The following is a 57,671-nucleotide window of genomic DNA, read 5'->3' on the forward strand; positions in this document are numbered from 1 at the left end:
CAAACGAATCCACCTTCCCACTTAAGAGCCGCAGCAACCATATCATCGATTAATCTGTGCTCGTAAGTAATTCCAGCTTCATCAAATTTAGCCTTCCACTCATTCTGATATACCTCTTCGAAAATATCTTTAAATCTACCATCATACTTCTTAAGGATAGTGTTTTTAGTAGACATATAAAGAGGCCATTTCTTTTCGTAAGCCATGTTAAAACAAGCACGAGCAAATCCGTAAATAGATTCGTCAGTGTTGTACATAATCATTGCAATACCATCACCATTAAAATCATAAGCTTCAAAAGTTTGAGGCTCACCATTTTCAGGAGTGAAAGTCATTGTCAATTTACCTTTACCTTTTGTCAAAGTATCTGTTGCTCTATACTGATCTCCAAATGCATGACGACCGATACAAATAGGCTTTGTCCATCCTGGAACCAATCGAGGAACATTGTTAATCAAAATTGGCTCACGGAAAACAGTACCTCCAAGAATATTTCTGATCGTACCATTAGGAGAACGGTACATTTCTTTCAGACCAAACTCTTCAACACGCGCCTCATCAGGAGTGATGGTAGCACATTTAATACCAACATTATATTTTTTGATTGCATTAGCTGCATCAACTGTGATCTGGTCATTTGTCGCATCACGACTCTCCATTCCAAGATCATAGTACTTAATATCAATATCCAGGTACGGAAGGATCAGTTTGTCTTTAATAAACTGCCATATTACCCGAGTCATTTCATCACCGTCCAGTTCTACAACCGGATTTGCTACTTTAATTTTGTCCATAGTAAATCTACGTGTTAGTATTCCGAGTTAGTTTCTAAATTTTACAATTTGGGCACGAAGTTACGAAATTATGTTTAAATGAAGTATAGCTTCATTCTGTTGTTATATATAATGAGTCACCATAAAATTCGTTATAACAAAAATAACATATTATATGACTCTCATTTTAACACTGATTTTATCCTTATCTACATCTTTTTTCTCTACAGAAAAACCTGTACAGACTACTGAAAGTATATGTATTACCAGTGAAGAGGCCCTCTTACTGGAAATTTTGAATGATTACAGAATCTCAAAAAAATTGCATTCAGTAAAATTATCTTCCAAACTCACATTAGTCGCAAAAACTCATGCCCGTGACTTAATGGAAAATTATTCCTTTGATGAAACCTGCAACCCTCATAGCTGGTCAGATAAAGGAAACTGGACATCATGCTGCTATACATCTGATCACAAACAATCAAACTGCATGTGGAATAAGCCAAAGGAAATTGCTGAGTATTACGCTCATGGCTATGAAATAATATTCTATCATTCAGGAAAAGCAACTGCAGAGGATGCCTTAAAGGGATGGAAAAACAGTACTGCTCATAATGAAGTGGTAACAAACACTAGCATTTGGAAACAGATAAAATGGGAATCGATTGGGGTGGCAATCGACGGAAACTGGGCGGTAGTATGGTTTGGACCTGCCCCTGATCAATCACCCCAACCGAAAATATGTCAATAGCTTTCTTTATCAGTAGGAAAACCGCCTGACTTCACATCATCGATGTAATTATTAAAAGCTTTGGACATTATATCATTCAAATCTGCATATTGTCTAAGGAATCTAGGTTTAAATTCCTGAGTTATACCCAACATGTCATGGACCACTAATACCTGGCCATCAACATCTGGACCTGCACCAATTCCTATAACTGGAATAGACACTCTTTGAGCAACTTCCTTAGCAAGTTTCGAAGGGATTTTTTCTAATACAAGTGCAAAGCAACCAATACGCTCTAACAACTCAGCATCTTCAATTAATTTTTGAGCCTCTTCATCTTCTTTGGCTCTAACAGTATAGGTTCCAAATTTATAAATTGATTGTGGGGTTAGTCCTAAATGCCCCATTACCGGAACACCTGCTGACAGCACACGCTCGATAGACTCTTGAATTTCGCTTCCCCCTTCCATTTTCACAGCGTGAGCACCAGATTCTTTCATAATTCTTACCGAAGAACGCAATGCCTCACTCGAACTACCCTGATAAGACCCAAATGGAATATCGACAACAACTAATGCTCTGTCAACCGCTCTGATCACACTTCCAGCATGATAAATCATCTGATCAAGGGTGATAGGAAGTGTAGTTTCATGACCTGCCATAACATTAGATGCCGAATCACCAACTAAAATAATATCAATACCAGATTGATCAATGATTTTAGCCATAGAGTAATCGTATGCCGTAAGCATAGCAATTTTCTCTCCGGTGTTTTTCATTTCTTGTAGTATGTGCGTTGTGATTTTTTTTATATCTGAAGATCTGTGTACTGACATGATTAAATGTGGTTTTGATTAACAAAAGTGCGAAAGACTGACCTACTTTTCAAATACTATCCGAATAATGATTTGGAATGACAACTTTAAAAGTAGTTCCTTTGCCTTCTTCACTTTCTACTTCTATAGTCCCATTGAGTTTATCTATTGTAGTATCGACAAGATAAAGCCCTAACCCGGAACCACTGCTTTTTTCTGTTGCCCGGCTAAACATATCAAAAATCCCATCAATTTTGTTTTCAGGAATACCTTCTCCGTTATCCTCGATGGTAATTACAGCTTCCTTCTCAGTTACAACGGCAGTTATCCTTATATAGCTGTCTGGAATATCTCTGCGATATTTCAGGGCATTGGAAATTATGTTATTTAATACAATCCTGACTCGGGGTGGGTCAGAATAAAATGGTTCTATTTCACGAATATGACTAAAAACCTGCAGGTTTTTCATATTTTCTATCGCTCCATAAACAGCAATAGCCTGGTTAACCTCCACCTGTAAGTGAATTCTTTCTTTCTTAATATCCAGCCTGCTGTTTCTACTGATATGAAGCAGGTCGCCTACAAGATCATCAAGTCGTTTTACGCTATTCTCGATCTCATCAACGCATTTTGCCTGGATTTCCGGATCCTCATCTTTTCGCAATAGATTAACCAGGCCTAACACAGATTTTAAAGGAGATCGAAGATCGTGACTAGCATGATAAACAAACCTGTCAAGTTCATAATTAACTTGCTCAAGCTCTATCATACTCTTTTTCAACTCTGTAATATCACTAATTACCGCATCAAGCCTATCCTTATCTTTATTTAGTGTTGCAGAAACCAGGCCGTATAACTTACCTCCCCACACAGTTCTGATTTCAAGCTCAAAATCTTCAACTCTGCCATCACGATAAAGTTTTTCAAGAAACCTTTTTCTATCCTCCGGACTATGATAAAAGTTCTGGATATAAACTTCATCCGAGTCCTTGTCAGCTCCTGTTAATTGATAAAACCGTCTATTTGCTTCAAGGATTTTTCCTGTTGATGCCTCTGTAATTACCGTTACAACCTGAGAATTCTGATAAAGAATATAATACTTTTCCTTTGCTTCTTCGAGTTCCTTTTTGGCTTTTATTTCTTCAGAAACATCCTTATGCGTTCCTACAATATATTCCAGATTCCCTTCTTCATCATATAAAAAATTCGCCCTTGATCTTATATAACAATAGTTTCCTGCCTTATGCTTCAATCTGAAAATCTGATAAAATTCTGAGGGTTCAACATTTTCGAGTTTTTCCATAAATGATCTGATGGCGATCCCCTTATCTTCCTCATGAACCCAATCCATCCAAAGATTCATATTAAGGTCCACCTCATTTACTTCATAGCCCATCATCTTGATCCATTGATCATTCACATAGACCTTTTCATCTTTTACATCAAAGAGCCATAGTCCTTCATAGGTACCTGAAATAATCTTTCTCATAAGAAACAACTCCTTATTTTGAGAGGCGATTTCAGGATCTCCTTCAATAAGAACCATCCTGGCTCTGGATATTTTATCCTCAATTCCTGGATTAACCCGATTCTTCATACACTATTTCAGATATACTGCCGGTTCTTCCCCCAGAACCACTTTGATATGATCATTTAGTGTGGTAGATAACTCATACCCAAGGTAGTTTGCTAAAACCGGAAACGATTTATGACTTCTGTTCACAAGAACGGCAGTTTCTATTTTCTTAACTGAAGTCCCAAGAAATATCTTCATACTATTCGCCATCGTTCTACCGGTATTCAACACATCATCAACTAAAATCACCACACTATCACTAATATTTGAAACAGGAGTTTCATCTGAAAGCTTTACTTCATCAGGATTGGATTTATCAATAAGAACTTCAACAACTTCAACTTCAATCTTGCTTATTTTCTTAACCTCTTTTGCCAAAGCATGAGCCAGATCAACACCGGCACCTTCTATTCCGGCCATAATCAGATTACTCTCTTCAAAATTTCTTTCATAAATTTCATAAGCCATTCTGATTATTTTCTGATGAACAGCCTTAGCATCTAAAATTTTGTTTTCTACTGAAGTCATTTTTGTCTATTTATGAACCTAAAAGTAATATTTAGTTTCCAATAATTTAAAACTGACTGATATATTGTCAGGTTATATCGTAAATTTAAGCTTTGGCACAAGGCTTGCCATATAGACGATCACCTTAAATTAAAATAAAATTGAATATTACATGCCATCTTGGCACATTTATATAGATTATGAGCAAAGAAAATAAGCTTTCATCGTTGGTATTAACAGAATTGGCAGAGGATAATTCAGGTGATATGCTACAACTCATCAATCCTGAACAGGAAGGTGATGATGACAAATTAATGGATAATCTTCCTGAAGAACTACCTGTCCTTCCTATAAAAAACACCGTATTGTTTCCCGGGGTAGTAATTCCCATTACTGTAGGCAGAAAAAAATCTGTCAAACTGGTAAAGCAGGTTTATGAAAAAGAGAGAATTATAGGTGTAGTTGCTCAAAAACAAAGTAACAATGAAGATCCCGGTAAGGATGATATTTATCAGGTGGGAACTATTGCCAGAATAATTAAAATGATTGTTTTACCTGATGGAAATATTACTATCATTATTCAGGGTAAAAAGAGGTTCAAAATAGATGAATTTGTTACTGAAGACCCTTATTTAAAGGTTAAACATTCTGTCCTTGAAGAAAGCTTTCCTGCTGACTCAAATGAAAATCTTCAGGCTCTGGTTCAGTCACTTAAAGATTCTGCAAATAAAATTTTAAAGCTTAATCCTGATATCCCTCAAGAAGCTCAGGTTGCGCTTGACAATATTGAAAGCACAAAGTTTTTGACTCATTTCCTTTGCTCAAATATCAATGCTGAGGTAGACGAAAAGCAAAAACTTCTTGAAATAAATGATGGATTTAAGCGTGCATCATTGCTTTTGGAATACATGATGCGTGACATCAAAATGCTTGAAATAAAGCAAGAGATCCAAAATAAAGTTCATGTTGATATCGATCAACAACAGCGTGATTATTACCTGCGTCAGCAAATAAGAATTCTTCAGGATGAATTGGGTCAGGAAGGGCCGGAAGCAGAAATTGAAGAATTGAGATTAAAAGGCGAGGATAAAAACTGGCCAGACAATGTTCATGAACATTTTAATAAAGAGCTTGACAAAATCCTGAGACTTAACCCTCAGGCTGCTGAATATCCTGTATTGATTAACTATTGTGAGCTATTACTTGAATTACCATGGAATGAGCTCACTGAAGATAATTTTGACCTCAAACGCGCCAAGGAAGTTCTTGACAAAGATCATTATGGCCTAACTAAAGTCAAGGAAAGAATTATAGAATATCTTGCTGTTTTAAAGCTGAAAAAGGATATGAAAGCACCGATTTTATGCCTTTATGGCCCTCCGGGTGTAGGTAAAACTTCACTGGGAAGATCTGTTGCCAGAGCTTTGAACAGAAAGTATGTAAGGATGTCACTTGGTGGTGTTCATGATGAGGCTGAGATTAGAGGTCATAGAAAAACCTATGTTGGTGCAATGCCCGGAAAAATTATCCAAAACATTAAAAGGGCAGAGTCATCAAACCCGGTATTCATACTTGACGAGATAGATAAACTGGATTCTGGTCACAGAGGAGATCCTTCTTCAGCTCTATTGGAAGTCCTTGACCCGGAACAAAACAGTACCTTTAGCGATAACTTTCTTGAAATTGATTACGACCTTTCAAAGGTTTTATTTATCGCTACAGCAAACAGCCTTGAGTCTATTCCTGCTCCATTAAGAGACAGAATGGAGATAATCGAAATTACTGGATACACTCATGAAGAAAAGGTAGAAATTGCTAAAAAGCACCTTATTCCGAAGCAAAGAAAAGAGCATGGTTTAAAAGCTAAGGACGTAACATTTGCCAAAGCTGCTATCGACAAACTGATTAATGGATACACGCGTGAATCAGGTGTCAGAAACCTTGAAAGAAAAGTGGGTTCGGTTATCAGGAATATTGCAAAATCTATTGCTCTTGAAGAAGAATATGATTCAAAAATTACTCCGAAACGAATTATTGAGATATTAGGTCCTGAAATTTTTGATCAGGAACTTTATGAAAACAATAAATACGCTGGTGTGGTAACAGGATTAGCCTGGACGCCTGTCGGAGGTGATATTCTTTTTATTGAATCCAGTCTGTCAAAAGGCAAAGGAAAGCTAACTCTTTCAGGACAGCTGGGAGATGTTATGAAAGAATCTGCGGTTACAGCTCTTTCATACTTAAAATCAAATGCTGATGATTTAAATATCGACCAGCGTCTATTTAATGAATATGATCTTCATGTTCACGTACCGGCCGGAGCAGTTCCTAAAGATGGTCCATCAGCAGGTATCACAATGCTTACTTCTCTTGCTTCAATCTATACCCAGAGAAAAGTCAAAGATAAGCTGGCGATGACTGGCGAAATTACCCTTAGGGGAAAGGTACTTCCAGTTGGAGGAATCAAAGAAAAGATTCTTGCCGCAGGTAGAGCTGGAATTAAGGAGATCATAATGTGTTCTAAAAACAGAAAAGACCTGAAAGATATCGAACCGGATTATATTAAGAATCTAAAATTCCATTTTATTGATACTGTCGATGAAGTATTAAATATAGCATTATTAAAATCAAAGGTTGATGACCCGATGATTTTCACTTATGAGAACAATTCAATGGAAAAAACCAGAATATGACGATCAAAAGTGCGTTGCTATTTTTTTCACTTTCGACATTAACTGTATTGGGTTTTGGTCAGGATATAGACCAGACCCAAATGTTATTGTTTCCTACCTCCGCTAAAGACACAGGACTTGGAAGCAGAACGCTAACTTCATCTGATGATGCCAGTGTTTGGTTTAGAAACCCATCAATGGTTCCTGACTCTGCACTATCACGTTTTACCCACATAACCTATGGAGATTATTTATCTGATATCAAATACGGAACTGTAGCATATGGACAGAAATTAAAAAATGGATTGAGAATTTGGGGAGGGTTTCAATTTCTTGATTACGGTAAGCTGGAACGCACTAGCAATACGGGTATTACTGATGGAGAGTTTTCTTCAAATGGTTGGAGACTAGCTTCCGGAGTATCCCATAAAATAGGATTGTTTTCATTAGGCCTGAACATTAATTATGAGTCAGTAAATTTTGATGGGTTCTCTGAAGGCATCGTTTATTTTGATCTTTCCGGAACTTACTTCCATCCAACGAAAGATTTTACTGCAGCCCTAACAATACAGCAATTTGGTAAATTTGGTAGTGAATCATTTGATAATGATGTTCCATTAAGACTATCAGCCGGAATGACTTTCAAACCAGAATTCGCACCTTTCAGGTTTACACTTCAAACTTTTGATCTAAATATTAAAAGACCAGAATTTATTGATGAAGAAAATGAAACTTCGGGAATAGATAAAGTGTTTTATCATGTAAGTGCAGGTGTTGAAATCCTGCTTCATAAAAATTTCAATGTCATGGCCGGTTATAATTTTAATCGAAGACAACAACTAAAAACCGAACAAGGTAATGGTAGTTCCGGCATGTCATTGGGATTTAATTTAAATTTAAAGGGGTTCATGTTTTCTTATTCCCATGGATTTTATCATCAGGGAGGAGGAGTAAACTACCTTACTTTACAAAAAGACATATCATCCATATTTAATAAATAATATTAAGAGATGGCACAAAAAGAAATTTCATTAACACCAAAGCAAATTGTTGCTGAACTAGATAAATATATCATTGGCCAGTCTAATGCCAAAAAGAATGTTGCAATAGCTCTTCGAAACAGATGGAGAAGAATGAATACTAAATCTGAATTAAAAGAAGAGATTATGCCTAACAACATCCTGATGATTGGCTCTACTGGTGTTGGAAAGACAGAAATTGCAAGGAGGCTGGCAAAACTTGCTGACGCGCCATTTGTAAAAGTTGAGGCAAGCAAATTTACTGAAGTGGGGTATGTTGGTCGTGATGTAGAAAGTATGGTTCGTGACCTGGTGGAACAGGCCATCCACATGGTAAAGATTAGTAAAAAAGAAGAGGTAAGGGAAAAAGCTGAAGGAATTGTTGAAGATATTATCCTGGATGCATTGATACCGCCTATTAAGAAGACTCCTGCAAGACCAGGTTTTCAATCATCCCCGGGAACTTATATCGAAAATGACACTGAGCCTAAAACTGATGAAGAACTAAATGAAAAAACCAGGGAAAGGTTTAGAGAAAAAATCAAGTCCGGAGAACTCGATGATCGAAAAATAGAAATTGATGTAAAAGCGCCAAGTAATCCTGGTATTGGAATGATCGGTGGTGGCATGATAGACGAATCATCCCTGATAAATCTTCAAGACATGCTTTCCGGAATGATGCCTAAAAAATCAAAGAAAAGGAAAGTCACCATTGCCGATGCAAAAAAATTACTCCTTGACGAAGAAGCCTCAAAGCTCATTGACTTCGAAGAGGTAAAAGATGAAGCAATCAGAAAAACTGAAAACACAGGAATCATATTCATTGATGAAATCGACAAAATAGCTGCTTCATCTAATAAACAAGGTGCCGATGTAAGCCGTGAAGGAGTACAACGTGACCTTCTTCCAATTGTTGAAGGAAGTTCGGTAACAACTAAACATGGCGTTGTAAATACTGACCATATACTATTTATATCTGCTGGTGCGTTTCATGTTAGTAAACCTTCAGATCTGATTCCTGAATTACAAGGTCGTTTCCCGATCAGGGTTGAGCTTGATAATTTATCAGAAGATGATTTTCTTAAGATATTGCTTGAACCAAAAAATGCTCTTACAAAGCAGTACGAAGCATTATTTGAGGCTGAAGAAGTTAGTCTGGAGTTCACAGAAGATTCCTTAAAACATATTGCCAGAATTGCTTTTGAGGTAAACGCCGAGGTAGAAAACATTGGAGCCCGAAGACTTCATACAGTGATGAGCAAACTTCTGAATGACTTTTTATATGAAGTACCTGATGTTATTGGTCCAAATGCAAAACTTGTGATCACTGCAGAGATGGTAAATGAAAAGCTTGACGGATTAGTTAAAAATAAGGATCTTAGCCGATACATTTTATAGTTGATTTGCTTATATGCGACAATTATTAGTCGTTTTTATTTTTTTGTCATTCATCGGGTACGCGCAGGAGGAAGAAGACACTATAAAATCAAGCCGTTCACAATATGTAGAACGGTTTGATGAATACCTGTATGTTAAAGGTTTATTAGGTAACCGCTCTCTCAATATATCACTCGAAACAGATGATCAACAAACCATCCAGTACAGACCCAATGGTAATGGACTGATAGGTTTTGGGGGCTATGCCTTTGATCTTGCTTTTGAATTGACATTCAGGCTACCCCAAAAAGATGATGGAAAAAAGGCTCAGACCTATGGAAATACAGACTATAGAGATCTGCAATTAAATATTTATTCCAATCACTTTGGAATAGATTTTTATCATCAGAAATATAAGGGATTTTACATTTCAAATGCCGACCAGATAAATGCCAACTGGAAAAACGGTGATCCACACCCACGACGATCAGACTTGTCCGTAAGAAACATCAATGTTTCCGGTTTCTGGCTCCAGAATGGCAATAAATTTTCATATAAATCAAGTTTTAACCAGACAGAAAGGCAGAAAGAGTCGGCTGGTTCATTCCTGGTTGGGGCGTCTATTGGTAGTATAATTGTTGAAGCTGACTCTGCAATCAACACAATTCCAAATAATGACTTTTCTCCTACTGTAAAATATTCAGGAGGAAAATTTACTACCCTAACCTTTTTCCCTGGTTACACTCACAACTTTGTATGGAAAGAACTATACCTTAATATGACCCTGGGAGCTGGCGCAGGCCTTCAATGGCAGAAATACCCCTTTGATGGAAAAGAGGTTAGAAATACACAAATCAGAGGTGCAATAAGAGGACGTGCAGCATTTGGTTATAATGGAGATAAAATCTTCACGGGAACATCCGTAGTTTTTCAAAATGCTAATGCAAATACACGAAATGTTAACCTAAATGTCAGCTCATGGAATTTCAAACTCTTCATGGGGTACCGAATCCCTGAATTTGGAATTTTCAAAAAGAAGATCCTTCCATTTTAAAGCTGCCTGATAACCTTCCCTTTATTTTTTGGAAAATCAAAAAAGTCAAGTCTGGCAACTTCAGGCCCTACTTTCGACCAGTCCTTTACAGAGAAATTTACAGATAGAATTCCTGCGGTAGGGATGTTACCAACAGAGAGCCCCATTTGATAGGCAATGCTATTCAACCCCGGATTATGGCTTACAACCATAACCTTATCACCAGATGCGTATTGCCTAATAATATGCCAGATTGTTGAAGCTGAAGCATGATATAAATCCCTTTCCCAAATAATTTCTTCCTTTGGATAGCCCATACTTTCACACGCATGAATAGCTGTTGCTGCCGCCCTTGCCGCCGGACTAGCTATTACTGTGTCAGGAATCATATTTATCATCCTTAATCGCTTCCCCATTTCAGGGGCATTAAGGCGACCTCTTTTGTTTAATGGCCTGTCAAAATCATCCAGAAATGGATCTGACCATGATGATTTTGCATGTCTTAATAATATGAGAGTTTTCATATAGTATCATTTGTTAACCTTAATTTATTATTTTAGCTGCTATAACCGTAAACCTAACCTAAAAAATCATATGAAAAACTTATTGGGGGTTCTTGCAATTTTTATCATTGCTGGAACCACGTGCTTTGCTCAATCTGATTCAAAAGAAAAGAAGTGGGATGTTAACAATCCGGATTCTCCCAACAAAAAAATCTCAATTTCAACTGATGAAGCTACATGGACAAACATTGATGTCAGCCCTGATGGCTCTAAAATCGTATTTGATGTACTTGGAGACATCTTTATCATGCCATCTTCTGGCGGTAAAGCAAAAGCTTTAAGAACAGGACATGCCTGGGAAGTACAGCCAAGGTTTAGTCCTGATGGCAAGATGATAAGTTTCACTTCAGATGCTGATGGTGGAGATAATATCTGGGTAATGAATTCTGACGGTTCTAATGCCAGACAGGTGACCAAAGAAAAATTCAGGCTGTTGAATAACGCTTCATGGACTCCGGATGGCGATTATCTTGTAGCAAGAAAACACTTCACCTCAACCCGTTCACTTGGAGCTGGAGAAATATGGATGTATCACCACACCGGAGGGTCAGGTATTCAATTAACGAAAAGAAAGAATGATCAGCAGGATGTTAATGAACCAACAGTTAGCCCCGATGGAAAATATCTCTACTTCTCGGAAGATGTATACCCTGGAGGTTACTTCCAGTATAATAAAGATCCAAATAGCCAAATCTATGTAATCAAAAGAAAAGACCTTGACAAAGGCGATATCGAAACGTATATCTCAGGAGGTGGGGGCGCCATTAGACCTCAAATTTCTCCTGATGGAAAAAAAATGGCTTTTATAAGAAGAGTAAGGACTAAAACTGTACTTTTTATCCATGATTTCGAATCAGGAATAAATACACCGGTTTATGACCAGTTAAGTAAAGATCAACAAGAAGCGTGGGCTATTTTTGGTCCATTTACCGGCTATGACTGGATGCCTGATAATAAGAATATTGTTATCTATGCTGAAGGTAAAATCAAGAAAATTAATACTGAAACCGGAGATGCTAATGACATTCCTTTTGAAGTAACAGCTGAACATACAATCGTTGATGCATTAAAATTCAAGCATAATCCTGCCCCTGAAGAATTTGATGTAAAAGTGATTAGAAATGCGACGACATCACCGGATGGCAAACAAATAGCATTTAGTGCCCTGGGGTATATCTGGATTCAATCAACACCTAATGGTAAACCAAAAAAACTAACCGGTGATGATTACTATGCATTTGAACCTTCATTCAGTCCTGACGGAAACACTATTGTGTTTGTAACCTGGAATGATGAAGAAAGAGGTTCTATTAGAACGATTTCAACCAAAGGCACCAATGAGACCCGACTAACAATTAAAAAGGGCATTTACAGAACCCCTAAATTCAGTCACTCAGGAGACTTAATCGTTTTCAATAAAGAAGATGGCAACCCGGCAATGGGTTTTGCTTATACAGTTGAACCAGGGATTTATACAATGAAAATTGGTGATGAGTCTTCAATGAAGAGAATAACCAAAAATGGCGATTTCCCTGAATTTAGCAATGATGATAAGCGTATTTACTATCAAACAGGAGGATACTTATTTGGAGCACTTGACAAAAACTATTACAGTGTAAATCTAAATGGTGAAGACAAAAGAAATCATTTCCATAGTAAATATGCAAATTCATTCCATTTAAGTCCTGACAATAAATGGATTGCATTTTCAGCTTTACACGAGGTCTATATAGCTCCGTTTACAAATACAGGTGAAACGATTGAGATTGAAAAAGACATGAATTCACTACCACTGAAGAAAGTGAGTGGCGATGCCGGTATTAATATTCATTGGAGCAATGATAGTGACAAGATCCACTGGACATTAGGAGACCAATATTATACTATTCCCCTTTCAAAGGTATTTACATTTGTTGAGGGAGCAGCGGATAGCATTCCGGCAATAATTCCAGATAGCCTTGATATTGAACTTACTGCGGAATTTGATACTCCAGAAGGAATAATTGCCTTCACAGGAGCAAAAGTTATCACGATGAATGGTGATGAAGTGATAGACAATGCTGTAGTCGTAGTTGAAGGAAATAAAATTCTAAGTGTAGGAAAAGCAGGAGAGGTAAAAATCCCTTCCAAAGCCAAAGAAATTGATGTCAAAGGAAAGATAATTATGCCTGGAATTGTGGATACTCATGCTCACCTAAATGCATTCAGATATGGTTTAAGTCCTCAAAAGGAATGGCCGTATTATGCAAACCTGGCATTTGGTATAACCACTACTCATGATCCAAGTTCAAATACTGAAATGTCATTGAGCCAATCAGAATTGGTAAAAGCTGGTAGAATGGTCGGCCCGAGAATTTTTAGCACAGGAACAATACTTTATGGTGCAGATGGAGATTTCAAAGCAGTAATTAATTCGCTTGAAGATGCTCGTCAGGCAGTTAGAAGAACGGCAGCATTTGGAGCAATCTCTGTAAAAAGTTACAATCAACCAAGAAGAGACCAGAGGCAACAGGTTATCAAAGCTTCAAAAGAAAACCAAATCATGGTTTACCCGGAGGGTGGATCAACATTTTACCACAACATGTCTATGATTCTTGATGGCCATACAAGTATCGAGCACAACATCCCTGTTGCTCCACTTTATAATGATGTTATCACACTTTGGGCAGCATCTGGCACAGCAAACACTCCTACATTAATAGTTAATTATGGCGGGTTAAACGGAGAGTACTTCTGGTACCAGAAAACAAATGTTTGGGAAAATAATAAGCTTTTAAAATATACTCCTAGAGGAATAATTGATGCCCGTTCAAGACACAGAACAATGGCTCCGGAAGAAGAATATGATAATGGGCACATTCTTATTGCTGAGCAGTTGAAAAAACTTCATGACAAAGATGTGAAGATCTGCGTAGGTGGACATGGCCAATTGCAAGGACTAGGAGTTCATTGGGAAATCTGGATGTTAACACAGGGCGGTTTTTCAAACCTGGATGCGCTTAAAGCTGCCACAATTGATGGTGCTGGCTATATCGGAATGTCAGAACACCTTGGGTCTATCGAGGCAGGAAAGCTGGCAGACATGATCATTTTAGACAAAGACCCACTCGAAGACATTCAAAATACTCAATATGTAAACATGACTATGGTTAACGGTCGACTTTATGACACAGAAACCATGAATGAAATCGGAAATGAACCTAAAGAACGAAGCAAGTTTTACTGGGAGGTAGATGGAGCTAATAGCAATTTTGATTGGCAATCAGAATCAAACGCCCATATGCTACCAAGATGTCATTGTCAATCGCATTAATAAACCAATTAGCAAAAAATTCAAAAAGCCCGGATATTGATTACCCGGGCTTTTTAGATTAATAAATATTTTATGTATAATTTACTATTTGCTTGAAAACAATAATTCTGGATCATCAATTATCGGAGAACATAATCCCTTTAAACCTTTCAGTTCCTTCACTTATTGTGATATCCCTATACCTCATTCTCTCTAGTACTTCATCGGTTTTCATTATAAAATCAAGCCACAATTCCTCTTTGGATTTAGGCTTTACCAATTCTTTATTTCTTTTGTCTATTTTCACGGTCAATTTATTTTATTGGGTTAACATGCCAACACCAGAAAGGTTATAATTCTATGGTTGTGATTTTCTGGCACAAAATTTACTCCCCACTCATAAATTAATAGAAGTAAACTTTATCTCATTAATATACAATTCAGATTAAAGATTTCAAAGACATTAATGCAAAGTGGATAAGCATCTAAGGTTATAATCAATCCATCTATTACAAAAAAAAGCCAAATAACTTATGACAAAGAAACATGTTAACTGAAAATCAAGACAGTAGGAAAAATTAGTTAATTAATGTTAAAAACGATTTTAAATAAATAAAGAGTTCAAAATCTATCAAAATTCAGTTCATTTAGTTTGGTTAGGATATTTTTAATTTGACCGATGAAAATCTTATATTTAATCAAGTATATAAAAAAGAACAAAACTATATCAGCGCATGAAAATCACTTATTACGGGCAATCATGTTTTATGATGGAGACTGCTGGCAAATCCATATTATTTGACCCTTTTATCAGTCCAAATCCATTGGCGAAAGATATTGATGTAACAACAATCAACCCTGATTACATACTGGTTAGTCATGGTCATGGAGATCATGTTGCCGATGCTGTTGACATTGCAAAAAGATCAGGAGCAAAGGTGGTTTCAAATTTTGAAATCGTAACCTGGTTTGAAGGAAAAGGCATTGATAATGTTCATCCCATGAATCATGGAGGAATCTGGGAGTTTGATTTTGGAAAAATAAAATATGTAAATGCTGTTCATTCTTCAGTATTACCAGATGGAACATACGGAGGAAATCCTGGTGGCTTTATTATCGAATCAGATGGGAAATCTGTTTATTTTGCAGGTGATACTGCATTACACCTGGATATGCAATTAATACCAAGGTTTACAAAACTTGACCTTGCTATCCTTCCAATAGGAGATAATTTTACGATGGGTGTTGATGATGCAATTATTGCATCTGACTATGTCAAGTGTAACAAAGTGTTGGGCGTTCATTATGATACATTTCCATATATTAAAATTGATAAAGATAAAGCAAGGAGAAAATTTGAAGGTTCAGGAAAGGAATTAGTCCTACTAGAAATTGGCAGTCAAATGGAAATATAAAAAAAAGCCGGACTAGAATCCGGCTTTTTTTATAGTCTTTTATTTACTGCTGCAATCCAGCGGTCAGGCACTTCACCCTGACCTGCCTGTTCATAATCTTTATAACTACATGGGATAACACAGGTTTTGTCAATTCCAATATCCCATTTATTAAGCTCATCATCCGGATCTGTTAAAGGAATTTCCATCCACCACCTGTCTGTAAATTTACTCTTATAAAAAACCATCTGTTCCGGATCACTCCCCAAAGCTACAACAAATTTCAAATAGTCGTTATTACGAAAGTTTTGTTCTTCCTTACGATTTATTACTCCTTCAATAAAATACCATATCATCACAGCAGTAACCATAGCACTTTTCTTATTAGAGTCATCTTCTTCAGGATCATATCCATAAAATCCGGCGCTGCTCAATTTTTCGTTAAGCCCTGCATACCAACAAATCTGACATGCTTCTTCTCCTGTTAAGCCAAATGGTTGAGGATTCTTGGCCCCAGGAAAATCAGCAGACTTTATTGATTTAAGATCGAAAGACAGCATATCAGCTTCACGCACAATTGGCTCAATCTCTTTCATGTCACTCCTGATATACCCCAATCTGAAATTATCAAAATGAAGCTTTTCAAGAGTATTTAATAAAGATTGGTCGATCAGGTATGACTGATAACCAAGAAGAATTAGGTTAAAGAGATAATTCGGTTCATGAACTACCATATTCTGTATATGCCTATGCTCATTGGCCAACTCCTTATCTCCTGACATATCTACAGTATTATCAATTACGCATACACTAATCAACTTCTCAAGACCTTCATAAGATTGATACTGACCAAAATCAAGGTCGTGACTACCACCGATAAATACAGGAAGAATATTACTTTCAATTAACACTCTGCCAACTTCACTTATACGTTGAAGAGTTTCTGAGTAGTTTTCACCATTTCGCAGATTTCCAAGATCAAAAACTTCATATGGGCCCGAGCCTTTTTTAAGATTATAAAGTTTACGTCTTATCTCGTTAGCTGCATTTGATAATTCCCCAGCCTGATCAACACCTCGAACCTCTGTAAGTCCAACAATAGCTACTTTACATCCTTCAGGTATCTCAGCCCTTCCATTATTAACTGACAATTGAAAAAAAAGTGCACTCCTGTCATTAATACCTTCGTATATTGATTCATCTACAGGATCAAAAAATAGGCTAAGGTCTGTCATTATAATGAATTTAAAATTTGATGTAAAATAAAAAAAGGAACCTCTAATTAGAAGTTCCTTTAAATTTATTTTCTTGAAATTACCCTCCGAAGTCGTCGAATCTGATGTTTTCTTTTGGAACACCAAGATCATCTAACATCTTTAATACAGCAGCGTTCATCAAAGGAGGTCCGCATAGGTAATACTCGATTTCTTCTGGTTCAGGATGTTCCTTAAGGTAATTATCATATAATACCTGGTGGATGAATCCTACATAACCATCACCTGCTTTATCGTGTAAGTTCTCTTTTACTTTCCAGTTATCTTCTTCCATTGGCTCACTTAGTCCAATGTAGAAGTTAAAGTTAGGGAACTCATCTTCGATTTTCTGGAAGTGATCAAGGTAGAACAATTCTCTTTTTGATCGACCACCATACCAGTATGATACTTTTCTATCAGATTTCTCAGTATGGAATAAGTGGAAGATATGTGATCTCAATGGAGCCATACCTGCACCACCACCAATATAGATCATTTCAGCATTTGACTCATTGATGAAGAACTCACCATAAGGACCTGAAATAGTCACCTTATCACCTGGTTTTCTTGAGAACACATAAGAAGAACAAATACCAGGATTTACATCCATCCATTTGTTATTTTCTCTATCCCAAGGTGGAGTAGCGATACGGATATTCAACATGATGATGTTTCCTTCAGCAGGGTGGTTAGCCATAGAGTAGGCACGGAAAATAGGCTCATCATTTTTCATAACAAGATCCCACAATCCAAATTTATCCCAGTCACCTTTATAAACATCCTGCTTGTGTCCTAGCTCAGGGTGAGGAGTAATATCCATTTCGCTGAAGTTAACCGTAATAACCGGAACGTCAATCTGGATATATCCACCTGATTTAAAGTCTAGAGTTTCACCTTCAGGAAGCTTAACTTTAAATTCTTTAATAAATGTAGATACGTTGTAGTTGGAAACAACTTCGCAGTCCCACTTTTTAATACCAAAGATTTCTTCATGGACACGAATATGCATATCTTCCTTAACCTTAACCTGGCAAGAAAGTCTTACATTTTCTTTTCTTTCTGTTCTAGAAAGGTGGCCTTCTTCGGTAGGAAGGACATCCCCTCCTCCATCTTCTACTACACATTTACACATAGCGCAAGTTCCACCCCCACCACAAGCAGATGGTAAGAAAATCTTCTGTGCTGACAATGTCGAAAGAAGAGTTCCTCCAGCTGAAGTAACGATTGGATTTTCCTCATCGCCATTAATGTAAATCTTTACATCACCTTGTTGCACAAGTTTAGATTGCGCAAAAAGCAAAATCAGCACCAAAGCTGAGATTACTACGGTAAATGCTACAATTGAAACAATAATTGTCGTTGAAAACATTTATCTGACTGTTTTACTGATAATTTTTCTTTTACTCTATTCAGGCCACAAATATATCATTAATTCTTTATTCCATGTAGTAGATAAATATGATTTTTACTACATAGTCACTGTAACCCTTAAAATCTTTAACATATTATATAAAAAGTTGTTTCCATGTGCTCTTATAATAATTGTATTTTAGTGTTGATCTTAAAGCACTAAACCAATATTTATTAAGATTCACTGCAAAACTTGGTTGCATATAACAATTGATTACACACCCTTCACACTCTTTAAACCGCCCTTCCTGAGCTAACACACGCTGCACTTTTTCACTATTATATAAATTAAACAAATCACCCTCTATAGGCCACTTACCTAACGATGAATGGTAGCAAGGGCCAATTAACTCATTAAATGGAGAAATTACTACGGTTGAAGAGCCTGCTTTACAAACAGGGTCTTCAATATGGTTTCCACCATCAGATCTTAGGTCAAGGAATGCATCATTAATATAGACAAGTTTCTTCTTACCCCATTTCCTTAACAGATCGAGCTCAACCTTAGAAAAGGTCGAACAGGAAATATTATTATAATCGAATGCCGGATTTAAGATTAACATCAAATCATTAGGAAGGGAAATCTGATCATAAATTTCACCAATTTCATTCAAATTTTCTGAAAAAACTGTCATCAGAATATCTGGTTTCTCTCCTAATTCTTTAGCAATTTCAATTGATTCTAATACTTTATTAAAACATTCGACATTTCGGGCTTTATCATGCTTGGAAGAAGTACTATAATCCAATGAAAAATGAAGCATATCAACCAGACCCCGAATCTCTCCTGATCTTTTAGGATAAAGCAACCCGTTTGTAGTTATCGTAGTTATAAAACCAAATTCTTTTGCCAGTTGTAACACTTCACCAATATTCTGATGCAACAAAGGTTCACCCCCTGTAAAATCAATTATGCGAACCCCTAGCTTTTTTAAGTCCTCAAAATTTTTCTTTACATCATCTAATGATATGTATGGAGAAGGTTTTTCCCATATATCACAAAACGAACAAGATGCATTACATCTATAGGTCACATAATAATTACACAATACGGGTTTTCTCCTCAGCAACATCAGGTAAAGATACTTTAGATATTAATACAAACTAGAATCATAAAACATCAAATAAATTAACAAACAAGACAAAACATTACATAAAATATTTGACGTTTTACTAATTATTTAAATTTTATAAAATATTGTCACTTTACTGTTTAAACAAATATACTTTTATGATGTCATGACAATTCGAAATTCATACGAAAATTATTTATCTAAATAATCAGCATGTTCGTCGAAGAATTAATAGATTTCGTCAATATTCATGACAAAATAGAGCGATCAATTCAAATTTATTGAACAAATCTAAATACAGAATATTATTCTGAATATTAAGTATGCTAGCTGACTATTTTTTTTAAAAAAGTTTTTGGTTTAATAAATTTCTTACATTACCTTAGCATCATAGCAATCAACAAAAGAACAGTTGTTATAAACGGTGACAGCTTTCTTTCAACTAAAACTAACTGGGGGTTAGAATTAATTGAAAAACATTTAAAACTAATATCCCTCTTATTTATTACCCACACACTATTTTGGCTCTTGGAACCCGTATCGGGTAACGAAAAAGCCCCCTCGCTCGAGGGGGCTTTTTTACTTTAAAGCAGTCAGCTTTTAATTAAATATTAAAACAAAAAGACCGAGGAAGTTTACCTCCCACGGTCTTTAATCAAAGTTTGATATATCCATCAATCTACTTCAACATAGATTAATTAGGATAATGTTATTTTATTCTATTTTGCTTTTTCTTCTTTAAGCATACTAATCAAAGTCGAAAGCCTTCTTTTCAGGTTACGTCTATCAACAATGAAATCTAAAAAGCCATGCTCAAGAACAAATTCAGCACTCTGAAAACCTTTAGGAAGGTCTTTACCAATTGTTTCACGAATTACTCTTGGTCCGGCAAATCCGATTAACGCTCCAGGCTCTGAAATATTAAAATCTCCAAGCATCGCAAATGAAGCTGTTACCCCTCCAGTAGTTGGATCGGTAAGCAAAGATATATATGGAATTCCTGCTTTATCAAGAAGCGCAAGCTTAGCAGAAGTTTTTCCCATTTGCATTAATGATAATCCTGCTTCCATCATTCGAGCACCCCCAGACTTGGAGATCATCAAAAATGGTATTTTATTTTTTAGAGAATAATCAATAGCTCTTGCGATTTTCTCTCCAACAACAGACCCCATTGAGCCTCCAATGAAGTTAAAATCCATACAAGCTATACACAGATCCATCCCTTCAATTTTACCATGAGCAGTTCTTACAGCATCTTTAAGATTAGTCTTAGCCTGAGAACTTTTAATTCTTGAAGGATAAGGTTTTGTATCTACAAAGTTTAGAGGATCTGCAGATGATATTTCAGTATCCAGTTCCGTAAACTTATTATTATCAAAAAGTATTTCGAAATACTCCGCAGAACCTATTCTCACATGGTAACCGTCTTCCGGAGAAACATATGAGTTGCTTTTTAACTCACGCATGTGGACAATTTTTCCACTTGGTGTTTTATACCATATTCCATCAGGCGCTTCTTTTTTAGCTTCTGTCGGAGTTCGAATTCCTTTATCTTTTCTAGTAAACCAAGCCATACAGTTTCATTTTTGGGGCTGTAAAATTACTACATTTTAGCAGTTCAATTATGCAATATTCTAAATTTCTGTAGAATATAAAAGCATGGACTTATTTGTTTGGACATAAAAAAAGGCTGTGCCACCACAGCACAGCCTCTGTATAACCTAAATAGACATGATTATGCCAACTCAATATCTTGAGTCAGATAAACATCTTGAATGTGGTGCAATAACTCAACACCTTCCTTCATTGGACGTTGGAAGGCTTTACGACCGGAAATAAGCCCCATTCCTCCGGCTCTTTTATTTATAACAGCAGTCTTAACCGCTTCGGCTAAATCTGAAGCTCCAGATGAAGCTCCACCACTATTAATCAGACCAATTCTTCCCATATAACAATTAGCAACTTGATACCTTGTCAAGTCTATTGGGTGCTCGGAAGAAAGCTCTGAATACACTTTATCGTGTGTCTTCGCAAAATTAATTGCTTTAAAAGCTCCATTGTTTTCAGGTAGCTTTTGTTTAATTATATCTGCTTTGATAGTTACTCCCAGGTGGTTTGCCTGCCCTGTTAAATCAGCTGCGATATGGTAATCGGTTCCATCCTTTTTAAAATCGCTGTTTCGAGCATAGCACCAAAGTATTGTAGCCATACCTAATTCATGTGCTCTTTCAAATGCAGCTGCAACTTCCTGAATCTGTCTGTTTGATTCTTCACTACCAAAATAAATTGTTGCTCCAACAGCTTTTGCTCCCAGATTCCACGCTTCTTCAACTGATCCATACATTACCTGATCGAATGTATTCGGATATGTTAACAATTCATTGTGATTAATCTTAACTACAAATGGAATCTTATGAGCGTATTTTCTACTCATTAATGCAAGACCACCAAATGTAGTTGCCACAGCATTACATCCACCTTCAATAGCAAGCTTTACGATATTTTCAGGATCAAAATAAATTGGGTTTGGTGCAAATGATGCTCCAGCAGTATGTTCTATACCCTGGTCTACAGGCAAAATAGACACATATCCTGTTCCTGCCAATCTACCTGAATTATATAAAGACGACAAGCTATTTAAAACTTGAGTCGATCTGTCTGACTGAACAAAAATTCTTTCTATAAAATCCGGCCCAGGAATATGTAGCGCAGATTTATCAATTGTTTGACACTTATGAGACAACAGATTTTCTGCGTCTGCTCCTAAAAGGTCTTCAATTTTCTTTAGAGACATCGGGTGTTTGGGTTATTAGTGTTGTTTGATGACGCAAATATATAAAAAAAGGTTATTGAAGCCATTTCAAACGTTTGAATTTTTGTTAAAATTAATTTAAGACACAAAAAAAAGCCAATAGCATAAGCTACTGGCTTTATTATATCATTTAGATAGCATTTATTTCACTTCTTCAAAATCTATATATTCATCAGAGGAAGGTCTATTCTTTGCTCTATTAGTTTTATTTTCAACCGGAACGAAATCAACATTAAGTTCCCCTTCTTTTCTTGGGTTAGCAGCTCGTTGATACGTCTGTTGCTGTTCTTTATATTGCGTGGCTGCTCTGCCAATCAATACTCTGAATAAAAATCCAAATAGCTTTGAAAAGATGTAAAAGATTACAAATGCTATTATTAAAAATTTTAATACTATTCCCATAATTACATTAACTACTTACTTAGATATAAGTTTCGTTCTCTGTAGATTTTTAAGAAATAATCGTCTTGTAAGTTCTCTATGAAGTATATCGCTTCACCTGTAGACTTCATTTCAGGCCCTAATTCTTTGTTTACATTAGGGAATTTCTCGAAAGAGAATACAGGAACCTTAATTGCATATCCCTTTTTAGTTGGATTGAAATCAAAATCAGTTACTTTCTTTTCTCCCAGCATCACCTTAGTTGCATAATTTACATAAGGTTCGTTATAAGCTTTACAGATGAAAGGTACAGTTCTTGAAGCACGTGGATTTGCTTCAATCACATATACTGTATCATCTTTAATTGCATACTGGATATTGATCAAACCAACTGTTCTGAGTGCTTTAGCAATTGTACGAGTATGCTGTTCGATCTGCTCTATGATTAAATCTCCAAGATTATAAGGAGGTAAAACGGCATATGAGTCACCTGAGTGGATACCTGCAGGCTCGATATGCTGCATAATTCCTATGATATAAACATTTTCGCCATCACAGATTGCATCAGCCTCTGCTTCAATTGCTCCATCAAGGAAATGATCAAGCAAAACTCTGTTATCTGGAATTTTGTTGTGGATATCAATGATATGCTCTTCAAGTTCTTCCTCATTGATTACAATCTTCATACTTTGACCTCCAAGAACATACGATGGTCTTACCAATAGAGGGAAACCAAGTTTTCTTGAAAGCTCGATTCCTTCCTGAGCATCTTCAGCCACACCGAATTGAGGATATGGAATTCCATTTTCTTTCAATAACTCTGAGAAGTGACCTCTATCTTCAGCAAGATCAAGCGCTTCATAGCTTGTCCCAAGAATCCTGATACCATATCTGTTAAGCTTTTCAGCCAGCTTAAGTGCTGTCTGGCCACCAAGCTGAACAATCACACCATAAGGCTGCTCAAGCTGGATGATTTCGTAGATATGCTCCCAGAAAACCGGCTCGAAATATAGTCTGTCTGCAGTATCAAAATCTGTAGATACTGTTTCCGGGTTACAGTTGATCATAATTGTTTCGTAGCCTAATTCTTTAGCTGCTAAAACCCCATGTACACATGAATAATCAAACTCAATACCCTGACCAATTCGGTTAGGACCTGATCCAAGAACAATTACTTTTTTCTTATCAGATTTAGGGTCAACCTCATTTTCATCACCAAATGTTGAGTAATAATATGGTGTCTGCGCTTCAAATTCTGCCGCACAGGTATCTACCATTTTGTAGATTCTGTTAACACCCATTTCTTTTCTTTTCGCTGCCACTTCACTTTCCAGACAACCTAAAAGATGAGCTATTTGTCTATCAGCATATCCTTTTTTCTTAACTTCCATCATCAGTGACTTCGGCATAGAATCAAGTTCAAACTGCTCAACCTCTCTTTCAAGGACGATCAGTTCTTCAATTTGCTGTAAGAACCAAGGATCTATTTTGGTTAGCTTTTGAATAGAATCAAAAGATACTCCTAATTTAAATGCATCATAAATATGAAAAAGCCTGTTCCAGCTTGGAGTTTTCAAGCTTTCAAGAATTGGCTCTCTCTTTTTTAGTTCTTTTCCATCTGCTCCAAGACCATTTCTTCTGATCTCAAGAGACTGACATGCTTTTTGTAATGCCTCCTGAAAGTTTCGACCTATACCCATTACCTCACCTACAGACTTCATCTGCAGACCTAATCGGCGGTCAGAACCTTCAAACTTATCAAAATTCCATCTAGGGATCTTTACGATCACATAATCAAGTGCTGGTTCAAAGAAAGCACTTGTTGTTTTTGTAATTTGGTTTTCTAATTCATCTAGTGAATAACCAATTGCCAGCTTAGCAGCAATCTTTGCGATTGGATAACCAGTTGCTTTTGACGCAAGTGCTGATGATCTTGATACCCTTGGGTTAATCTCAATAGCAACGATGTCATCATCATCCGGGTTTACAGCAAACTGAACATTACATCCACCGGCAAAATCACCGATACCATTCATCATTCTGATTGCCATATCACGCATCCTCTGATAAACAGTGTCTGGCAAAGTTTGTGCTGGAGCAACAGTAATTGAGTCTCCGGTGTGAACACCCATTGGGTCGAAGTTCTCAATAGAACAGATGATAATCACATTACCTAACCTGTCTCTTAATAACTCAAGCTCAAACTCTTTCCATCCAAGAATACTTTTTTCAATTAGTACTTCGTGAATAGGTGAAGAGTGAAGACCGTGCGTTAGTGCTTTATCAAATTCATCAGCAGAATTAACAAATCCACCTCCTGATCCTCCTAATGTATAGGAAGGACGAATTACTAGTGGAAAACCAATTTCCTGAGCGATCTCTTTACCTTCAAGGAAACTTGTTGCTGTTTCACCCTGACAAACATGGATACCCATTTCAGTCATTTTCAGACGAAACGCCTCTCTGTCTTCAGTAGTTTCAATTGCTTTGAAGTCTACACCGATCACTTTTACTCCATACTTCTCCCAGATTCCTGCCTTTTGGCAATCTTCAGCAAGGTTTAGAGCTGTTTGTCCTCCCATAGTCGGAAGAACTGCATCGATCTTGTGGTTTTCGAGAATTTCAATGATTGATTTTTTCTCCAATGGACGAAGATAAATATTGTCCGCTGTTACAGGATCGGTCATGATCGTCGCAGGGTTGGAATTGATTAAGGTTACTTCGATACCTTCTTCTCTCAATGAACGGGAAGCTTGAGAGCCTGAATAATCGAATTCACAAGCCTGGCCGATTACAATCGGACCACTTCCAATAATCAGAACGGATTTTATACCGGGGTCTTTTGGCATTTTTATATTTTGTTAGATGGAAAACATAAATTGCACAAAATTAGAACAACCAATCCTGAATTAAAAACCACATGGATAAATATTCACAATATAATTAATAATTATCCAGCATTAATTGACACTAATCGATTTACGTCATTATACTTGCAGACTCATAATCAATGAATCAAACCATTTTTAAATCTTTATTAATATGAATAGTATTCTCGATCAAAACTCCGGACAAGGCATATCTTTAACTTCATTTATTCTTTCTAATTTAAAAGAAGCATCTAAGTGGGCTCGTTTTCTAGGTATTTTAGGATTTATTTTCAGTGGGCTTTTTCTTTTAACCGGTATTGTAATGGGTGGAGCATTTGGGTCAATGGCAGCATTATCACAAAATAGTGGTTCTTTACCTGAGTTTATGGGAGCAGGCTTTTTTGTAGGTATTTATATTTTTTCTGCAGCTATGACTTTCTTTCCATCTTTATTTATGTATTCGTTTGGAACTAAAACTAAAGATGGCATTCAATCAAATATCATTTCTGAATTAGAAGCTGGAATTAAAAACCTTAAGAGGTTCTTTAAGTTCTATGGCATATTAACAATTGTAATAATCGCTGGTTATATATTATTATTTATTGGTGCGATGTTTACTGGTATTGCCAGTGCTTTTTAAGAAAATCACTCTAAATATTTATCGATGAAATCAGAGGGTTAATCCTCTGATTTTTTGTATTCCTATAATAAATTGAATTATTCGGTTACCTACTTAATAATATCGGTATACATTTTTGATTGCAACGATATAATTTTTTTAAGAGTAATAAGAATATTTTTAATAAGCGATACCACTATGAACACCAAGAGCGATAACTCACTACTGATTAAACTTTACTACCTGACTGCCTCTGCTGATGGAAGAATCAGCGAGAATGAGAAAGTATTCTTCAAAGCTATGTGTGAATATCAGGAAATCACAGATGAAGAAGTCGAATCAATTTTACCATTTCTTATGGCTAGAAATGAGACAGAAGTACTTGATGAGTGTATCAAAAACCTGAAAACAAAGTCTAAAGATTTCCAAATTCAGGCAGTGGCATGGATGGCAACAATTGCCAATAGTGATGGGTTTATGGCACAAGAGGAATGGCAGCTTATCTACAGGTTATATAATAAGGAGTTTAGCCTTGATTTAAGTGAGTTACTACTGATTCAAAAACAACACATGAAATATTGCTTAAAATATAAAGCTGTACACGCAGCTTAAAACAAAAAAAGCCGGTGAATATTTCACCGGCTTTTTTATTAGTTTTTCCAAAGTCCTTTCAACTTCTTCAGCTTCTCCGCCATATCCCCTTCCGAATCATCGTTTTTCTTGGCGTTCTTCTTTCTTGCCGGTTTAGCAGCCTCATCTTTCATAGAAAGTGAAATTCTGTTTCGGCTATGATCTAGCTCAACAACTCTAACTTCAACTTTCTGAGAAACCTTAACCACCTCTGCCGGATCACTTACAAACTCATTACTTAACTCGGAGATATGAACTAAACCATCTTGATGTACTCCAATATCAACAAATGCACCAAATTTAGTTACATTGGTAACAATCCCAGGAAGTACCATACCAGGCTTAAGATCTTCAACTTTCTCAACTCCCTCAGCAAAGCTAAAAATTTCAAACCCGGCCCTTGGATCTCGTCCAGGCTTGTCTAATTCTTTCATTATATCAGTTAAAGTAGGCAACCCTACTTCTTCAGTAACATATTTTTTAAGATCTATTTTGGATCTTAATTCACTATTCTTAATCAAGTCTTCCACAGAAGCTCCAAGATCAGCAGCCATTTTTTCAACAATAGCATAACTTTCAGGGTGAACTGCACTTGAGTCTAATGGATTACTTGCATTTCGAATTCTTAAGAATCCTGCAGCTTGTTCATAGGCTTTGTCGCCCATTAGTTTAACCTTTTTAAGGTCTTCTCTACTCGTGAAAGCACCGTTTTCATCTCTGAATTCAATGATATTTTTGGCTAATGTAGGTCCCAAACCAGAAACATAGGTTAATAACTGCTTTGAGGCCAGGTTAACTTCAACACCTACAGCGTTTACACAGCTTTCAACTACACTATCCAGACCTTTTCTTAATGAAGTCTGGTCAACATCATGCTGATACTGTCCAACACCAATAGACTTCGGATCTATCTTCACTAATTCTGCTAATGGATCTTTCAGCCTTCTACCAATAGAAACTGCTCCTCTTACTGTCAAATCCTGATCTGGAAACTCTTCTCTTGCCACATCGCTGGCAGAATAGATTGAAGCACCACTTTCGTTAACCGAAATAACAGGCATTTCAAACGGAAATTTGATGTTCTTACAGAAAGCCTCAGTCTCACGTCCGGCAGTACCATTACCAATTGCAATCGCTTCAAGTTCATATTTTTGAACCAGTGCCATCACCACAGCTTCAGATTCTGCTACTCTTTTTTGTGGTTCATTAGGGAAAATGGTTGTGTTCTCAAGAAGCTTACCTTGTTTATCCAAAGCAACTACTTTACAACCTGTTCTAAATCCAGGGTCGATTGCCAGCACAGCTTTTTCACCTAAAGGCGAGGCTAGCAGAAGCTCTCTAAGGTTTTCAGCAAAAACTTTAATAGCCTCCTCATCACTACCTTTTTTAGACTCCATTCTCATTTCAGTCTCAATGGCAGGTTTTAGAAGCCTCTTATATGAATCTTCAATTGCTTTTTCAACCTCTTTTGATGCCTCAGTATTTCCTTTTAGTATTTTTTTGTTAACAAGATTAATTGCCTCATCCTTGTCAACAGATATATCTAGCATTAAGAAAAGCTCTTTTTCACCTCTTCTCATTGCCAAAATACGGTGTGAAGGTGCTTTTGCTAGAGGTTCTTCCCACTCAAAGTAATCTCGATACTTTGCAGCTTCCTCTTCTTTTCCTGTTATTACTTTTGATTTGATTATTGCTTTATTTCTGAAAAGGTTTCTCATTGCTTCCCTCACTTCAGCATCCTCATTAACCCATTCAGCAATAATATCTCTGGCTCCTTGTAGTGCTTCTTCCGCAGATTTAACCTCCTTATCTTTTTCATCGGACAGGAATTTTTCAGCTTCTTCAATCACATCAAAAGAGTCTTGTTCAAATATTTTTGTTGCCAGTGGCTCTAGTCCTTTTTCTTTAGCAATTGTACCTTTAGTTCTCCTCTTTGGCTTATACGGAAGATATAAGTCTTCCAGCTTAGCCATAGTTTCGGCTTCTTCAATTGCCTTTTTAAGCTCAGGCGTCAGTTTACCCTGGTCATCTATCGATTTTAATACAGTTTCTCTTCTTTTATCTAACTCTTTTAATTGAGTTAGTCTATCACTTATAGAAGATATTGCCACTTCATCAAGACTACCGGTTCTTTCCTTTCTATATCTCGATATAAAAGGGATTGTTGCTCCTTCCTCTAAAAGCTCAACTGTCGCTGTAACTCCTTTTATTGGTAAATTCAATTCTGAAGCAATCTTCAGAACATGCCTTTCAACACTCATAATTTTTATTTTAACATTAATTCAGGACTCCAAAAGTATCGTTTTTCATCAAAAGCAACTCGAATGAATCAATGAAAATTTCAACAAAAATTCGCCTAAAAATTTGCAAGTAAAATCCACCCTTTGATTTGATGGTTTCACTTTAGAAAACCAAAAAAGCCGACACAAATTGCGTCGGCTTTAAAATATTTAAATTGTATTTTTATTAAATATGAATTGGTCTGTTATCAGTTGCAGCAAGGCAAGCTTCTTTAACAGCCTCCATATAAGTCGGGTGAGCGTGTGACATTCTAGACACATCTTCGGCTGAAGCTCTGTATTCCATCGCTGTAACCGCAGATGCAATCATATCAGCTGCTCTTGCTCCGATAATATGTACACCTAGAATCTCATCAGTTTCCTTATGAGCAAGGACTTTGACAGTTCCGTCAATATCCATACTTGCTCTGGCTCTACCTAAAGCTTTAAAAGGGAATGCTCCTGTTTTGTATGGAACTTTTTCTTCTTTTAATTGCTGCTCGGTTTTACCTACAGCTGCTACTTCAGGCCAGGTATAAACAACCCCAGGAATAAGATTGTAATTAATATGTGGCTTCTGACCAGCGATTACTTCAGCTACAAAAGTTCCTTCTTCCTCAGCTTTGTGAGCAAGCATGGCACCTTTGATAACATCTCCAATAGCATAGATATTACCAACGCCAGTTTTCAGATGAGCATCAACTTCTATTCTACCTGCTTTATCAGTTTTAATGCCTACATTTTCAAGTCCTAGACCTTTAGTATATGCATGTCGACCAATTGACACAAGGCAATAATCCCCTTTCAATTCAACATTTTCACCCTTTGGAGATTCCGCAACGATTTTAACTTCCTTGCCAGTATTTTCAACCTGAGTTACTTTATGTTTAAGGTAGAATTCAAAACCGATTTTCTTCAAAGACTTTTGCAATTCTTTACCCATTGTGCTATCCATAGTCGGGATAATGCTATCCATATATTCAACTACGGATACTTTTGAGCCAAGTCTTGCATAAACAGACCCTAACTCAAGACCAATAACTCCACCACCTATGATTACAAGATTTTTAGGAATCTCTTTCATTTTAAGAGCTTCAGTACTTGTAATCACTCTTTCTTTATCAATATTGATAAATGGAAGAGAGCTTGGTTTTGAACCAGTTGCAATGATTATATTCTTACCTTTGATATTTTTAGCATCACCTTTTTCAGTAGTTACCTTAATAGTATTCTGATCAACAAAAGATCCTAAACCGGTATGAACATCGATTTTGTTTTTCTTCATCAGATAATCAATACCTCCGACAGTTTGAGAAACAACATCATCCTTACGTTTGATCATTTGCTTCAAATCAGGCTTCAGGTTTGAAAGTTTGATGCCATGCTCAGCAAAAGTATGCTCAGCATTGTGGTAATGTTCTGACGAATCAAGTAGTGCCTTTGATGGAATACATCCTACATTTAGACATGTTCCTCCAAGACTATTATACTTTTCTACTATAGCTGTTTTCATACCTAGCTGAGCGCAACGAATTGCTGCAACATATCCACCAGGTCCTGAACCAACTACGATAACATCATATTCCATGTTTATCTAAATTTTTTCATTAATAATTAAACACCAAGCATTAATCTAGTCGGATCCTCAAGTAGTTCTTTCACTCTTACAAGGAAACTCACTGACTCTCTTCCATCGATTACCCTGTGATCGTAAGACAATGCTAAATACATCATCGGACGAACCACAACTTGTCCGTTTTCAACTACAGCACGCTCAACAATATTGTGCATACCAAGGATAGCTGACTGTGGAGCATTGATAATTGGTGTACTCATCATTGATCCGAAGATACCTCCATTAGTGATGGTAAATGTTCCACCCTGCATTTCATCCATTGAAAGCTTACCATCTCTTGCACGAAGCGCTAGTCTTACGATTTCAGACTCAATTTCAGCAAAATTCATTTGCTCAGCATTTCTGATTACCGGAACAACCAATCCTTTTGGAGTAGACACAGCTATTGAAATATCACAATAATTATGATAAACCATTTCATCACCATCGATTTGTGAATTAACAGCCGGCCATTCTAATAATGCCTGACAAACAGCTTTAGTAAAGAAAGACATAAAGCCTAAGCCTACACCATTCTTATCTTTAAAACCATCTTTATATTTCTTTCTGATATCCATGATAGGCTGCATGTTAACTTCATTAAATGTTGTCAACATTGCAGTTTCATTTTTCACAGAAACCAGTCTCTTAGCAATAGTTTTACGCATGCTGCTCATACGCTTGCGCTCAGCATGACGCTCACCTTTTTGTGCTGGTGCAGCAGGTTGAGAAGATTCAGGTGCAGAAGCTGCTTTTGGAGCTGTAGATTTCTGTGCTTTCTCAGCATCTTCTTTTGTTATTCTTCCACCAGGACCAGTTCCTTGAACTTCTTCCGGTTTGATACCTTTTTCAGCAAGAATTTTTGCTGCAGCTGGCGAAGGATGACCTTCAGCATAACCTCCTTCTGATGAAGGAGCAGCAGCTGATGAATCAGATGAAGAACTACTTGCAGTTGACGAAGCAGGTGCTCCACCTTCTGTAACTTCAATTTTGCAAATAAGATCACCGATTGATAAAGTATCTCCTTCCTGCGCTACAATCCTCAAGATACCCTGAGCTTCAGCAGTTAATTCAAAAGTTGCTTTATCAGATTCGATCTCTGCGATCTCTTCATCCATTCCAACAAAGTCACCATCAGACTTCAACCATGATCCAAGAGTAACCTCGGTGATTGATTCTCCAACAGTAGGAACTTTCATCTCCAGTACTTCACCGGTAGATTTTGATGTTGCAGATGATTCAGAAGAAGAACTCTTAGATGAATCAGAACCACTATCAGCCGTTCCACCTCCTTGACCTTCTTCGATCACACACAAAACATCACCTATATTTAAAGTATCTCCTTCTTCAGCTTTGATCTTCAAAGTTCCTGCAGATTCAGCAGTTACTTCGAAAGTAGCTTTGTCTGATTCAATTTCACAGATAGGCTCATCCATTTCTACATGGTCGCCATCCTGTTTTAACCAATTGCCGATGGTCACTTCAGTGATTGATTCTCCAACAGCAGGGATTTTCATTTCCAGACTCATAGATATATTATTTTATTTCTTTTTTCTTATTTAAAAACAGCTTCGATAATTCTATTTTGCTCTTCCTGATGAACTTTAGGATATCCTGTAGCAGGAGATGCACTTGGCTTTCTTGAGATCAATGTAAAATCTTTAGCCTTGTCCCAATTCATCAACAAGAAACTATAGTAACCCATGTTTGCAGGTTCTTCTTGCGCCCATGCAAATTCAGTTGCTTTCTTATATTTTTTCTTTAATAACTCGGCAACCTGATTTTCAGGGAATGGATAAAGCTGCTCTACTCTAATTAATGCTACATCATTAGATTTCTTCTCGTTACGTGCATCAATCAGATCATAATACAATTTACCAGAACAAAGAACTACCTTTCTAACCTTTTTCGGATCGATAGTCGGATCATCAATCACTTCTCTAAAGCCTCCGGAAGTAAACTCTTCAATCGGAGAAGAAACTCTAGGGTTTCTTAATAATGATTTTGGAGACATTACGATCAATGGCTTTCTGAAAGGTCTTGCCAGCTGTCTTCTCAATACATGGAAGAAGTTACTCGCTTCAGTAATGTTTACAACTTGCATGTTGTATTCGGCACATAACTGTAGAAATCTTTCCGGACGTGCATTTGAGTGCTCTGGTCCCTGACCTTCATATCCGTGAGGAAGAAGAAGAACAAGACCAGTCATTCTTTGCCATTTTGTTTCAGAAGGAGCAATAAACTGATCAATCATCGTTTGAGCACCGTTGGCAAAATCACCAAACTGTGCTTCCCAGATCGTTAATGCACTTGGATTAGCCATTGCATAACCAAACTCAAAACCTAAAACTGCATACTCAGAAAGTAAAGAGTTATAAATTTCGAATGGTGCCTGATCTTTAGAAATATGACCTAAACTATTGAACCCTTGTCCTGTGTTTGAATCACGGATAATAGCATGTCTGTGAGAGAAAGTTCCCCTCTGAACATCCTGACCAGTAAGCCTTACGGTTTTGTTTTCTAACAATATTGAACCGTAAGCCATCAATTCAGCACTTGCCCAGCTAAAAGTCTTAGACTTGAAGAATTCTTCTTTTCGGACTTTCAATGCTTTTTCAATCTGCTTTAAAGGTTTAAACCCTTCAGGAGTAAATGTCAGTGCTTCACCAATCTTTTTGATACTTTCCTCACTGATTCCAGTTTCCGGAGATTTTTCAAAATCCTCAGGAGTACTTCTACGTAGTTCTTGCCATTCTTTCTCCATCTGTTGATATAGATATGGTAATGATTCTTCCTTTACCATATTTAATCTATCCTGAAGAAGACTTCTGAACTCTTTGTCCATTTGTTTAGCAAGCTTGGCATCAACTTCACCACGCTCTACTAATTCTTTATTGTAAACTTCTCTTGGGTTAGCATGTTTACTTATAATGTTGTATAGAGAAGGCTGCGTAAATTTCGGCTCATCACTTTCATTGTGTCCATGACGACGGTAGCATACCATGTCAATAAAAATATCTTTGTGCCAACGCTGTCTGTATTCCACTGCTAGTTTCACACAGAAAACTACTGCTTCAGGATCATCACCATTAACGTGAAGTACAGGAGCATCCACAACTTTAGCCACGTCGGTACAATAAATTGACGAACGGGCATCATCAAAGTCAGTAGTAAATCCAACCTGATTGTTAATTACAAAGTGGATTGTTCCACCCGTATGATAACCATCAAGTAAAGACATTTGAGTTACTTCATAAACAATACCCTGACCAGCGATAGCGGCATCACCATGAATAAGAATAGGAAGAACTTTATCTCTGTTTCTATCATATTCACCATCCAGTTTTGCACGAGCAAAACCTTCAACCACAGGATCAACAGCTTCAAGGTGAGATGGGTTTGGCGAAAGCTTAACATTGACAGTTTTGCCATTTTCAGTTTCTATTTGTGATGAATATCCCATGTGGTATTTCACATCACCATCACCCATTGTTAAATCAGGTTCAGCCTGACCTTCGAATTCATTAAATATATGCTCATAAGTTTTACCCATGATGTTTGCAAGAACATTCAAACGACCACGGTGAGCCATACCAATCACAACTTCCTCAACACCCAGATCAGCAGAATAATGAATTATTGAATCCAGCGCCGGAATAGTTGTTTCTCCTCCTTCAAGGGAAAATCTTTTTTGACCTAAATATTTTGTGTGCAAAAAGTTTTCAAATACAACCGCTTGATTTAACTTTCTCAAGATTCGCTTTTTATCTTCAGTTGTAGGATCGAAGCTTAATGCATCTTTCTCACTTTTCTTTTTGAACCAGTCTAATACTTCAGGTTCTCTAATATATAGATACTCAAATCCAACATTGCCAGTATAAATATTTTTTAGAGCAGCAATGATATCCTTTAACTTAGCTCTTCCGATTCCTATTTCTTCACCAGCATTAAATTCCGTTTCCAGATCAGCTTCTGAAAGATCAAAATCAGGAAGATCTAAAATAGCCTTTCTATCTCTTCTTTCTCTCACCGGGTTAGTTGTAGAACGCAAGTGACCTCTAGATCTGTAAGCATGAATCAAGGCTCTAACCCTGATTTCCTTATCGTCAAGCAAGCCGCCCTTTGAAGAAGGAGCTGCTGCTGCTTGTCCGTTTTCTCCATACTGCTCCTGAGCAAATTCAAAACCTTCAAAAAATCGTTGCCAGGTTTTGTCTACGCTTTCAGGATTTTTTTTGTAGTCAGCATACATTTCGTCGATATACGACGAATGAGCATTACTTAAATATGAGTAGTTATCCATGTTCTGTTTTTGAATACTCGGTTCGTGACAAAGGTATCACATATAGAAGATATTTAAAAACCGCCTATGCGGTTACACAAATTCAATTGATAATCAAGAGAAATTATCAATCCGTGCCTGTTATGATCATAATGAATTGTCACCGTGAAAATACTTAATTTAAGGTTTTTGAGCGAGGCATGAGTTAAAATTCTAATTTCCAGTGGAAATAGCATTTATTTTTAGGCAACAAGCTTCCAGTATTAATTAAAAAAGCGTACTTTTGCGTTCCAATTTAAAAAACGGATCGAAGGACGTGATCCTTCAAAAACGTAAAAATTATGGCAGTAAAAATCAGATTGCAAAGAGGTGGACGTAAGAAGCGTCCATTTTACAGCGTAGTAATCGCTGACTCGAGAGCGCCGCGTGACGGTAAATTTATCGAGAAAATCGGTACGTACAACCCGACTACTAACCCTGCAACAATCGATATCGACAACGAAAAAGCGTTGGATTGGTTGTTAAAAGGTGCACAGCCAACGGATACGGTACGTGCTATGCTTTCTTACAGAGGTCTTTTATTTAAAAAGCACCTTCAAGTAGGAGTTAACAAAGGTGCTATCACTCAAGAAGAGGCTGACAAGAAATTTGAAGCTTGGTTGAGCGAAAAAGAATCTAGCATCACTAAGAAAACTGACAGCATCACAGCTAAGAAAGAAGCTGAAGCTAAAGCTAGACTTGAAGCTGAAGCTAAAGTAAGTGCTGCACGTGCTGAAGCTATTGCTGCTAAGCAAGTTGTGGAAGAGGAAGCTGAACAAGCTGATGAAGAAGCAGCTGAGGCAGAAAATTCTGCAGAGGAAGCTCCAGCAGCAGAAGAAAATCAGGAAGAAAAAGAAGATTAATATTCAAGGAGCATGGATATTAACTCTTGTTTTCAATTGGGTTACATAACCAGACTCCATGGAGTCAAAGGAGAATTACAAATTTTCATTGACTCTGATAATCCTGAAGAATATTCAGAAATGGAATCAGTGTTCGTCGAGAAAGGCGGACAACTGGTTCCATTTTTTATTGAATCACTTGTTATCAAAGGTAAAAAAGGAATTATCGCATTTGAAGATGTAGAAACTCTTGAAGAGGCAGAACAACTCAAAGGAGCAGCTTTATTTTTACCATTAGAAGCATTACCAAAACTTACCGGAGATCAATTTTATTACCATGAAGTGGTAGGGTACAAAGTTGTGGATGAAACACATGGCGAACTAGGATTAGTAGACCATATAATAAATCATCCCGGACAAGACCTGATCGCTATGGATTTTAAAGGTACCGAAATACTTATTCCGATTAACGATGTCATTCTCAAAGGTCTAGACCGGGATGAGAAAATTTTGAAAGTCGATCTTCCGGATGGACTCTTGGATATCTATTTAGAATCTTAAAGTATCCCCATCCAAAATTATCGGACCCACCAATCAACTTTCTTCATTTATAAGTTTAAAAAGTAGGTTTAGGTTTAGGTTTAACGGGCCTGTACTTAATAGACACACAATGTGTATCAAAGGTTGGAACGACCTGTTCAACTTTGTACATTTTTTTTGCCCAAGAAATTCATTTACCCCTGATTTACAACCACTTAAATACTCTGGCATATATTGTGCACACAATAAATTTCTTTCCGGAAAGTTATTTTTATTATGACAGATGACAAATTTAATTCACAAGATAGCCTGGAAAATCAGGATGACGATTTAAATCAGGAGCATGAAGACACCATAGATCAGGAAGAAGTAGAAAATAATGACAACTCTTCTGAGCAGGAAGAATTGAACCATCAAGAGGTTGAAGATAAGCAACCTAAACCTGTAAAAGGTATTGAAAAGTTTCTGATTTGGTGCGCCGGTATTCCCCCGGATGCTATTGAACCTTTTCGAATGGAACGTTTGAGGTTTTCTGCTTCAGGATTGTTAGTCCTGCTAACAGCTGTATTTGCTGTGCTTTCAGGCTCATATGCTCTTCATTTTGTTTTTAACAAGGTTTATCCAGCAATAGCCATCGGCATTATCTGGGGGTTATTCATCCTAACTATAGACAGACTATTGCTAATGGGCTTGTATCGTTATACAGGTAAATATTTATGGAGACAGGCAGCTCCCCGATTAGCATTGGCTGCAGTAATCGCAATAACTGTAGCAAAACCTTTAGAATTGAAATTATTTAGTGCTGAAATAGAAACTGAATCTGCAGTTTTAAAGAGAATGGTAATTAAGGAACGAACAGCTGACATTGATTCTGCCTATGCAAAACCAACTGCAAGAATTGACAGCCTTTTAGTCTCTGGTGACACAGAACTTAAACGACTTGAAACTTTAAGAAACAGTCTACGTGAAGAAGCCAGAAAAGAAGCTGATGGCACAGGAGGAAGTGGGAAAGTCTCTGCAGGTCCAATTTACAGGATCAAAAAACAGCAAGCAGATGAAGCCCAGACTGAACTGGAAGCCTATCGTACAGAGCATGAAGCCTTAAAAGATTCATTAAATAATTACAGGGCGCTTTTACAAGCACAAAAGACTGAAGAGTTAAATGAATACCTTAGCAACTTCCAATCAGGACTTATATTAAAATTCCAGGCTCTGGAAGCAGTGCTAAAACGTTATCCTGAACAGAAAATCGTTCACTACTTCATCATACTTTTATTTCTGGTGATCGAAACAGCACCGCTAACCATGAAGTTATTAATGCCTACTGGGCCTTGGGAGCATTTGATCAGGAATGAAGAAAAAGAAGTAATAGAAAACATAAATATCAGATTTAGTAGTGCATTGACCTGAGGTTGAATTGGTCAGATAATAATATAAACCAACAACCAATTCTTCATTATAAAAAAGCGGCTAACATTTGATAATGTTAGCCGCATATTTTTTATACAATACTTACTAGTTTATTGTTGAATTTCGTCAAACCTGATTCTAATCCAAACATCCTTATTGTAGTCTGTCGGATATTCTGGTTGCTGATTACCTTCCTCATCGAGTGGAGAAACTTCAACATTCCAGATTTGTTGGGGCACACCACGTTTAATTAAGTAATCTCTGATCATCTGTGCCTGATTTTCTCTTCTGTCATTAGTATAGAAGGTTACAACCTCCATATTATCGATCATCTTTTCAACCTCAAAATAAATTCGTGAGGTATCAGAAGAAACACTATCATACAGATATTTTGACAACTCTTCAGGACCTGTGATATCCAAACTATCCATTACAATTGCCAATCTGGACACCATGGTTGTATCATACATTTCCTGTGTTAAATCTGGCGAAGATTTAACACTATCTTTTTTATAATTTTTTAAATAAACACTCAAGTTAGCCTTCCAGTTTCTATTTCCTTTTAGTGTCTTTATTACCCTTTCAAGGTCAAAAAAGGCCAGTTCATTTAAAGAATCAGATTCATTTTTAAAGCCTAAACCATAAAGCCAGTATTCCTTTCCGGGCACAATAGGTTCTAAGGTAATTGCCTTTCTTTCGCGAAGACTATATGTAAGCGTATCAAGAACCAATGGCCTGGCAAATATCATATAAGAAGGATCAAATGATGAAACTGAAAAATCATAAGTTTCTCCACCCGTCACAAACAATTCGAATAAGCCTGAAGTCGGACCTGATCGGTCATTGGTAATAAGCTTTCTATCACTAGCTCTATATACCTGAACAAATGCTTCCATCGGACTCCCGGTAACTCCATCAACAACTCTTCCATCAACAAACACTACAGAAGAAGGTTGATACTCTCTGGGTAATTTTGCCATCCATATTTGAGGCAATCCGTCTACAATTTTATTAAAATATATGACATCACCTTTCCCGGGAACATCTGCATATAAATCATCACCTGCAGTATTAATTGCATCAATATTGACAGGGTCTGTCCACACACCGTCCTCATAACGAGTCAGGTAAAGATCCATACCTCCTTTACCACCTGGTCTGTCTGAACTAAATATCAAGGTCTGGTTATCTGAAAGTATTCGTGGATTCATCGAGTTACCCACATTTATATGATCAGGCATTGGAGTCGGATCGTGCCAATAGGTTCCACCACGACGTTGTGCCATCATAAGCTTACATCCACTTCCGGAGACATTATCCATTTCTTCACAACGCATAAAGTATATTGTTCTTCCATCAGGAGAAATGGAAGGACTTCCTTCGTTAAGCTCGCTATTTATTGGCTTTCCCAAGTTGCGAGGCTTCATCCAGTAACCTCCTTGCTTATCCACTTCGTACATATCATATCCACCAAAGCCAGACCCACGAGAAGAAGTAAAGAATACAGACTCACCATCAAACGCCAGAGAATAGCCCCCAATAAAGTTTAAATTCTGAGTAGCATTAATCACTTCAATAGGCTCTGCCTTACTCCATCCTGATGATGTCTTTTCTGAATACATCAACTCCAACTTAAGCGAAGGTGAGTAACTTGAAGTATATATCATAGCACTCCCATCACCTCTTAGAGCAGGTGCGATATGTTTATTATTAGGAATATTGATATTTCTTGACACAGGCCTTTGCGGTACTTGCTGTGCCTGAACAACCAATGGTATAAAAAATAAAATGGCTAACTTAAATAATCTCATTTGGAATATTACCCCTATTGAACTCCCTGTTTTTAATCGTTATTATACTAATACGATAAAAACCATACCAAATTTTAGTATTTCACTATATTTTTTTAAAGATATATAAATAATCCGGCCTGATAAAAAATACCGGGGTAATAAATTATAGTTTAATAAAGAATAACCTCCGGCTCTTCTGATTTGATCTCACTCACTAATTCAATATCACCATTAAGGAATAATTCATCCATATCCTGTACCATTATTCCATCAACAAGTGGCTTGTAATTTTTATAATCCTGAACAACGACTCCGTTCACTTCTCTTTTATTAAATGCTTCTCTAAAACGCATTCCCCCTCCATCAGTATGGTATTCGTAAGCCAGGTAATCTACAAGATCAGTATCTTTATTTACCCAATAAACGAAGACATCGTCATAATCTTTTCCACCACCGTTTTCATTAAAAGTCACCCTTATCTTATAGTAATCATTCCCTTTAAGGTTCATATCTCCAAGATAATCTGCTTTTACAGCAGCATCTGATAGTGACTTTGGCAGACTTGCAAAGTATATTACTGCATTCAGACCATTTTTATATTTAGCTTCTTCTGTGGAAGTTAATTTAAGAGTGTCGCCTTGAAATTTTCTTACAAAGCCATCATTAGTAATGATGTCCTGATATACAGAATCATTCTTTGAAATAAGCCTCTCATAACGAAAAATCCCACTATTATTTTCCATGGTATAATGTCCATTACGAAAAATGAATGACAACTTTCCATTTTCAAGTTTATCCATTCCATGAGCCTTAATAGTCTCATTAATAATGTTTGAAGCTTTATTTAATTCTTCAGTTTGATTTTTATGTCCGGTACATGCACTAAAAATCCAGACTAAAACTGCAACACTAAAAATCTTGTTCATTTAAAAATATATTTTACTTTTAAAACGTCTCTTATTCATTAGAGTTTTGACAAAATTGCCTTAGATGCTACATACGCAGAAGCCCAGGCAAATTGAAAGTTAAACCCACCTGTTACCGCGTCAACATCAAGTATCTCTCCACCAAAAAATAATCCTTCGTGTTTCTTTGACTCCATTTTATCAAGATTTACTTCATTTAAAGCAATTCCTCCCGCAGTAACGAACTCATCTTTAAATGTCGTTTTACCAGAAAATGTAACCTTACACCTAAAAATATTCTCAAAAAGACGATTCCTTATTTTCTTTGACCACTCCCCAATTGGCTTTTCCGGATCAACATCGGATAATTCCATTAGCCTTTCAAGAAGTCGCGATGGAATATTACCAAACCTGAAGTTTTTAGATAGTTTTTTTCTTTGTTCTTCCAGACTTTCACTAAATGCCTTTGAAAATTCTGCTTCGGAAATATATGAAGTCCAGTTAATCAACAGGTCTCCCGAATATCCTTTCTGATATATTTCTCTTGCTCCAATTGATGAAAGCTTCAAGGCTGCCGGGCCACTAAACCCCCAGTGCGTAACTAAGACCGGTCCAGATGCTTCAAGCTTAGTGCCTGCAAGTTTTACTGACCCTAAATCTACAGAAATCCCCATCAAATCTTTAAATGATGACTTTGGGACATTAAATGTAAATAATGAGGGAACAGGAGGGACGACTTTTAATTCCAGATTGGAAAGAAAATCATATTGCTCATTTTTAGGAAAGCCTCCGGGAGCAAAATAAACAACTGATGATTGATAGGTAGCCTTTTCGGTTGTTACTTCCCATCCATTATTGGCAGATTGAAGCCTAATAACCCTTTCTTTTGTCTTGACCACAGCATTCTTTGCCTGAAATAACAAGCAATCAATAATTGTTTCAGAAGAGTCTGTAACAGGAAACATTCTGCCATCAACTTCAGTCTTAAGCTTAACTCCACGTTTGGAAAACCATTTTATAGTATCGTCTGTACTAAACTCATTAAATAGCTTTCGCAACTTTTTGCCTCCACGAGGGTATGAATTAACGAGCTCATCAATAGAACTTACCGCATGAGTTACATTACATCGGCCTCCACCCGAGACTCTGACCTTACTTAATACTTTAGGAGACTTCTCAAGTATTAAAACATTTAGATTCTTATTACCTGAAAGTAAATTCGCAGCACAGAAAAAGCCTGAAGCTCCTCCACCAACTATTATTACATCATAAAATGACATGAGCCGGATGAATTTAGAAGTGAAAAGTGGGACCTGAGGGATTCGAACCCACGACCTCTGCCCTGTCAAGGCAGCGCTCTAAACCAACTGAGCTAAGGTCCCAAAAGTGTGGCAAAAATAAAGTTTTTTGATAGAAATGGTAGTAAATATCAAAAAAATAATAAAACTCTTAACCTCAAACTCAACATATCTACCTAATTATCAAACAACAATTTTATAAGCATAGTATCTTATATCTTCCAATTATTGAGTAAATTAAATATGCTCAAATCACAACAAATTGAAAGATATCATGAGAAAGTTATTGTTATCAGGAATATTATTGATGCTAGTATTTCAGGTCAATTTATTCGCGCAGACAGAAGCTGAAATAATTATGGACATGTTTAAGCTTGAAAAGAAGGCTGCAATGGCTGACTTTATGGCGTTATCAGAAGGTCAAGCAATTACATTTTGGGAATTATATGATGCCTATGAAATTGAAAGAAAAGATCTCAGTAAAAAAAGAATATCGCTATTAAATGAATATGCTGACAATTACTCTACTTTGAATGCTGAAAAGGTCGATAAGATGGTCAATGAAATGATAAACATTCAAAAAAGTGACCTGGCTTTAAGGACGAAATATTATAAGAAAATCAAAAAATCATTGGGTGCTGAAATTGCAGGTCGCTTTTTTCAAGCAGAAGATGCAATTAATACTATAGTAAAATCTGCATTATATGATGACTTACCTTTAATTCCTTCAAATTAAAAAGGAGCAGTTTTCACTGCCCCTCATATATCTTTAATTAAAAAGGTAAATCATCTTCCGGTGAATCAAATGGCGGCTCCTCTGTTGGCATTGGAGCTTGTGGATAATCAGGTGGCATTGATGCATTTCCTCCTGATGGCTGCCCTGCGTTCATTGGTTGAACTTTCCAAGCTTTAATATCAGTATACCACCTTCCATTGAACTCTCTGCTTTCAACATTAAATGCTATATTCAACATTGCTCCAATATTAAGCAATGAATCATCGATCTTATCTCCCCAAATAGAAACACATATCTTCTTAGGGAATTTATCCTCTATTGTTTCTACAATGATATCCTGTTTTTTCCAAGGTCCGTTTTTACCTTGCCCCTCCTGTATTGGAAGCTTTTGTACTAATTTAGCGTTGAATTCAAGGTTTGCCATAATGATAAAATAATAATGCTTCTGAATTATCAGCTTGAAATCTAATAATCCAATTTTGTTAAAAATTATCTTCAAGATTACGAATTAACAGAAGATATTCCACTATAAATTTTGGTTTTCTAAACGGCTACTGATTTGAAGTTAAATCTTATTCTTCACGCATTGTTAATAATTCTTTTCCGAAGGCATATAACTTTAATTCATTTTTATCATAACTAAAGGTATCAGCGGATTTAAGTGCATTAATAAACATTTCCTCTTGATTACCCGGACAGGCCATCATAGTCATTGGGCCATCCATTAAAAACTTAATACGGTTCCCGTCAATTAAAAATGAAGCACTAAAATTATTGCATCCTGTGTTTCCATTTAACTTTCGTTCACCTTTGTTAAAGATTAGATAGGGAGTTGGAAGCTCAGGTATAGTATCATTATTTGTAGTAAATGAATAATCCTGTACAATCCATTTGCCATTAGGGAAAGCCGAACCTCCTTTATACAATTCATCCGGCAGCTTTTTTGCAAGTGTCAGGTATGATTCATGAAAGTGATGCTGAAAAACATCATCAGAAACTTCTGGGAAGCTATCTAGATATGTTTTATCAGGCTCTAGCTGGACTACAACCCCTGCCCTCATATAGTTATTTGTTGATAAATAATCAGGAACTTCAAGACCCGGCAAATTTTTCTCAACCATTTTATGAGTCATTTTACCTAAAACCTTCTCATAGTTTTTCTGCGCTTTTAAATTGGGTTTGCTTAATTTATTATAAGCATGCCTAAGGACCAATCTGTCAGGGAATTTTTGATTTTTAATCATACTTTTAGCCCCTTTGAAGGGATTAGTAGGATTAAAGTCATCAAGTCTTTGTATTGAAATCGGAACCTCAGGAACCCAATCAAGAGGATTTATCACTTGAAAAGCATAACCACCCTGGGTAATTCTCTCAAAATCATAAGCATAATACATATTGCCAGGTTTAGGGGCTGCACTACAGTATGTTTTGAACCTGGCAGACTCATTTATTCCTCCATCCAGCTGTAAATAATGAAGATATGAGGTTAATAAATAGGCTATGGCTCCCCCCTGGCTATGACCCATGATAAGAAAATCATTAAATCCGGATTTATTAAGAGAATCGATTTTGGGTATTATTTCTTGTGACAAATACCCTAAGCCAACTAACCACCCTACATGTACAGCAGCATCTGGGTCTTCTGCAAGCTTATAATTGAATTTATTATCAACTCCGGGTAATGTAAGTGTTCCTTGAGCCGGAACCATTGCAGAATAGAAGTTTTCAAGCCAACTTTCCATTTTATCGGTTGTCCCTCGAATACTAATAACAGCTTGTTGTTTTTCATTAACCCATAGGTCCCAGCTATTATCAAGCCCCATTTCACCTGATTGATATATCATATTATAATTATCAGGTTGAGGATACTTTTCTTTATAGTCTGCTCTTTTGGTAGACTGAATTGAAATCAATAATAAATCAATGTATTCAGACTTTTCAAATCCAGGCTGTATTGCCTGAGTTAAACCAATAAATTGTTGAAATATAAATACTAAAGTAAACAGCTTTTTCATCCCTTAAAAATAACCATATTAATCCTTGATCAGAGATATTTGCAGACAGTTTTTAATGATTTTGTTTTATTTTTTATAAAAAAAACCATATTACGCAACCCCAACCAACCAGCATAACTTAACAATGAATTACTTATTTAACCCAGGTTATGCTAATACATGAAATACTAATGCCTGAAAACTGTTATTACCTGATTGCATCAGAAGAATCTAACATAATTGAGTTTGTTCACCCTGACATAGAAAAAGTAATTGGAATCAAAAAGGAAAATATAGAGACATTCAACTGTGTTTTAGAATTATACCCTGAAAATGAAAGGCTCAATCTTTTAAAAAAATGTTCCGCAGCAAAAGAAATATTCAAGATGCAAAAAGAAACATCCGCTGAAGTTGAGTTTTTTGTTCAGTTCAAACCCAGAATCAATACCAATGAGGGAAAAGAGAAACCCCTACTTCATCGTATTAGTTACTTTATAGATCAAGATGATGATTGCCTAAAATTAATCTTACACCGAACAGAAATTTCAGAAAGCAATCAGAAACATTCAATCAAAAAGGCCATTTCCAATATTGATATTAATTCTCAAAACAATAACTCGGAAAACAATCACTTTAATTTTACCTCTAAAGAAATAGAAATCATCAAACTGATGACAAAGGGTTATAATACAAATGAAATTGCTGAGGAACTTTTTATATCACCACTAACCGTCAAGACTCACAAGCGTAACATTTTACAGAAATCACAAACAAAAAACTCTTTACAGCTTGTTGCAACATGTATCCGCAAAGGTATAGTGTAAAAAAACGCTTAAAGTAGTATTGACAGCCCTCCTTCCTATAGTAATATATAAACCAAGTAAAGTAGAATTCTTTATTGGAGTAACATTTTAATAAGCTATAAATCAAGCACCTATTAAATCATTTAGAATACAAAATTCAGATGACTATCATTTGATTAGGGCAATAGCTTTATAATCAATATGTAACCAATCGATAACCAATTTAAACATAATAACTATGAAAAAACCACACCTTTTTCTAGTACTCCCGATCTTATTTTGTCTGAGTTTTTCTTCGAAAGCTCAAACAATTAATGATCAGGATTCAGAGCACCCAATAGCGGTAGTAGCTCCCCATCTTCCTCAATTATTAAGATTTGAAGGAACCGGCAATTCATTTTATGGCGTAGAGCGTCAATACCAATCTGATAACAACATCAACAGATTACAAGCCTGGATAACAAATTTTCCGGAAGAGTATTCGAGCTATAAAGGCAAAATAGAGGAATATTTAGCCTCTGTTGATCAAGAAGCGCTAAGTAATAGTGACTTGGAAATCTACTATGATATTAAGAGTCAATGGTTAATGTTAAGTCAACTTTCAAACTAGTATAATGATGAAAAACATTTACACAATACCTATAAAGGCTTTTCTATTAACTTTTCTATTATCAATAGTAAGCATCTCATTATCATTTGCTCAATGTATTGATCCAATAATAACAGATATTGGAAATTCCGGGCCAGTTTGTGAAGGTGAACAAATTCAAATATTTGCCGAAGGCGAAATTGGAGGGGTATCATCTAACTATGTTAGAATGGCTGGTATAGGAGGAAACTTTGGTAATCGAGAATTTAACAAAGTATTTGCAACAGGAGACAGACCAGAAGAAATACAACGTATATCCGAAGCTACTTTTAATTCAATTGCGGCAGGAGGTGCCAGTGCATTGCATGCCAGATATGACATATTGTTATTCACATGGAACTCGAACACAAATTTAAATGTAAACTAGACACTAATAAATAATTATCTCGCATTAGGAGGAAGTGTGTTTTGGGAAGATAACAGGAACATATCAAAATTAAGCCCAGGTGTAGTTGGGTATCAAACTGACAATTCCTTCGGTGCATCTTATCAATTAGTAAGCCCACCAGCATTTCCTATTTTAGTAGCAAATGGAGTTGTTGGTCATTTTGTCAATCACCATTTGGGTGTCAATTCCTGGCCATCATGGATGGAACCTTATATTTTGGGACCTCCATCTAACCCAATTACTTTGGCAATAGCAGGAATCCATCCTACCGGGGGAGGAAGACTAATCGTTCAGGGTCCGGACCAAGATTTTCATGCTTTAAGAAATGGGTCAAACCCAAGTGGAAATCAGTATAAAATGCTTCTAAATCAAATAGACTTTTTAATATCTGAACAAACAGGGATAAGTTGGACCGGACCAAATGGATTTACTTCAAATGAGGCAAGCCCTATAATCGAAAATGTAACACCTGAAATGGCTGGTGAATATACGGCTATCTTAACCAATGAAACCGGGGGCGGATGTTTTGTAACTGCAACTACTACTGTTGTTGTATATGAAAAACCCGAAGTTGAATTAGGTGATGATATTACAATATGCACTGAAACCGTAAATCTTACCGCAGAATTGGAAGATGATACAGGAGTAACCTATTTATGGAATACTGGTGAAATCACAAAAACAATAACAGTTACTCCAGGAAATTACTCAGTTACAGTAACAAATTCAAATGGCTGCAGTAGCACTGATAACATTAGTGTTAATGTCGGAGATACAGACCCTCCAACAGCTTTAGTCAATAATATAACCATTCAATTAAATGAATTGGGAATTGCAGAAATTACTGCCTCCCAAATTGATAATGGAAGTTTTGATGATTGTGAAATTGATAATATCACAATTGACAAGAGTATTTTCACTTGCAATAATGTAGGTGCTAATGATGTAACATTAGTTGTTACTGATAAAAGTGGGAAATCATCTTCAGCAGTAGCTATTGTAACCGTTGAAGATATTACTCCACCTACAGTAATCACAAAAGATATCATAATACAACTTGATGCTACAGGTAATGCCACAATTACACCTGCAGATGTAAATGATAAATCTTCAGATGCTTGTGGTATCCTTTCATATAGTCTGGACATCGATGCATTTACTTGTGATGATATTGGTGACAATACAGTAAACCTGACTTTTACTGACAACAATGGTAATTGGGCTTCTGCTCCTGCTACTGTTAAGGTAGAAGACAACGTACCACCGGTTGTAATGACCAAAAACATCACCGTTCAACTTGATGCCACCGGTAATGCATCAATTACTCCAGCTGATGTTGATGATGGTTCTTCAGATGCTTGTGGTATCATCTCTTACAGTCTGGATGTCGATGCATTTACTTGTGCTAATGTAGGAGATAATACAGTAAACCTGACTGTAACCGATAACAATGGTAATTCGGCTTCAGCTCCTGCTACTGTTAAGGTAGAAGACAATGTGCCACCAACTGTTTTGACACAGGACATCATCGTTATTCTGGATGCTGTAGGAAATGCCTCAATTACTCCGGCTGATGTAGACAACGGTTCTTCAGACGCTTGTGGAATCTTATCTTACAGTCTGGATGTAACAACTTTTGATTGTAGTAATTTGGGCGATAACGCAGTAAACTTGACTGTTACAGATATCAACGGTAATTCTGCATCGGCAATTGCCACTGTAAAAGTGATTAATGATGTTCCTGAGATTAACACCTTATCTTTACCACTTTCACCACAGCAGATAAATACCCAGATTTTTGCTTCGGCTACGTTCACTGATACAAATATATTTAGTGCAGAATTCAACTGGGGTGATGGAAGTACTTCTGCTGGTGCAATTACCGGAAGTGATATAGCAGGCGATCACACATATTCAATTCCGGGAGTATACGAAGTATCACTAACAATTACTGATATCTGCGGGTTTCAAGACACTGAAGTATTCCAGTATGTAGTTATTTATGATCCATATGGAGGCTTTGTAACCGGCGGAGGATATATCTGGTCACATCCAGGCTATTACACTCCTGATCCTTTAGCTGAAGGAAAGGCTAACTTTGGGTTTGTTGCCAAATACAAAAAAGGAGCAACAACACCAACCGGAAATACGCAGTTCAGGTTTACTGCCGGAAACATGAATTTCCATAGTACTGAATATGAATGGCTGGTAATAGCAGGACAAAAAGCAATGTATAAAGGCTCTGGAACAATTAACGGAGCAGGAAACTACAAATTTATGCTCTCAGCAATTGACGGAACCACAAAAGCCGATGGAGACCGCTTTAGAATGCAAATCTGGGATACATTTGATAATGTGATATATGATAATCAGCCAGGTGAAGATGAAAATGCTGATGCTTCCACATATCTTGGAGGTGGATCTATTACAATTCATGATGGAAAAAACAATGGAGGCAACCAAACTGCTGAATTTGAAATAGAAAACTCTTCGTTTGAAAAAGTTAGCTTCTATCCAAACCCAGTCACTTCTATTATGAATATCGAATTGACTGATAGATTTGCAAATGGAGATCAACCATTAGAAGTAGAAATCTATGAGATCAACGGAAGATCAGTTGGTTTTAAAGAATACTCAAATTCTTCCTCAAAAATGATTCAACTAAGAGTTGATGATTTGAAAAAGGGCATATATCTATTAACCCTGAAAAACGGAGATGAATTTGAATATTTTAAATTCATAAAAGAATAAACTATAATCAGTTTCAATAATGGACAGTGCGCTTGAAAAGGCGCTCTGTTTTTTTATAAGACGATTCACCAAAAAATCATGGTTTTACAGCTATTTATTTATTTAATAAGTACTATTTCATTCATTACAGTTCTCCCATTATAATAATTAACACTAATCATTAAAATTAAACAATATTTAATCAGAACAGCATTGGTATTTCACTAATTTTAATTTCCTTTTTTATTAAAAAATTCATAATTTTGTATAGATATAAAAACCTTATAAAGAAGGAATTTTAACCCGAAATTCTTCAATTATATCAAACAAAAAAAAGGGGACTGTCTATTAAGAATCTTCTGTATCCCTAATTTAAAATCCTCGAAACATACAGCTTAGAATATTAAAGACAGGTGAGCAAAAAATTACAGCCCATAAGGGGGTAGTATCTTTCAAGCACATTGTATAAAGCAAAGACTATATTAAGCTTATATATCAACTTCAATAAAAACTAATATAGCTTCATGTAAGTCTAATTCTATCAATTCCTGATATCAAGCAATATAGTTATTTGGAATTGGTTATCAGCATTTCCTCAAATGATCATGTTTGAGGAGTGTACAACTATTCTCATACTTCATTAAACCCCTTAACAAACCTCATCATGTCAAATCTTATAAAAAGTTATTGCCTGACAATAATTTTATTATCAGTCATTTCAACACAATTAGTCAATGCCCAGGAAACAATCAACTGGCAAATACTTGAAGACAATGATTCAGTCAGTGTTTATTATGCCCCTCTCTCCTGTGGAGATGAAATTATATTAGATACTATTTATACAGAATCACTTGCATTAAAAGTCGAGCGCAAATATCCTGAAATAAGAATGGTGGCTCTAACAATAGAAACAACAGATGGAATAAATAATCATCAAGGATATTTCATATTTAGCTTCGATGACTCAAATGAAACTATTTACGACTGCAGCAGGTTACCTCACATTTCACCAACCGGACCTATACCCTTTAGTGGTAGTAGTTCTGTGACCCTGCTTAATATTTTAACCGAAACCTTATAGAGTCATGAAAAATTCATACATACTTATGCTCCTTGGAATACTGATTTCCTTTGCTGGAAACTCGCAGTATCCAACGATAAATTGGGAAAAAGTAGATGGAGGAACCAACCATGAATATCCTTATAATATAATTCAACTAACAGACTCCTCTTACCTGACTGTAGGATACTCATACCAATCAAGTGGCGGCAATAAAACAAGCCGAAATTATGGATATACTGATGGATGGGTTATAAAACGTGATAAGCTGGGCAATAAAATTTGGGACAAAAGCTATGGAGGGTCATCAGATGACAGAATAATTGATGCCTTGGCATTACCTTCTGGAGGAGCACTTCTTTTAGCTACTAGTTCTTCTGTCCCTAACCTTTTTGTAAATAAAAAAGCTCCGAACAAGGGAGGGCTTGATTACTGGCTTATCCAGATTGATAACAACGGCAACATAATCTGGCAAAAAACCTATGGCGGAATCTATACTGACTTCGCTACTTCCATTGCAATGTCCGCAGATGGAAATTACTTTATTGCTGGTTATTCCTATTCACCAGTTTCAGGTGATAAGTCTTCACCTTCAAAAGGTGGATATGACTTTTGGATCTTAAAAGTAGATCCTTCAGGAAACAAAATCTGGGATAGGACCATTGGGGGAAACAATACGGATTTGCCTTCAAGTATTATTGGAAATTCTGATGGAGGATGTACGATAGTTGGAAGTTCATCATCTACAAGCTCAGGAGATAAATCAGAATCCTCCATAAATGGATATGATTACTGGGTGGTTAGATTAAATGATAACGGGATTATTTTATGGGAAAATACAATTAGATCAGCAACAGAACTAGCTCAAATTGCAAGCCTAATTGAAATTAATAATTCAATATTTATTCTAGGCGCAAGTTCCGGACCGTTAGGTTATGATAAAACAGTTGGAAATAATAGGCTCTATGACTATTGGCTTATCAATCTCAACAAACAAACGGGAAATAATATCTGGCAAAAACTATATGGTGGATCAGGTTATGAATATGCTTGCAAAATTCACAAAACAAACAATAATGAGTTCATTTTAAAAGGGCAAACAACTTCAAGTATTTCAGGAGATAAAACGGAGCCTAGTCGTGGTGGTTATGATATATGGTTATTAAAAGTTGATGACATTGGCAATATTATTTGGGACAAAACCATAGGAGGAAGAAGTCAAGAGTTTAACCAGTCATATGAAAAGGGAATTACCACAGATATTAAAGGATTAATTACCATTGAATCAGCAACAGTAATTAGTCCACCTGGTGGGGATAAGTCTTTTGGAGGATATGGAGGCGTTGACTTCTGGACTATCCAACTAAAGGATAACACAGTAGTGGATAATACACCCCCAACTGTAATGACAAAGGACATAACCGTCCAGCTTGATGTGATGGGTAATGCAACAATCACTACGCAGGATATCGATAATGGCACATCAGACCCAAGTGGTATTGCTTCTTTGACAATTGACATGAGCAATTTTGACTGTAGTAATGTTGGCCCAAACATTGTCACGCTAACAGCCACAGATAACTTTGGGAATTCCGCTCAGGGACAAGCTACGGTTACAGTGGAAGATAATGTCAGACCGACAGTTATTACCCGAAACATTATTGCTCAATTAGATGTCAACGGCATGGTAACTATCACTCCAATGCAAATCGACAATGGTTCTTCCGATGCATGTGGAATAGCTAACTATCAAATTAGTAAGTCAGAATTTTACTGTGGCGATGTCGGTGAAAACATAATTAATCTTGCTGTTACTGACAACAATGGTAATACTGAAAAAGGTCAGGCAATTGTAACTGTTGAAGATAATATTCCGCCATACGTTAGCACTTTAGACGCTACAATTCAGATTGATGCCACTGGTCATGCATACTTAAATATTGGCCTTATAGACAATGGATCCTCAGATGCTTGTGGAACCGAGAGTATTAGTCTGGACAGAACAGATTTCACCTGTAATGACGTAGGTGAAAACATTGTTACTTTGACAGTTATTGATTTACATGGTAACTCAGCCCAAGGCCAGGCAACCGTTACAGTAATTAATGATGATCCGGTAATAAACAGCTTATCGCTTCCTATCAATCCTAACCCAATTGAAACACAAATTAATGCTTCAGCAACATTTACCGATGACAACATATCAGAAGCTGAATTTAATTGGGGGGACGGTTCAAGTTCCTTAGGCAATATTATGGGTAGCGATATTACTGACAGCCATACCTACCTAATGCCGGGTGTTTACGAAGTTTCATTAACAATTACTGATGTATGTGGACAACAAGACACCGAGGTATTCCAGTATGTAGTAATTTATGACCCTTACGGTGGTTTTGTAACAGGAGGCGGGTACATCTGGTCACACCCTGGTTATTATACTCCGGATCCATTAGCAGAAGGAAAAGCTAATTTTGGCTTTGTTGCCAAGTACAAAAAAGGAGCAACCACTCCAACCGGAAATACTCAATTCATGTTTACAGCAGGAGAAATGAATTTCCATAGTACAGAATATGATTGGTTGGTAATTGCAGGTCAGAAAGCAATGTATAAAGGATCAGGTACAATCAATGGTGCCGGAAGCTACAAGTTCATGCTTTCAGCAATTGATGGAACCTCCAAGGCTGATGGTGATCGTTTCAGAATGCAGATACTTGATATGTTTGATAACGTCATCTATGATAATCAACCCGGCGATGATGAAAATGTTGATGCTTCTACCTATCTCGGAGGCGGATCTATCACAATTCATGATGGAAGTAATAATGGTAATCAAACCAATAGCCTAATCGCTGATCCGGCATTTGAAAAAATTCATTTCTACCCTAATCCTGTTAGTTCTACATTAAACATTCAATTAACTGAGAGATTCATGACAGGAAGTGAACCTTTGGAAATCAAAATATATGAAGCAAACGGAAAATCGGTTGGATTTTATGAGTATTCAAACTTCAATACAAAAGTATTACAATTAAGAGTTGAGGATTTGAATAATGGCGTTTACATTCTAACAATCGAAAAAGGTAGTGAGTTTGAACATTTAAAATTTATCAAGGATTAAATAATAGAATAACAGAGCACTTGTGTATAGTGCTCTGTTATTCTATGTATTATTCATCTATTGGATCTGTACTATTAAACTCAGGATTTAATATTCCTGCCAAAGCATCTACATCTGTATATTGCCCCAAGGAGCCATCTATCTCCACTGCACTTTGATCAAAAGACACTTCAGATAGTGGGTTATTAGGCTCATTGACACTCAACTCCAAAGAAAATAATCTGTTTCCAGGCCCAACCGAATCTCCATATATCTGATATGTAATTCGTTTCAGGAAGTCTACTTGAATTACACTACCATCACTTTGTGTTACAGGCATTGTTACTCTTTCTACTTCAACCCTTAAAAATAATTGCTGACCAGGCACAATATTTCTCCCGGCTGTTGCCAAGAAATTTTCAATTCCCAATCGCTGAATGAGTTGATTTACCCTCCACGGACCCATTAAAATTCCAAAAGGACTTTCATGACCGACTCCAGGACCAATTGCATGTAGCGCTTCAAACCCACGCCTGCCTGATGGTAATCCCACCTGCCCTGGCCTTAACCAGCTTTGATAATTCGCTCGTGTAGTAGTTTGGCCTAATGCAGTAACTATAGCTAAAGTATCATGGGTTAATCTGGAAACTGTACCTTCTGTACCTCCTCGATCTCTGTATCTCCAGGACTCTCCAACTCCAGGTTGCTGTCGGAATTCCGGATCGCTTTCAGTCAACACTCGAGTTGTATCCGACATTGCTACATGGCCAAGTCCTCTGGCAGTTGAATCAACTTCGGCCTCATGATGCTGAATCTGGCTTTCAATTTCAGCAATTTGTCGCTCCATTTCATTGTAATTCTGCTCTAATATCTCAAGTGTTTGACCATCTAGATCAATTCTCATCGCTGCCTCAATTACATCTCTTTGTACTTCCAGCTGACTTCTAATTCCTAAAAGCTTATCTACTTCCAATCTTGCCTCTTCACCTCTGCTACCAAAGCCAGGTCCCCATCCTAATAGTTCGCCTATTCTGGAGGTTAATCTTCTTATTAAACCAAATGCGCCTTCATATCTTTGAAGCACACGTAAGGTATCAATATGATCTCCAACATGGGTATGACCTGCTGATGGTCCAAGTTCAAGAACTAGCCTACCACCTTCGAATCTGGCACGAGTTTCATTCCCACTTAATGATGGATTTCTTCTTATTGGCACATGTGCAATACTGGCTAACCCGGATCTTCCACTCAATAACTGCCCAACAGTTAATGCACCTCTTTCGCCTGCCGGACCAGATGCCCCTCCTCCAGACTCTCCGCTTCTTCTCTCTGCATCCAAGTCACGAATATGAGTATCGTCTGCCTCAAGTGAACGGTGAGTGGGGTTCCATTCAGTTGGTCCTTGATCAGCAGCGCTTCGCATTTGAGGTAATGCCTCCCTTGCCTGTGCTAAGAATTGGTCATGCATTGCCCTTACAAAAGAAAGATCACTTCTTCCAACCCCTTGTAATGAAGTTCTACTTTGTCTGTAAATATCATAAGCAGCCTGATAATAAGCTAACATAAATGAATCCACCCGAACTCCGGACAATTGCATTGCCGTAATGAAACGGAAAATGTATTTATACATTTCATATTCCCTTATAGCTACTTCAACATCTCCGCCTGCTTGATGCATCACATGTTCCATCATTTCAAGGTTTGCCAATGCACTTTGATAGGCTTCATGACCTGTCACTGCAACGCCTCTAACAACTTGCCTTCCAGCACCAGGAGAAATATACGCCTCTTCAGTTCTGAAATTTGCTTGCATTTGTAGTTCGGTAATAGCTTGTGCTAACGCTACCTGTAATTCTTGTGGAGTCAATGCTCCTTCAATAGCCGTTCTCAAGTGCGGAGGAAGTGTCGGAGGAAGAACGCCAGTCGCATCCGGAGGGATTCCCTCTCCCGTATGTGACTGTAATGCTTCAAATCGACTATGTAATGTATCGATATCACCATGTAATACTGCCAATCTTATCTGTGCATCTCCAGGTGATTCGGCTGCCAATGATCTGACAGCTGCCTGTTGTTCTGGCGACAGATGACTCATTAATCCTTCAACCCTGGCAACACTTTCGGGACTACCTTGAGCATGCTGCATCATTTTGGCAAAATTCAACACTTCTGCCATTTCAGTAACCCTTCCCTGGAATGCTCCAAATTCTGCAGGACTCATAAGGTTTCTCACCTGTTCATAGATGAATAATCTTTCTGCTTGGGTATAGAAATTCATACGTAAGAGCTCACTCCAGTTTGCTCCAAAGTGTTCTCTCATATAAGCTTCTGCAAGGGTAAGTCTTCTTCCTGCGTCTGTTCCGCCGGTGGCCAAATCGACATCACTGCTTGCATGTGTGCTTGCATTAGGATCAGAAAGCTGTAAGCTAAATTGTTGACCTATGTCTTGCACAACTCCATCTCTATAGCTACCCAAATGATCAACCAGATAAGCATACATATCATTAGCGGGTTCACTTTGAAGATGCATGATTAAATCCCGCCAGTTACCAAATGTTTCAAGAAGTCGTTTAGTTGTATGTGGGTCTCCGGCTAATAATGCAGTCCTGTTAGCTCTTATTGCTAAAAATGCTCTCAGCCTACTAACCGGATCAGAGGGTATGTCTACATCAGTATGTGGAGTTGGCGGTTCTGTTCTTCTTCGCCCTTCTTCTTCATGAGGATGCGGTGTGCCATCTTCAGAATCACTATCTCTTCTACCTTCCTCATGATGTGGCGGTGGAGAATCCTCTGTATGATGAGGAGGAGAGTCATCAGTATGGTGTGGTGGTGTATCGTCTCCATGTCCATGTGGTGGGGGAGTATCGTCTCCATGATGTGATTCGCCACCTTCTGCTCTATGTTCACTTAAAGCATCACCAACATGCTGTAAGAACCCATCGAACATAGCCTGGGTTAGTAGCTGAGCTCTTCTTCTACGAGCTTCTGCATGAGTCATTCTACCGCTTATAACCTGCTGTTGAATTTCCATGAAATTGTGAACAATTTCCATGGTCCCAATCAAGTAACTGACATTATTTACAGTACTATCTACAAAGTCAACTGCACGCTGGAATCTGGATAGCCTTGTAAACCATTGGGCAAAATCTTCACTTTCAGGAACTACGGCGAATAAATTGCGTGCTCTAACTAATCTAGCTCCGGCTAAACGAGATACTCCTGAGGCAACAGCACCTACTATATTCAGAATGTCACTGATAGTATTTGTATCCCAGGCAAAAGTATGATTATTGATTCTGCTTAGTATTCGAACTGCAGAAACTGCAGCTCCAACTGCAGCAACAGCTACTCCCACACCAGGAATAAACAATCCAACAACAGATAATATTTGGATAAGCTCATCGAGTCGCTCTGATGCTTGTGCAGTATCTCTAGGGTTACAACGTCTTACTATCGGTTCAGTAATCCCAAAATTTTGCCCTGCAGGAAATCTTACCGTAACGTAACCTCGTCCATAAGGAAAATGACCAGCGTATTCCTCTATTGCATGAATAACTGCCTCTCTTTGAGTATCACCTATAGCATCATGTTGATCACTATCAGTTCCGGTAATATCACTAACACGCATGGTGTAGCCTCGGGTAGGAGAATGGTCACGACTTTGTCCGATCTCTATAAGAAGTGGGTAGGTCTGGCCATTTTCTTCATTAACAAATACAGCCTGAGGACGTACGATACTGGTTCCTCCGACTCGCATTTCTGATTCCCTAGCTCTGGCAGTTTCCACTCTTCGTTCCAGATTACGAATATCTCGCTCAATATCTCTTCGTCGGTAAGAATTTGTTTCTCTTGTTAACTGCTCACGCTTAATAGCCAGTTGACGCTCAATTATGTCAGAAAGTAATCCTGCACCAGCAGCAGTTCCTTGCCTTAAAATAGTAAGCTCCTGATTTACCTTATCACGCTGTTCTTCGGTTAGTTCTTCGTCTTCTAATGTACTTTCTCTTCGGCTAATCTGTTCATCAAGGAAGGACCGATTGCTTTGGGCAGCTTCTTGTACTTTCAGTTCCAAAGCCCTTCGAATATCAGCTAACTGTCTTTCATCAGTGGTTGCTCTAAAACTTAATAACAACTCAAGAATCATCGCCTGAAGATTCTGATCCTGGGCATCTAATTCTTCCCTTGTGCGCTCTTGAATATTTTTAACTTCAACAACTTTAGTTGCCAAACTTGGCATTCTAATTATAGCATTTTCATCATCCTCATCACCAATCACTCTTGGCTGAGCAACACAACGAACCATATAATATCCATTCTCACTTGGGAAAGGGATTTCTTTTTCATATGCTGGATCGGATCCAAAAACGCTGGAAAAGACCCTAACTACCCATCCACCCAACGACATAATTCCATGTAAA

General features: G+C 37.1%; 42 protein-coding genes and 1 tRNA gene (2 of these 43 cut by a window edge). 19 read left to right on the forward strand and 24 right to left on the reverse strand.

Going from position 1 to position 57,671, the window contains the following annotated elements; genetic code table 11:
• Positions 1-794: the 5' portion of an isocitrate dehydrogenase (NADP(+)) gene (locus HH304_RS14560; protein WP_169682923.1), read on the reverse strand. Its footprint begins 430 nt before the window's first position; the window shows 794 of its 1,224 coding nt (coding positions 1-794); the start codon lies at positions 792-794; the stop codon falls past the left edge of the window.
• Positions 795-948: 154 nt separating this feature from the next.
• Between HH304_RS14560 and HH304_RS14565 the strand changes: the two genes are divergently transcribed.
• Complete coding sequence (locus HH304_RS14565; RefSeq protein ID WP_169682925.1) at positions 949-1,524, forward strand: CAP domain-containing protein; 576 nt, start codon at positions 949-951, stop codon at positions 1,522-1,524.
• Here HH304_RS14565 and panB read toward each other — a convergent pair.
• From panB to HH304_RS14580, 3 genes are read right to left on the reverse strand one after another with little or no spacing between them, the layout of a single operon-like run.
• Positions 1,518-2,339 carry a 3-methyl-2-oxobutanoate hydroxymethyltransferase gene (gene panB, locus HH304_RS14570; RefSeq protein ID WP_169682927.1) on the reverse strand — a complete coding sequence of 274 codons (822 nt, stop codon included), beginning with the start codon at positions 2,337-2,339 and terminating at the stop codon, positions 1,518-1,520. The two genes, HH304_RS14565 and panB, sit on opposite strands and share 7 nt — an antisense overlap.
• Positions 2,340-2,388: 49 nt before the next feature.
• On the reverse strand, positions 2,389-3,915 hold the full coding sequence (locus tag HH304_RS14575) for a PAS domain-containing sensor histidine kinase (protein ID WP_169682929.1): 1,527 nt from the start codon (positions 3,913-3,915) through the stop codon (positions 2,389-2,391).
• A gap of 3 nt (positions 3,916-3,918) precedes the next feature.
• On the reverse strand, positions 3,919-4,422 hold the full coding sequence (locus HH304_RS14580; protein WP_169682930.1) for a phosphoribosyltransferase family protein: 504 nt from the start codon (positions 4,420-4,422) through the stop codon (positions 3,919-3,921).
• Between the two features lie 179 nt (positions 4,423-4,601).
• Here HH304_RS14580 and lon point away from each other — a divergent pair, with 179 nt between their 5' ends.
• From lon to HH304_RS14600, 4 genes are read left to right on the forward strand one after another with little or no spacing between them, the layout of a single operon-like run.
• Positions 4,602-7,094: an endopeptidase La gene (gene lon / locus HH304_RS14585; RefSeq protein WP_169682932.1), complete on the forward strand. Its 2,493-nt coding sequence runs from the start codon at positions 4,602-4,604 to the stop codon at positions 7,092-7,094.
• Complete coding sequence (locus tag HH304_RS14590; RefSeq protein WP_169682934.1) at positions 7,091-8,074, forward strand: PorV/PorQ family protein; 984 nt, start codon at positions 7,091-7,093, stop codon at positions 8,072-8,074. The genes lon and HH304_RS14590 overlap by 4 nt, the downstream gene beginning before the upstream one ends.
• Positions 8,075-8,083: 9 nt before the next feature.
• Positions 8,084-9,490, forward strand: a complete 1,407-nt coding sequence (hslU, locus tag HH304_RS14595) for an ATP-dependent protease ATPase subunit HslU (protein ID WP_169682936.1) — start codon at positions 8,084-8,086, stop codon at positions 9,488-9,490.
• 13 nt (positions 9,491-9,503) lie between these two features.
• Entirely contained in the window at positions 9,504-10,523 is a 1,020-nt protein-coding gene (locus HH304_RS14600; protein WP_169682938.1) for a DUF4421 family protein, read from the forward strand.
• Here the strand turns inward: HH304_RS14600 and HH304_RS14605 are convergent.
• Positions 10,520-11,026, reverse strand: coding sequence for a SixA phosphatase family protein (locus HH304_RS14605; protein ID WP_169682940.1), 507 nt, complete (start codon positions 11,024-11,026; stop codon positions 10,520-10,522). The two genes, HH304_RS14600 and HH304_RS14605, sit on opposite strands and share 4 nt — an antisense overlap.
• A 70-nt stretch (positions 11,027-11,096) precedes the next feature.
• Between HH304_RS14605 and HH304_RS14610 the strand changes: the two genes are divergently transcribed.
• Entirely contained in the window at positions 11,097-14,378 is a 3,282-nt protein-coding gene (locus HH304_RS14610; protein ID WP_169682942.1) for an amidohydrolase family protein, read from the forward strand.
• A 115-nt stretch (positions 14,379-14,493) separates the two neighbouring features.
• Here the strand turns inward: HH304_RS14610 and HH304_RS14615 are convergent, their stop codons facing one another.
• Positions 14,494-14,664: a hypothetical protein gene (locus HH304_RS14615; RefSeq protein WP_169682944.1), complete on the reverse strand. Its 171-nt coding sequence runs from the start codon at positions 14,662-14,664 to the stop codon at positions 14,494-14,496.
• Between the two features lie 427 nt (positions 14,665-15,091).
• On the opposite strand from HH304_RS14615, the gene HH304_RS14620 reads away from it, so the two are divergent.
• Positions 15,092-15,772: a metal-dependent hydrolase gene (locus tag HH304_RS14620; RefSeq protein ID WP_169682945.1), complete on the forward strand. Its 681-nt coding sequence runs from the start codon at positions 15,092-15,094 to the stop codon at positions 15,770-15,772.
• Between the two features lie 29 nt (positions 15,773-15,801).
• Here HH304_RS14620 and HH304_RS14625 read toward each other — a convergent pair whose 3' ends face one another.
• The 7 genes from HH304_RS14625 to carB all read right to left on the reverse strand — a co-directional run bounded on the left by HH304_RS14625 (position 15,802) and on the right by carB (position 25,529).
• The gene (locus HH304_RS14625) at positions 15,802-16,986 is read right to left on the reverse strand and encodes a formimidoylglutamase (protein ID WP_169682947.1); all 1,185 of its coding nucleotides are present in this window, start codon (positions 16,984-16,986) and stop codon (positions 15,802-15,804) included.
• A gap of 79 nt (positions 16,987-17,065) precedes the next feature.
• Complete coding sequence (nqrF, locus tag HH304_RS14630; protein ID WP_169682949.1) at positions 17,066-18,373, reverse strand: NADH:ubiquinone reductase (Na(+)-transporting) subunit F; 1,308 nt, start codon at positions 18,371-18,373, stop codon at positions 17,066-17,068.
• Positions 18,374-18,509: 136 nt separating this feature from the next.
• Positions 18,510-19,487, reverse strand: a complete 978-nt coding sequence (locus HH304_RS14635; RefSeq protein ID WP_169682951.1) for a radical SAM protein — start codon at positions 19,485-19,487, stop codon at positions 18,510-18,512.
• Between the two features lie 719 nt (positions 19,488-20,206).
• Positions 20,207-21,061: an acetyl-CoA carboxylase, carboxyltransferase subunit beta gene (gene accD / locus HH304_RS14640; RefSeq protein ID WP_169682953.1), complete on the reverse strand. Its 855-nt coding sequence runs from the start codon at positions 21,059-21,061 to the stop codon at positions 20,207-20,209.
• A 161-nt stretch (positions 21,062-21,222) separates the two neighbouring features.
• Positions 21,223-22,281: a class I fructose-bisphosphate aldolase gene (locus tag HH304_RS14645; RefSeq protein WP_169682955.1), complete on the reverse strand. Its 1,059-nt coding sequence runs from the start codon at positions 22,279-22,281 to the stop codon at positions 21,223-21,225.
• Positions 22,282-22,440: 159 nt separating this feature from the next.
• Complete coding sequence (locus tag HH304_RS14650) at positions 22,441-22,701, reverse strand: DUF4834 family protein (RefSeq protein ID WP_169682957.1); 261 nt, start codon at positions 22,699-22,701, stop codon at positions 22,441-22,443.
• A gap of 11 nt (positions 22,702-22,712) precedes the next feature.
• Positions 22,713-25,529 (reverse strand): carbamoyl-phosphate synthase large subunit, encoded by a 2,817-nt coding sequence (gene carB / locus HH304_RS14655; protein ID WP_169682959.1) that lies wholly within the window; start codon positions 25,527-25,529, stop codon positions 22,713-22,715.
• A gap of 193 nt (positions 25,530-25,722) precedes the next feature.
• Between carB and HH304_RS14660 the strand changes: the two genes are divergently transcribed.
• Positions 25,723-26,190, forward strand: a complete 468-nt coding sequence (locus HH304_RS14660; RefSeq protein WP_169682961.1) for a hypothetical protein — start codon at positions 25,723-25,725, stop codon at positions 26,188-26,190.
• 177 nt (positions 26,191-26,367) lie between these two features.
• Complete coding sequence (locus tag HH304_RS14665) at positions 26,368-26,781, forward strand: TerB family tellurite resistance protein (protein WP_169682963.1); 414 nt, start codon at positions 26,368-26,370, stop codon at positions 26,779-26,781.
• A gap of 38 nt (positions 26,782-26,819) precedes the next feature.
• Here the strand turns inward: HH304_RS14665 and HH304_RS14670 are convergent, their stop codons facing one another.
• The 4 genes from HH304_RS14670 to HH304_RS14685 all read right to left on the reverse strand — a co-directional run bounded on the left by HH304_RS14670 (position 26,820) and on the right by HH304_RS14685 (position 34,993).
• Positions 26,820-29,060 (reverse strand): Tex family protein, encoded by a 2,241-nt coding sequence (locus HH304_RS14670; protein ID WP_169682965.1) that lies wholly within the window; start codon positions 29,058-29,060, stop codon positions 26,820-26,822.
• 205 nt (positions 29,061-29,265) lie between these two features.
• Entirely contained in the window at positions 29,266-30,666 is a 1,401-nt protein-coding gene (gene lpdA, locus HH304_RS14675) for a dihydrolipoyl dehydrogenase (RefSeq protein ID WP_169682968.1), read from the reverse strand.
• 26 nt (positions 30,667-30,692) lie between these two features.
• Positions 30,693-32,222 carry a 2-oxoglutarate dehydrogenase complex dihydrolipoyllysine-residue succinyltransferase gene (gene odhB, locus HH304_RS14680; RefSeq protein ID WP_169682970.1) on the reverse strand — a complete coding sequence of 510 codons (1,530 nt, stop codon included), beginning with the start codon at positions 32,220-32,222 and terminating at the stop codon, positions 30,693-30,695.
• 26 nt (positions 32,223-32,248) lie between these two features.
• Entirely contained in the window at positions 32,249-34,993 is a 2,745-nt protein-coding gene (locus HH304_RS14685; protein WP_169682971.1) for a 2-oxoglutarate dehydrogenase E1 component, read from the reverse strand.
• 320 nt (positions 34,994-35,313) lie between these two features.
• Between HH304_RS14685 and HH304_RS14690 the strand changes: the two genes are divergently transcribed.
• The 3 genes from HH304_RS14690 to HH304_RS14700 all read left to right on the forward strand — a co-directional run bounded on the left by HH304_RS14690 (position 35,314) and on the right by HH304_RS14700 (position 37,803).
• Positions 35,314-35,874, forward strand: coding sequence for a 30S ribosomal protein S16 (locus tag HH304_RS14690; RefSeq protein WP_169682973.1), 561 nt, complete (start codon positions 35,314-35,316; stop codon positions 35,872-35,874).
• 12 nt (positions 35,875-35,886) lie between these two features.
• Entirely contained in the window at positions 35,887-36,414 is a 528-nt protein-coding gene (rimM, locus tag HH304_RS14695; protein WP_169682975.1) for a ribosome maturation factor RimM, read from the forward strand.
• Positions 36,415-36,669: 255 nt separating this feature from the next.
• A complete protein-coding gene (locus HH304_RS14700; protein WP_169682977.1) occupies positions 36,670-37,803 on the forward strand; it encodes a DUF4407 domain-containing protein in 1,134 nt (377 codons plus the stop codon).
• A 110-nt stretch (positions 37,804-37,913) separates the two neighbouring features.
• Here HH304_RS14700 and HH304_RS14705 read toward each other — a convergent pair whose 3' ends face one another.
• The 4 genes from HH304_RS14705 to HH304_RS14720 form a co-directional block, all read right to left on the reverse strand.
• Entirely contained in the window at positions 37,914-39,614 is a 1,701-nt protein-coding gene (locus tag HH304_RS14705) for a TolB family protein (RefSeq protein WP_169682979.1), read from the reverse strand.
• A gap of 152 nt (positions 39,615-39,766) precedes the next feature.
• Positions 39,767-40,522, reverse strand: coding sequence for a DUF6503 family protein (locus HH304_RS14710; protein WP_169682981.1), 756 nt, complete (start codon positions 40,520-40,522; stop codon positions 39,767-39,769).
• Positions 40,523-40,560: 38 nt separating this feature from the next.
• Positions 40,561-41,781 (reverse strand): BaiN/RdsA family NAD(P)/FAD-dependent oxidoreductase, encoded by a 1,221-nt coding sequence (locus HH304_RS14715; RefSeq protein WP_169682983.1) that lies wholly within the window; start codon positions 41,779-41,781, stop codon positions 40,561-40,563.
• A gap of 27 nt (positions 41,782-41,808) precedes the next feature.
• A tRNA-Val gene (locus HH304_RS14720) sits at positions 41,809-41,883 on the reverse strand.
• A gap of 190 nt (positions 41,884-42,073) precedes the next feature.
• On the opposite strand from HH304_RS14720, the gene HH304_RS14725 reads away from it, so the two are divergent.
• The gene (locus HH304_RS14725) at positions 42,074-42,535 is read left to right on the forward strand and encodes a hypothetical protein (RefSeq protein ID WP_169682985.1); all 462 of its coding nucleotides are present in this window, start codon (positions 42,074-42,076) and stop codon (positions 42,533-42,535) included.
• Between the two features lie 37 nt (positions 42,536-42,572).
• On the opposite strand, the gene HH304_RS14730 is transcribed toward HH304_RS14725, so the two are convergent.
• Positions 42,573-43,034, reverse strand: coding sequence for a DUF3127 domain-containing protein (locus HH304_RS14730; RefSeq protein WP_271711634.1), 462 nt, complete (start codon positions 43,032-43,034; stop codon positions 42,573-42,575).
• A 73-nt stretch (positions 43,035-43,107) separates the two neighbouring features.
• Positions 43,108-44,550: a lipase family protein gene (locus HH304_RS14735; protein ID WP_169682987.1), complete on the reverse strand. Its 1,443-nt coding sequence runs from the start codon at positions 44,548-44,550 to the stop codon at positions 43,108-43,110.
• Positions 44,551-44,699: 149 nt separating this feature from the next.
• On the opposite strand from HH304_RS14735, the gene HH304_RS14740 reads away from it, so the two are divergent.
• From HH304_RS14740 to HH304_RS14765, 6 genes are all read left to right on the forward strand, one after another.
• Positions 44,700-45,353, forward strand: a complete 654-nt coding sequence (locus HH304_RS14740; RefSeq protein ID WP_169682989.1) for a response regulator transcription factor — start codon at positions 44,700-44,702, stop codon at positions 45,351-45,353.
• Between the two features lie 217 nt (positions 45,354-45,570).
• Complete coding sequence (locus tag HH304_RS14745; RefSeq protein ID WP_169682991.1) at positions 45,571-45,942, forward strand: hypothetical protein; 372 nt, start codon at positions 45,571-45,573, stop codon at positions 45,940-45,942.
• Positions 45,943-45,949: 7 nt separating this feature from the next.
• Positions 45,950-46,348, forward strand: a complete 399-nt coding sequence (locus HH304_RS14750) for a hypothetical protein (protein ID WP_169682993.1) — start codon at positions 45,950-45,952, stop codon at positions 46,346-46,348.
• 36 nt (positions 46,349-46,384) lie between these two features.
• Complete coding sequence (locus HH304_RS21405; protein ID WP_169682995.1) at positions 46,385-49,120, forward strand: PKD domain-containing protein; 2,736 nt, start codon at positions 46,385-46,387, stop codon at positions 49,118-49,120.
• 643 nt (positions 49,121-49,763) lie between these two features.
• Positions 49,764-50,180 carry a hypothetical protein gene (locus tag HH304_RS14760; protein ID WP_169682997.1) on the forward strand — a complete coding sequence of 139 codons (417 nt, stop codon included), beginning with the start codon at positions 49,764-49,766 and terminating at the stop codon, positions 50,178-50,180.
• Between the two features lie 4 nt (positions 50,181-50,184).
• Positions 50,185-53,277 (forward strand): T9SS type A sorting domain-containing protein, encoded by a 3,093-nt coding sequence (locus tag HH304_RS14765; RefSeq protein ID WP_169682999.1) that lies wholly within the window; start codon positions 50,185-50,187, stop codon positions 53,275-53,277.
• A 49-nt stretch (positions 53,278-53,326) separates the two neighbouring features.
• Here HH304_RS14765 and HH304_RS14770 read toward each other — a convergent pair whose 3' ends face one another.
• Positions 53,327-57,671 carry the 3' portion of an eCIS core domain-containing protein gene (locus tag HH304_RS14770; protein ID WP_271711635.1) on the reverse strand. 2,183 nt of this gene lie beyond the right edge of the window, so the window shows 4,345 of its 6,528 coding nt (coding positions 2,184-6,528); its start codon lies off the right edge, out of view; the stop codon is at positions 53,327-53,329.

This window comes from Marinigracilibium pacificum (assembly GCF_012926615.1).
GTDB classification, from domain to species: domain Bacteria; phylum Bacteroidota; class Bacteroidia; order Cytophagales; family Cyclobacteriaceae; genus Mangrovivirga; species Mangrovivirga pacifica.

Coding starts and splice junctions, on each gene's coding strand:
- panB (WP_169682927.1), bottom strand. CDS start 2,339: ATGTCAGTACACAGATCTTCAGATATAAAAAAAATCACAACGCACATA.
- HH304_RS14765 (WP_169682999.1), top strand. CDS start 50,185: ATGAAAAATTCATACATACTTATGCTCCTTGGAATACTGATTTCCTTT.
- nqrF (WP_169682949.1), bottom strand. CDS start 18,373: ATGTTTTCAACGACAATTATTGTTTCAATTGTAGCATTTACCGTAGTA.
- lpdA (WP_169682968.1), bottom strand. CDS start 30,666: ATGGAATATGATGTTATCGTAGTTGGTTCAGGACCTGGTGGATATGTT.
- HH304_RS14690 (WP_169682973.1), top strand. CDS start 35,314: ATGGCAGTAAAAATCAGATTGCAAAGAGGTGGACGTAAGAAGCGTCCA.
- HH304_RS14735 (WP_169682987.1), bottom strand. CDS start 44,550: ATGAAAAAGCTGTTTACTTTAGTATTTATATTTCAACAATTTATTGGT.
- HH304_RS14740 (WP_169682989.1), top strand. CDS start 44,700: ATGCTAATACATGAAATACTAATGCCTGAAAACTGTTATTACCTGATT.
- HH304_RS14710 (WP_169682981.1), bottom strand. CDS start 40,522: ATGAACAAGATTTTTAGTGTTGCAGTTTTAGTCTGGATTTTTAGTGCA.
- HH304_RS14625 (WP_169682947.1), bottom strand. CDS start 16,986: ATGACAGACCTTAGCCTATTTTTTGATCCTGTAGATGAATCAATATAC.
- HH304_RS14645 (WP_169682955.1), bottom strand. CDS start 22,281: ATGTCTCTAAAGAAAATTGAAGACCTTTTAGGAGCAGACGCAGAAAAT.
- HH304_RS14705 (WP_169682979.1), bottom strand. CDS start 39,614: ATGAGATTATTTAAGTTAGCCATTTTATTTTTTATACCATTGGTTGTT.
- HH304_RS14685 (WP_169682971.1), bottom strand. CDS start 34,993: ATGGATAACTACTCATATTTAAGTAATGCTCATTCGTCGTATATCGAC.
- HH304_RS14565 (WP_169682925.1), top strand. CDS start 949: ATGACTCTCATTTTAACACTGATTTTATCCTTATCTACATCTTTTTTC.
- HH304_RS14605 (WP_169682940.1), bottom strand. CDS start 11,026: ATGAAAACTCTCATATTATTAAGACATGCAAAATCATCATGGTCAGAT.
- lon (WP_169682932.1), top strand. CDS start 4,602: ATGAGCAAAGAAAATAAGCTTTCATCGTTGGTATTAACAGAATTGGCA.
- HH304_RS14610 (WP_169682942.1), top strand. CDS start 11,097: ATGAAAAACTTATTGGGGGTTCTTGCAATTTTTATCATTGCTGGAACC.
- HH304_RS14575 (WP_169682929.1), bottom strand. CDS start 3,915: ATGAAGAATCGGGTTAATCCAGGAATTGAGGATAAAATATCCAGAGCC.
- HH304_RS14745 (WP_169682991.1), top strand. CDS start 45,571: ATGAAAAAACCACACCTTTTTCTAGTACTCCCGATCTTATTTTGTCTG.
- HH304_RS14620 (WP_169682945.1), top strand. CDS start 15,092: ATGAAAATCACTTATTACGGGCAATCATGTTTTATGATGGAGACTGCT.
- accD (WP_169682953.1), bottom strand. CDS start 21,061: ATGGCTTGGTTTACTAGAAAAGATAAAGGAATTCGAACTCCGACAGAA.
- HH304_RS14700 (WP_169682977.1), top strand. CDS start 36,670: ATGACAGATGACAAATTTAATTCACAAGATAGCCTGGAAAATCAGGAT.
- odhB (WP_169682970.1), bottom strand. CDS start 32,222: ATGAGTCTGGAAATGAAAATCCCTGCTGTTGGAGAATCAATCACTGAA.
- HH304_RS14670 (WP_169682965.1), bottom strand. CDS start 29,060: ATGAGTGTTGAAAGGCATGTTCTGAAGATTGCTTCAGAATTGAATTTA.
- HH304_RS14590 (WP_169682934.1), top strand. CDS start 7,091: ATGACGATCAAAAGTGCGTTGCTATTTTTTTCACTTTCGACATTAACT.
- rimM (WP_169682975.1), top strand. CDS start 35,887: ATGGATATTAACTCTTGTTTTCAATTGGGTTACATAACCAGACTCCAT.
- HH304_RS14660 (WP_169682961.1), top strand. CDS start 25,723: ATGAATAGTATTCTCGATCAAAACTCCGGACAAGGCATATCTTTAACT.
- HH304_RS14750 (WP_169682993.1), top strand. CDS start 45,950: ATGAAAAACATTTACACAATACCTATAAAGGCTTTTCTATTAACTTTT.
- HH304_RS14760 (WP_169682997.1), top strand. CDS start 49,764: ATGTCAAATCTTATAAAAAGTTATTGCCTGACAATAATTTTATTATCA.
- HH304_RS14650 (WP_169682957.1), bottom strand. CDS start 22,701: ATGGGAATAGTATTAAAATTTTTAATAATAGCATTTGTAATCTTTTAC.
- hslU (WP_169682936.1), top strand. CDS start 8,084: ATGGCACAAAAAGAAATTTCATTAACACCAAAGCAAATTGTTGCTGAA.
- HH304_RS14635 (WP_169682951.1), bottom strand. CDS start 19,487: ATGTTGCTGAGGAGAAAACCCGTATTGTGTAATTATTATGTGACCTAT.
- HH304_RS14725 (WP_169682985.1), top strand. CDS start 42,074: ATGAGAAAGTTATTGTTATCAGGAATATTATTGATGCTAGTATTTCAG.
- HH304_RS14580 (WP_169682930.1), bottom strand. CDS start 4,422: ATGACTTCAGTAGAAAACAAAATTTTAGATGCTAAGGCTGTTCATCAG.
- HH304_RS14715 (WP_169682983.1), bottom strand. CDS start 41,781: ATGTCATTTTATGATGTAATAATAGTTGGTGGAGGAGCTTCAGGCTTT.
- HH304_RS14665 (WP_169682963.1), top strand. CDS start 26,368: ATGAACACCAAGAGCGATAACTCACTACTGATTAAACTTTACTACCTG.
- HH304_RS14600 (WP_169682938.1), top strand. CDS start 9,504: ATGCGACAATTATTAGTCGTTTTTATTTTTTTGTCATTCATCGGGTAC.
- carB (WP_169682959.1), bottom strand. CDS start 25,529: ATGCCAAAAGACCCCGGTATAAAATCCGTTCTGATTATTGGAAGTGGT.